The organism is uncultured Limimaricola sp., assembly GCF_964022235.1.
Taxonomy (GTDB): domain Bacteria; phylum Pseudomonadota; class Alphaproteobacteria; order Rhodobacterales; family Rhodobacteraceae; genus Limimaricola.
Genome location: NZ_CAXHZL010000015.1, coordinates 1 through 56,753 on the forward strand (window position 1 = coordinate 1; position 56,753 = coordinate 56,753).

Here is a 56,753-nt window from a genome sequence, read left to right on the forward strand (position 1 = left end):
GACGATGGCCTACAAGATCAACAAGAACCGCAAGGGCCACTATGCCTTCCTGCGCTCGGACGCCCCGTCGCCCGCCGTGCAGGAAATGGAGCGCCTGATGCGCCTGCATGACGACGTGATGCGCGTCCTGACCATCAAGGTCGACGGTCACGAAGAGGGCCCCTCGGTCCAGATGCAGAAGCGCGAAGAGCGTAGCGACCGTGGCGAACGCCGCGAGCGTCGCTGATCGCCCTCAGGAAAGGATAGCATAATGGCCACCAAACCGTTTTTCCGTCGCCGCAAGACCGACCCCTTCGAGGGCGAGAACGCGCCGAAGATCGACTACAAGGACACCCGTCTCCTGCAGCGTTACATTTCCGAGCGCGGCAAGATCGTGCCCTCGCGCATCACCGCCGTCGGCTCCAAGAACCAGCGCAAGCTCGCCCAGGCGATCAAGCGCGCCCGGTTCCTGGCGCTGCTGCCCTACGCCGTGAAATAAGGAGACCGGACATGGACGTGATCCTCCTGCAACGTGTGGCCAAGCTTGGCCAGATGGGCGAAATCGTGAAGGTCAAGGACGGCTACGCCCGTAACTTCCTTCTGCCCCAGGGCAAGGCGCTCCGCGCGAACGAGGCCAACAAGGCTCGTTTCGAGGACCAGAAGGCCCAGCTCGAGACCCAGAACCTCGAGTCCAAGAAGGACGCCGAGGCGATGGCCGAGAAGCTCGACGGACAGCAGTTCGTCGTGATCCGCTCGGCCTCCGACGGCGGCGCGCTCTACGGCTCGGTCACCACGCGTGACATCGCCGAATCCGCCACCGCCGAAGGCTTCAGCGTCGACCGCAAGCAGGTCGTCCTGCGCGGCCCGATCAAGGACCTCGGCATCCACGACGTCTCCGTCGTGCTGCACCCCGAGGTCGAGGCGACGATCGAGATCAACGTCGCCCGCTCGAACGAAGAAGCCGAGCTTCAGGCTTCGGGCAAGTCGATCCAGGACCTCGCCGCGGAAGAAGAAGCCGCAGCCGAGTTCGAGATCCAGGGCCTGTTCGACGACATCGGTGGCGCTGCCAACGACGACGACGGCTCCGAAGGCTGAGGCTTTCGACCCTTGGAACTGCAAAGAGGGGCCGCATCGCAAGATGCGGCCCCTTTCGCTTGGCATGGTACGATTTCGCGCTCTGGAAGATCGGCTGGCGCGGGCTATCTGGAGCGCCCGTGGGGGCGTTCGGCGACCCGCAAGACCGACAATCAGGACCGAGAAATGAGAGCGTTTTGAACGTAGCGACCAGCGATCAGATGCAGCAAGGTCCCGACCGGCTCAACGAGGCGATGCTGCTCGAGACGATCCGTCACGCGAGACTGCCACTGTGCATTACCGACCCGACCCTGCCCGACAATCCTATCGTTTTCGCCAACACGGCGTTTTGCGACCTGACCGGCTATACGGTCGAAGAGGTGGTGGGGCGCAACTGCCGGTTTTTGCAAGGGGCCGACACCACGCCCGAAAGCATCGCCCAGATCCGCCGCATCATCCATGAGCGCCGGGTCGATACGGTCGAGATCGTGAATTATCGCAAGGACGGCAGCACCTTTCTCAATGCGCTGCAACTCGGCCCCATCCTCGATGAGGACAGAGAGCCGATGCTGTATTTCGGCTCGCAGATCGACACCTCTACCCGGCGCGACGCCGAACGCGCCGCGAGGCAGCTTGCCGATCGCGAGCTGGGCCACCGGCTGCGCAACATCGTCAACGTCATGTCGGTGATGATCCGCATGTCGGCGCGCGAGGCGGCCGATATCCAGGCCCTGGCCCGGACGGTGGATGGCCGGCTCAAGACCCTGAGCGATGCGCATTTCCGCACCATCGAGCGGCCTGGCGAAAGTGCCGCGCATATGCGCGAGCTGCTGGCCCCGATCCTCAAGGCCTATGCGCCACGCGGCGAGGGTCAATTCACCTATGAAGGCCCCGACCCCAAGGTGCCCGCCAATCTCGTCTCGGCGCTGACGCTCACCGTGCACGAGCTGGCCACCAATGCGGTCAAGCACGGCGCGCTGGGTGACGAGGGCGGTCATGTCGCGATCGCCGTCTCCGAAGCCGACGGGCTGTCGCTGTGTTGGCAGGAGCGGGATGGCCCCGAGGTCGTGCCGCCCGAGCGCCGCAGCGGCTCGGGCATCATCCGCTCGCTGATTTCCAGCGTCGGCGGCACGCTCGACCTCGACTGGCGCCCCGAGGGGCTGGTGGCGACGCTGCGCTTCGGCGGCTAGAGCGGCGCGAGCCTCCGCTTGAGCACCTTGGCCGGGTTGCCGCCCACCGTGGCCCCTGCCGCCACGTCGCGCGTCACCACCGCGCCCGCGCCGATGATCGCGTCGTCGCCCACCGTGACGCCGGGCATCAGGAGCGCGCCGCCGCCGATCCACACATTCGCGCCGATGCGGATGGGCTGGCCGAATTCCAGCCCGTCCCGCCGCGCTTTTGCGCCGCGCGGGTGGTCGGGCGTCAGGATCTGCACCCCCGGCCCGATCTGTGTCAGATCGCCGATCGAGATCTCGACCACGTCGAGAAGCACACAGTTGAAGTTTAAGAACACGCCGTTGCCGAGCCGGATGTTCATGCCGTAGTCGCAATGAAACGGCGGCCGGATCACCGCCCCCTCGCCCACATGCGCCATGATCTCCGACAGCTTCGCGTGACGCTCGGCCGTCGGTGCGACCGACATCGCGTTGTATTCGGCCATCCATTCCTTGGCCCGCCAGGCAAGCGCCTGAAGCTCGGGGTCGCCCGCGCGGTAAAGCTCGCCCGCCAGCATCTTGTCCTTTTCGGATCGCATCTCACCCTCCTCGTTGCGGGGCGAGAACAGCACCCTACCCCGCGCGCGTCCAGCGGCTTTCCGTCGCGGCAGGGGGCGAAAGGTCATTCCCCCGTGACACGAAGCGGCTAACCTCGCGGCCATACGAGCGGGGGCGCGCGATCCCCGACACCATCAGGGAGACGATCATGACACTGATCCTGAACCGCCGCGGGTTTCTGGCCGGAGGCTCGGCCATGCTGGCATTGCACCCCTTTTCCGTGAAGGCCCAAGGGGGACAGGCGCATCTGCGCATCATGGAAACCACGGACATCCACGTCCACGTCTACCCCTACGACTATTATGCCGACAAGGAGATCGACACCGTCGGCCTCGCCCGCACCGCTTCGCTGATCGAGGACATCCGTTCGGAGGCCACCAACGCGGTGCTGTTCGACAACGGCGACTTCCTGCAGGGCAACCCGATGGGCGACTACATCGCCTATGAGCGCGGCATGCCCGAGGGCGCGATGCACCCGGTGATCGAGGCGATGAACAGCTTGGGCTTCGACGCCTCGACGCTGGGCAACCACGAGTTCAACTACGGGCTGGAGTTCCTGATGAACTCGGTCTCGGGCGCGGCCTTCCCGATCGTTTCGGCCAACGTCGTCAAGACCATGGGTGCCAGCCCGACCGAGGACGAGACCCTCGTGCCGCCCTACGTGATCCTCGACCGCGAGATCACCGACGGCGCGGGCGAGACCCACGCCATCCGCATCGGCGTCATCGGCTTCGTGCCGCCGCAGATCATGAACTGGGACCGCAAGCACCTCGAAGGCAAGGTCGAGGCGCGCGACATCGTCAACGCCGCCAAGGCCTACGTGCCGAAGATCCGCGAGGAAGGCGCCGACATCGTCATCGCGCTGTCGCACAGCGGCATCGGTGCCGCCGAGCACACCGAGGGGATGGAGAACGCCGCGATTCCGCTCGCGGGTGTCGAGGGCATCGACGTGATCCTCACCGGGCACAGCCACCTCGTCTTTCCCGGCCCCGATTACGAAGGCCGCGAGGGCGTCGACGTCGAGGCAGGCACGATCAACGGCAAGCCGGGCGTGATGGCGGGCTTCTGGGGCAGCCACATGGGCCTGATCGACCTGATGCTCGAGCGCGACGGCGACGGCTGGCGCGTGGGCGAGGCCGAGGTCGAGGCGCGCCCGATCTACGAGCGCGGCGAGGACCGCTCGATCACGGCACTGGTCGAAAGCGACGCGGCGGTGCTGGAGTCGGTCGCGCAGGAGCATCAGGAAACGCTCGACTACGTGCGCCGCGCCGTGGGCAAGACCGACGCGCCGCTGCACAGCTACTTCGCGCTGGTGGCCGACGATCCCTCGGTGCAGATCGTCTCGAACGCACAGACCTGGTACATCGAGCAGATGCTCAAGGGCACCGAGCACGAGGGGCTGCCGGTCCTCTCGGCGGCCGCGCCCTTCAAGGCAGGCGGCCGCGGCGGGCCGGAGTATTACACCGACGTGCCCACCGGCGACGTGGCGATCAAGAACGTGGCCGATCTCTATCTCTATCCCAACACCGTGCGCGCGGTGCGGGTGACCGGCGCTCAGGTCAAGGACTGGCTCGAGCGCTCGGCGGGCATGTTCAACCAGATCGAGCCGGGCAAGGAAGATCAGGTCCTCTTGAACGACGACTTCCCCTCCTACAACTTCGACGTGATCGACGGGGTCAGCTACCGCATCGACCTCAGCGCATCGGCGAAGTTCGACCGCGACGGCAATGTCGTGGCCGAGGGCGACCGGATCAAGGATCTGAGCTTTGACGGCCAGCCGATCGACCCCGATCAGGAGTTCATCATCGCCACCAACAACTACCGCGCCTCGGGCGGCGGGTCGTTCCCGGGGGCCGACGGCTCCACGGTGGTGTTCGAGGGGCCGGACACCAACCGCGACGTGATCGTGCGCTATATCGTCGAACAGGGCACGATCAGCCCCTCGGCGGATGCCAACTGGAGCTTCGTGCCGATGGACGGAACCACGGTGCTGTTCGACACCGGCCCGCGCGCGGCCGAATACATCAACGACGTGAAGGGCGTGCAGATCGCGCCCGCGGGCGACGGGCCGGACGGCTTCGCCCGCTTCGTGATCCGGCTCTAGGCGATCCGGGCCGGGGCACCCGCCCCGGCCCCACCGTCATCGCGCCTGCGCAACGCCCGTACAAAGGCCCGGACACGCGCCCTCCCTCCCTGGGTGCTGCTCGCGGTCAGGCACGGCCTCTCGGCCTCCCTCCCCAGGTGGTTTCTCGATCCGCCTAAGGGGGAACGCCGCGCGATTGTGCCGCGATTTCCTGCGACCGGAAGCCCCTTGCTCTACGTCAGGCCGCGGCCAGAAGCGCCCGCGCCTCATGCGCGCGCAGCGTTGGGCGGGCCGAGGGGCCCCAGGCGTCAGGCGCGCTGCGCAGACCCGGGCAGGTCTGGAGCAGCCGCGCGCGCGACGGGCCGTCGAGGCCGATGATGCCGCGCAATCCGGGCTGGAAGCTCTCGGTCGCGGCCCCTTCGGCGGTGACGATCTCATGCGCGTCGAACAGCAGGTGGATATAGGTGACCTCGCCACCCTCCTCGACCGACACGTCGTGCCCGTCGACCAGATGGCGCGCGGCGACCAGCACCTCGTCCTCGCCGAACAGGAGCTGCGCGCGGTAGCCTTCGAACAGCATCCGGTGCTGCGGCGAAACCCGCAGGTCGCGCTGCAACCCGTGCAGCACGCCCGGCCTGATCCGGATCGGTGCGCAATGGCCCGTGGCGGCGGTGCGACGGCTGCCCGCCCAGCGCAGCGGCTGCGGTCCATTATCGCGGGTCAGCACCAGATCGCCCACCGCCAGATCCTCGGCCCGGCGCGGCCCGAAGGGCGTGGCGATGCGGGTTCCGGCGGTAAAGCAGATCACCCGCTCCATCTGCGAGAACCGCAGCGTCGAGCCGTCATTCATCAGCACCGAGCCCGACAGCCCATCAGGGCCACTGATCATGCTGAGCGTCTCAAACTGCGAGGCGGAGCGCAGATCCAGCGTGTCGAACCCGTCTCCACCGGCAACGGTGGTGTCGCCGGCACCGGTCTCTCCGAGATCGTCGAAGAAGAAGGTGTCGTCGCCGGTCCCACCCATCGCCTCGTCGCCATGCGCGATATGGATCTCGTCGTTGCCAGCGCCGCCGTCGATCCGGTCGGCGCCCCGACCGCCGGTAAGCGTGTCGTTGCCCGCCCCGCCGGACAGCTCGTCGGCCCCGGCGCCGCCGATGATCTCGTCATCGCCGCCGCCGCCCGACAGTCCCGTGCCCGACCGGGTGGCCGAGGCGTCCATGCGGTCGGCCTGCGCGCTGCCCTCGACTGCCTCGATGCCGTCGAAGCTGGCGCTGTCGGTGCCAGACGCGAGATGGCCGGTCTCGCTGTCGGCAAAGGTCACGTCGACCCCGCCCGACAGCGCGCTCGCGTCGATGGTGTCACGATCGCCGTGATCGAGATCTTCGCCGCCATGGATGTCGTCGGTGCCGAACCCGTTGGTGAGCACGAAGCGATCACTGCCATGCCCACCATAGAGCCTGTCGTCGCCGCTCCCGCCCTTGATGGTGTCGCGGCCGGTGCCGCCATAGACAGTGTCATTGCCCGCCCCGGACGAAATCCGGTCGTTGCCGGCTCCGGCCATGATCACGTCGTCATCGCCACCCGGCGTGGTAACCGAGTCGCCGCCATCGACGCGGTCGCCGTCAGGATCGCCCTTGTAATCGGCGTTGATCACGTCGTCGCCCGCCGTGCCCTCGACCGTGCCGTCGGCGCTGGGGATGCCCATCGCGGCGAGGGCCGCGGGGCTCGACACCTCGGCCGGGGCGACGCCCACCAGCGTCAGCGTCTCGCCGCCCGGAAACTCCAGCCGCGCGTTGCCCGCGCCGTTGTCCACCACCGTTACATCGGCGGTGTTGATCTGGTAGCCGTCGGCATCGGTCATGCCCGTCACGTCGATCCGGTCGCCGCCCGAATAGCTGCCGTCATCTGCCCGGCGGGGGGCCTCGAAGCCGATGACCCGGTCGTCGCCCGAACCGTTGGCCAGCCGCAGCGTTTCGGTCCCGGCGCCGAGACGGATGTTCTCGATCTCGCTGTAGGTCCAGATGCCGGTGCCCGCGCTGTTCGTGATGGTGCCGCTCTCGGCGTCGGCGCCGGTGAGATCGAGGGTGTAGTCGCGCACCGGGCTCGAATGCGTGTCGCCATGGGCGAAGGTCCGCGTGGCACCGAGGTCGATGGTGTCGCCGTGCGTTTCGCCAGTTTCGCCGCCGACGATGGTGGCGTCATCGAAATCGGCGCTAGGCATGAAGGTGTCGTCGCCCGCGCCACCATAGGCCGCGTCGGTCGAAGCGATGCCGTCATCGGTCGCGCCGCCGACGACGAGCGCGTCGTCGCCTTCGCCGCCATGGAGCGTGTCGCTGCCGTTGCCCCCGATCAGTTTGTCATCACCCGCGCCACCAAAGATCGTGTCGTCGCCCGCGCGGCCATGGAGCAGGTCGTTGCCCGCACCGCCATAGAGCGAATCGTTGCCCGCGCCGCCATCGATGTGGTCCGCGCCGTCGCCGCCGGTCAGCGTGTCGTCCCCGGTGCCGCCGAACATCGAATTGTCGCCGCGTGTGCCCTCGATCGTGTCGTGGCCCGCGCCGCCATAGACGGTTTCGACGTCCTTGTCGTTCTCGTCAAAGCTGTCGTCGCCCGCGAACTGATCATAGGAGACCTCGCCCGCGTTCGCGTCTTCGATGCCGACGACGGTGAGATGGGTCCCCGGTGCGGGGGGGGGATCCTGAAAGACATAGAAGTCCTCGGAGGTGCCCTCCATCTCCAGCTCGTACATGGTGTACAAGTTCCCCGCATCGTCCTGCAGGGTATAGATTTCGTCGAGATAGATCGTGCCGGAGCCGGCATCGGTCGTGCCGCGCCGGATCGAAGTGGTCTGGCTGTGGTCGTCGCTGTGGCCTTCGTTGATGGTGTCGCCGGACATCCGGTCGTCGTCGTCCTCGACCCGAAAGCTGTGGGTGGTCGCGCCGGGGACGGTGAAGTCGTCGCCCATGCCGATGAACGAGGCTTCGGTGAGGTCGCTCTCGGTGAAGCCTGAGAAAAGATAGGTCGCCATGTGAGCCCCCGCCGCTGATCGTCAGAGACAGGAAACACCGACATTGGGGGGCTAGTGAGGCGAAGTCGGGCCAAAGCAAGGCCCGTTGTTTCCAAACCGCAGCGTCGTTCGCCGAATTTGTCGTATTCGCGCCCGATTATGCACCATATTTTCAGGGCCGCGCCGGAACGCGGCCCCATCTGATCATCCTGGTCCGTCAGACCGGCTGCGCCGCCCTGCGGGGCGCGGAGCCCGGATCGAACAGGCCGTAGCCCGCAACCTTGAGCAAACACAGCGCCGGGACGACGTAGGACAGCGTCGTCGATAGCAGCACGCTGATGCTGGTGCTCCCCCATGGCCACGTCCGGCTTGCACAGGCCATGGCTCGCGCCTTGTGTCGGGCGAGCCGAAGATCGGTCAATCGACGGCGCGGGCGGAGCAAGGCGCGTTAACGCCCCAGAGAGATTACGACCTGCAAAGCCATAGCGCTCTCTACGCGCCCAGATCCGCGCCACCTCATTGCCATTTGGGCAACGACCTCGCCGCAATTCTGTTCTTTATTAGACCATCGACGGCCTCGATAGTCGCCCCATGACGACAAGGAGCGACGAGCCCCATGGCCTACGTGATCGCGGAACCCTGCATCGATATCAAGGACGGCGCCTGCACCCTCGCCTGCCCGGCGGACTGCATCTACGAGGGCGGCCGGATGTTCTATATCCATCCGGGTGAGTGCATCAATTGCGGGCTGTGCCTGTCGATCTGTCCGGTCGATGCGATCCACTACGATCAGGACCTCTCCGAGGCGGACCGGCCCTTCGAGGCGGTGAACCGAGAGTTCTTCGGCGCGGAGGTTTCCGGCCTCGGCGATCCCGGCGGCTGGGACAAGTCGGTCTCGGTCGAGGCCGACCACCCGCGCGTCGCCGCCCATCCCAAATCCGAACGCCAGATTGCCTGAGGTGCAGATGACCCACAGACCACGCGGCGTCATCGCCGCGATACCCACCGCTCTGACCAAAGACCTGCGCCCCGACCCGGCCCCGATGCTGCGCCACGCGCGCTGGCTGCTCGCCAATGGCTGCGACGGGCTGAACCTTCTGGGCACCACGGGCGAGGCCAGTTCGCTGCCCGCCGAGGGGCGGATGGCGCTGATGACCGCCATGGCCGCCGAGATCCCGCCCGTGCGGATGATGGTGGGCACCGGCTGCCCGGACCTCGCCACGACCGCGACGCTGACCCGGCACGCGGCGGATCTGGGCTTTGCCGGGGCGCTGGTGCTGCCGCCCTACTACTACAAGGGCGTCGACGAGACCGGGATTCATGCCTTTTTCGAGGGGCTGATCGAGGCGACGGCGGATCGGCCGATCCCGATCTATCTCTACAACTTCCCGCAGATGACCGGGCTGCGCTTCGAGCCGGATGTCGCGGCATGGCTCAAGGCGGGCTATCCCGACCGGATCGCCGGGGCCAAGGACAGCTCGGGCGATCTCGACTATGCAATTGAGCTGGCCCGGATCGCGGGCTTTGATGTGTTCCCAAGCGACGAGGCGGCGCTGGCGCAGGCGCCCGCGCGCGGCTTTGCGGGCTGCATTTCGGCGACCGTCAACCTCACCGCGCCGCTGGCGCAGCGGCTCTGGCAAGACCCCGGAGATGGCGCGCTCGCCGAGGAACTGTCCCGCCGCCGCCGGGCCATCGCCGCGACGCCGCTGATCCCGAGCGTCAAGGCGCTGGTGGCGCGGCTGCACGACCTGCCGGGATATGCCCGCGTGGCACCGCCGCTGTCCCCGCTCACGACATCCCAGACGCTGGCGCTCCCTGCGTCCTCCGTGCTCGTCGCCGAACCGGCCTGAGCGCCCCCTTATCAAACGAACAGGACCGACCAGATGAAGATGAACGACCTCACCAAGCAGCACCGCAACCTGATTGCCGGCGAATGGGTCGAAGGGGCCTCGATCAACGAGAACCGCAGCCCCGCCAACACCGACGAGATCGTCGGCCTCTATGCCCGCGCCTCGAAGGACGACGCCAAGCGCGCCATCGCGGCCGCCCGCGCCGCCTTTCCGGCTTGGAGCCGCTCCGGCCCGCAGCAGCGTCACGACCTGCTGAAGAAGGTGTCCGACACCATCGCGGCGCGCGTGGATGAACTGGGCGAGCTTCTGGCCCGCGAGGAGGGCAAGACATTCGCCGAGGCCAAGGGCGAGGTGATGCGCGCAAGCCAGGTGTTCGGCTTCTTCGCCGGAGAGACGCTGCGCCAGACCGGCGACGCGGTCGACAGCGTGCGCCCCGGCGTCGAGGTGATGGTGCAGCGCGAGGCGCTGGGCGTCATCGGGCTGATCACACCGTGGAACTTCCCCATCGCCATCCCGGCGTGGAAGATCGCCCCGGCGCTGGCCTATGGCAACTGCGTGGTCCTGAAGCCCGCCGATCTGACGCCGGGCTGCGCCTGGGCGCTGACCGAGATCCTGCACGAGGCGGGCGTGCCCGAGGGCGTGTTCAACCTCGTCATGGGGCGCGGCTCCGAGGTCGGGGCCGAGTTCCTCGACAACGCGGAGATCGACGCGGTGAGCTTTACCGGCTCGGTCGAGACCGGGCGCATGGTCGCGGAGAAATGCGTGGCGCAGATGAAGAAGGTGCAGCTCGAGATGGGCGGCAAGAACCCCCTCGTGGTGCTCGACGACGCCGATCTCGACACGGCGGTCAACTGCGCGCTCAACGGCGCCTTCTTCTCGACCGGCCAGCGCTGCACTGCCTCGTCGCGGCTGATCGTGACGACGGGCATCCACGACCGTTTCGTCGAAGCGCTGACCGAGAAGCTGCGCGCGCTCAAGGTCGGCGACCCGATGGACGGCGCGGTGCATATCGGCCCGGTGGTCGATGAGAACCAGCTCGAGCAGAACAAGCGCTACGTGAAGATCGGCCAGGAGGAAGGCGCGACGCTGGTCTACGGCGGCGAGGTGATCGAGGGCGCGACGCCCGGCCACTTCATGACGCCGGCGCTGTTCACCGGCACCACCAACGAGATGCGGATCAACCGCGAGGAAATCTTCGGCCCCGTCGCCACCGTTATCAAGGTCGCCGATTACGACGAGGCGCTGCGCGTGGCCAACGACACGGACTTCGGCCTTTCCGCCGGGATCTGCACCACCAGCCTTGGCCGCGCCGCGCATTTCCGCCGCAACGCCGAAGCCGGCATGGTGATGGTCAACCTGCCGACGGCGGGCGTCGATTACCACACCCCCTTTGGCGGGCGCAAAGGATCGAGCTATGGGCCCCGCGAACAGGGGCAGTACGCGCGCGAATTCTACACCACGGTCAAGACCACCTACATTCAAGCCTGACCCCCAAGACGCCGCCCCCTCCTCCCGGTGGCTCACTGCGCGCGCCCGCTCCCACACGGCGCGCGCTTTTTCGCGCCTCCGCCCCCTGCCCGATTCCGTGATATGCTGGGGACACCATCATGGCGTTCATGCTCCCGAGAGGCGACACAAGGAGGGCTGAGACATGATCATGCGGATCTTTCAGGTGGTCACACGGCCGGGCAAGGAGGCCGCGTTCGAGCGGTTCTTCAGGGACACGGCGATCCCCTTGATGAAGGCCACCGATGGCCTCGTGCAGGTGCTGCCCGGTGCGTCCCGGTCGGAGAGTCCGCGCGAATTCAGCTTCGTGATGATCTGGCGCGATCTCGATGCGCTCAAGGCCTTCGCGGGCGAGGATTACGCGGAGCCGCACATCGACCCAGCCGAGGCCGAGCTGGTCGAGCAGCGCAGCATCCGGCACTACGATCTGGTCGAGGCGTGACGCTCAGGCGCGCTCCAACTCGTTGAACTTGCGCATCCACGGCGCGTCGCGCAGCTCCTCCAGCCCTTCGCTGAGTTGCGCGACCAGCGCCTCGGCGGCCTGCGTCAGCTTGCGGCGGCGCGGCACGAGGAGGCCCAGTTCCAGCCCGCCCAGACGCGTGCCTTCGAGCGGCACCGCGACGATGCTGCCCTCGGACAGCTCGCGCACCATGCCGAGCGGCGTGTAAAAGGCGACGCCGTCGCCTTCGAGAATCAACGGTTTCAGCATCATCAGGTTGTTGGAGGCGGCAAGCACCCGGCCCGTGCGGTTGAGCACCGACAGCTCCATCTCGATCAGCGAGCGGATCGGCGCGGTGTCGAGCTGCAAGAGCAGGTTGTAGGCGGCGCAGTCGGCCAGCGTGACCGAGGCGCGCTCGGCCAGCGGGTGGTCCTTGGAAACCATCGCCATCAGCGGCATCGGGATCGGCGAGATGAATTCGGTGTCCTCGGGCCGCGCGAGGCTGAAGGTGATGCCGAGGTCGGCCTCACCCTCGGCGACCATGGTGGCCACCGTGCCATGCGCCCCGGTGCGGACCCGGAAATCGACCTTGGGATGGGCCTTGTGATAGCGGCTCACCTGCTCGGGCAGAAAACTCACCAGCAGGCTGTCGAGCGAAGCGATCGAAACGGTGCCGGTCTTTTCACCGCGCAGCGCGCCCAGCTCGCCCTTCAGCACCTCGAAATCGTTGAGCGTGCGGTCGGCATGGGCCAGCAACGTCTTGCCCGCCTGCGTGAGGCGCAAGCCGCCCGGTAGCCGCTCGAACAGCGGCGTGCCAAGCTCGTCCTCGACCTTCTGGATCTGCCGGCTGATCGCGGATGAGGCGACATGCAGTTGTTCAGAGGCCGCGCGGATCGATCCCGCGCGGGCCACCACCGTGAAATAGCGCAGGAAGGCTGCGTGCATGTCGTCTCTCCGGTCAGGCGCCTTGCCAGACCGGCGCGCGCTTTTCGAGGAAGGCGCGAACGCCCTCGTCAGCATCCGCGCTTTTGAGCGCTTTCACAACCGCGGGCAGTTTCATCGCCTGCGCCTCCGACGGGCTCAGATGGCCCGTGCGGTTCACCACCTGCTTGATCGCGCGCAACGACAGCGGTGCCGAGGCCGCGATATCCTCGATCCAGCGCTCGGTCACTGCGTCGAGCTCATTCGCGCCCGCCACCTCGTTGACGAGGCCGAAGCGCTCCATCGTGGCCGCGTCGATGCGCCGCCCGCCCAGCATCACCCCCATGGCGAGGTTGTGCGGGATCTTGCGCTGCAGCATCACCATGCCACCATCAAGCGGCATCCGCCCCACCCGCGCCTCGGGCAGGCCGAACTTCGCGGTCTCGGCGGCCACGAGGATATCGGCGCCCAGCACCATCTCGAAGCCGCCGCCCAGCGCGTAGCCGTTCACCCGCGCGATCAGTGGCACGTCGAGCGTGCGGCGAAACGAGATGCCGCCAAAGCCGTTGGGGCGCGGCGCGGCCCAATACTCCAACCCTGAGAGCGACGAGTCCTTCATGTCGGCGCCGACGGAGAAGGCCTTCTCCCCGGCCCCGGTGAGGACCGCGACGGAGATGTCGTCGCGCTCCTCGATGTCGCACCAGATCCGCTCCAGCGCCGCTTCGGTCTTCTGGTCGACCGCGTTCATCACCTCGGGCCGGTCGATGGTGACCCGGGCGACGCGGTCGCGGACTTCGTAATGGACCGTCATGCAACCTGCGCCTTCTTCGGGGCGAGCCCGGACAGGATCTCACCATTGTGCTCACCAAGCTGCGGCGGGGCTTGGCGCACCGTGAGCGGCGCGGCCGACATGTCGATCGGGCTGCCGACGAGGCGGATCTTGCCCGCCGGCGTCTCGCCCGCCTCGATCACCATGTTGTTCACGATCGTCTGCTCGTCATCGAGCGCCTCGGCCAGGGTGCGGACCGGGGCGCAGAGGATGTCGACCTCCTCCAGCCGCTGCAGCCAGTGCTCGCGGCTGTTTTTCGCAAATTCGCGCTTGAAGATCGCCTGCAGCTCGGCGCGATGCGCGGCCTGCGCATCGAAGTCGCGGAAGCGGTCCTCCTTCGACAGGTCCTCGATCCCGATCGCGGTGCAGATGTCGCGCAGCGGGTTTTCCTTGAACGCGCCGACCATGACGAAGGGCTCGGTCGTGGTTTCGAACACGCCGGTGAGCGGGAACGCCCCCCAGTTCAGGTCGCGGCCTCGCATCATGTGCGCCGCCGCTTCCTGCATCTGCATCGCCAGCATCGACGAGTAGAGGCTCACCGCCACCTGCTGGCCCTCGCCGGTCTTCTGGCGCTGCAGGATCGCCAGCAGCACGCCTTGGACCAGATGCATGCCGGCGGTGTAGTCGCACAGCGCGGTCGAGAAGATCGCGCGCGGCAGCTCGGGGTCCGAGCGGCGCTCCATCACGCCGCTCATCGCCTGGGCGAGGATGTCCTGCCCGCCCTTGTGCTTGTTGGGGCCCTCAAGCCCGAAGCCGGTGCCCACGGCGAAGATGATGCCGGGGTTGCGCTTCTTGAGGTCGGCGTAGCCCATCCCCATCCGCTCCATCACGCCGGGGCGGAAGTTGTTGACCACGACGTCGGCGGTGTCGATCAGCTCGAGCACCTGAGCGCGGGCCTCCTCGGATTTGAGGTTGAGCGCGAGGCTCTTCTTGTTGCGATTGAGCGAGCAGAAGATCGGGTTGTTGAGCCCGTCCGGGTCGGCGCCCAGCGACCAGCGCGACAGGTCGCCGATCTTCTCCTTTTCGACCTTGATCACCTCGGCGCCGTAATCGGCGAGCACCTGGGTGCAAGAGGGTCCGAGCATCACTTGGGTGAAATCGATCACCTTGATGCCGTCCAGGGGGAGCGGTTGGGTCATTATTCTGCGGCCTCCATGACGAGGGCGTTGGACGAGGGTACGTCGCCGGGATCGGCACCCTGCGCGCGCATCTGTTTCTGGATCGCGGAGACGTCGGCCTCGCGCACGGTGACACCGGCGTTGAGCGCGACGGTCGCGGCGACGCCCACGGCTTCGCCTTGCGCCATGCAGGGCGGGATCTCGCGGCTCTTTTTCTGGGCCTGCGGGGTGCAGGAGTAGTGGCGACCAGCCACCAGCAGGTTGTCGACCTCCTTGGGCACCAGCGCGCCGTAGGGGGTGTAGTAATCGCGGCCCCGGCAGACGGTGTCGGCAAAGTGGCGGCGCTTCATGACATCGTCCTTGGTGACGACGTATTCGCCTTCGAGCAGCCGCGTGGTGCGCACGCCGGTCTGCGGTGCGAAATCGACGACATGCGCTTTCTCGAAGCCCGGCAGGTTCTCACGGGCGAAGGTCATGAGCTTTTCCATCCGCTTGCGGCCCTCGAACTCGGCCCCGGTGAGCCCCTCGACCGTCAGTCCGCTGTATTGCGGCATGTGCGGGCAGTTGAGCCAGATCACGCCCGGCAGCGGCGTCTTCAGCCACCAGTAGTTCCAGCAGCCGCCGATGATCCGCTTGGCCTCGTGGTCGAGGCGCTGGAACTCCTCGGGGTTGGCATATTGCCAGGCCTCGGCCTTGTCGGTATCGACATTGCCCCAGCGCGAGACGGTGGTGACGATGAAGCTTGCCTCCTGGAACTTGGCGCCAGCAGAGGCCGCCACGTCGAGATCGCCCGAGGCGTCGATGATGACGTCGCCCATGATCGCCTGACGGCCCTGCTTGGTCTCGCAGATCACGCCCTTGGCAACGCCGTCTTCGACGATGGTCTCGGAGAACCAGCTGTGCAGGCGCAGCTTGACCTTGGCGTCCTCCATCAGGTCGTAGGAGACCTTCTTGTAGCCGTCGGGATCGAAGGCGGCGGCAAAGCAGACCGGGTGCGGCATCGACTGGGTGTGGAAGTCGAACATCCCCCAGCGCGAATACTTCTTCCAGTTCTCCTGCGTCTCGCGGCGGCCGGGCATCCGGTCCTCCTCGGGCGGCGTGTGGCACAGCCCGATGGCGCGCATCCGCTCGATCATCTCCATGCAGATGCCGGTCACCGTGATCTCGGTGTCGTTGTGCATGTCGTCGAGCAGCAGCACCATGCCGCCTGCGGCGAGGCCGCCCAGATAGGGGTAGCGTTCGAGCAGCGTGACGGAGGCCCCGTTGCGGGCGGCGGAGACGGCGGCCGAGATCCCGGCGGGGCCGCCGCCGACCACGACGACGTCGGAGCGGTCGACCACGGGCACGTCGCGCAGACTCTCCCTAACGGTTTTGTTCAACATTTTGATTCTCCTAAATATTCTGTTGCGCGGCGGTCAGTGGACGTCCGAGGTCTTCCAGCGGATGAAGCGGGATTCCGCGAAGCTCACGAGGGCGAACATCACGACGGCGAGCAGCGCGGCGGTGAAGACGGTGGCGTAAAGGAGCGGCGAGCGGAAATTGAAGGTCGCCTCGATGATCAGCGCGCCCAAGCCGTAGTTGGAGCCGATCCATTCCGCCACGATCGCGCCGATGACGCAGGTGGTGGAGGCGATCTTGAGCGCCGCGAAAAGGAACGGCAGCGAGCTTTGCAGACGCACCTTCCAGAAGATCTCCCAGTTCGAGGCCGAGAGCACGCGCATCAGATCGAGCGTGGCGGGCGACACCGCCTTGAGACCGCGCACCATGTTCACCAGCGTCGGAAAGAAGCAGATCAGACCGGCGATGATGATCTTGGGTGCGAAGCCGTTGCCAAAGATCAGCACGAGGACCGGGGCCAGCGCGATGATCGGGATGGTGTTGATGAACACCGCGATCGGGAAGAAGGCGCGTTCGGCGGTGGAGTTGTGCACGAACCAGATCGCCAGCAGGATCGCCACGAGGTTGCCCGCAACAAAGCCCAGCGCCGCCTCGAAGAAGGTCGGCCAGAAGTTGAGCCACAGCGTACCGGCATTGTCCTGAAACGCGCCGAGGACGGCGACCGGGCTCGGCGCCATGTATTCCGGCACCTCGAAGAACCAGACCACGCCCTGCCAAAGCAGCAACAGGCCTGCGACGGCGGCGAGCGCGGGGCCACGGTCGAGCACCGCGTCGACGATCCGGCTCATGCGCGGCGCCGGCACCGGCATCGGGATTTGGCTTGCCTCGGCCATCTCAGCATTCCTCCAGCAGTTTGCGCAGATGCGCGGTGATCTGGACGAACTCCAGCGTGTCGCGATCCGCCAGCCGCCGCTCAGGCGGTAGCTCGACCTTCATGAACTCCTTCACCCGGCCCGGATGGGCGGCGAGCATCAGCACGTATTGCCCGAGAAAGGCCGCCTCGGGGATCGAATGGGTGACGAAGAGAATCGTCGTCCCCGTCTCGCGCCAGATCCGCAGCACTTCTTCGTTGAGCTTGTCGCGGGTGATCTCGTCGAGCGCGCCAAAAGGCTCGTCCATCAGCAGGATCTTGGGCCGGGTGACCAGCGCGCGGGCGATGGCGACGCGCTGGCGCATGCCGCCCGACAGCTCGTGCGGCAACGCGTTCTCGCGGCCCTTGAGCCCGACCAGTTCCAGCAGGTCGTGCGGATCGGCGGGTGTGTCGCCGCCGCCGCCCACCTCGAGCGGCAGCCGCACATTTTCGATCGCGGTGCGCCACGGCAGCAGCGTCGCGTCCTGGAACACGTAGGAAAAGTTGCGATCGGCGCGGGCGTTGCGCGGGGACTGGCCCTGCACATCGATATGACCGCGTGCCGCCGGGACCAGATCGGCGATGGCGCGCATCAGCGTGGACTTGCCACAGCCCGAGGGGCCGAGGATGGTCACGAAGGCGCCTTGCGGGATCTCGACCGAGACGTCCCGGAGTGCCACGACCCTACCCTCGTTGAAGGTGACGTCGACATTCTCGACCCGGATCGCGCCCGGTTCGGGCGAGGCGACGGGGTTACCCGCCGCCGTATGACGCTCCGCCGCCACCATCACGATACCTCTTTGCGCGCGTCTGCCGTCATTTCGAGGATCTTCAGCGTCATCACCTCGTCGACCGTGGGCGCGTCGCCGTCGAACTGGCCCAGATCGGCATAGGCGGCGATCTGCGTCTCCCAATTCGCGTGGTTCATGGTGCCCCAGCCGCTCTCGGCAGTGGCGTCGGTGAAGACGAAGCTCATCACCTGCTCGACGGCGCGGATCTCGGCCTCGCGGTCCATGTTGGGATAGGCCGCGATCAGCAGATCGACCGCCTCCTCGGGGTTCTCGCGGACATAGTGCCAGCCGCGCGCCGTGGCGCGGGTAAAGCCCGCCAGCGTCTCGGCCTCGTCCTCGATGGTCTCGTCGGTGGCGTAGTAGACGGTTGCGTAGAGCTGGATGCCGGTGTCCCAGAGCATCAGGTCGACCCGCTCCTCGCCCAGCACGTCGAGTGCCGCGATGTTGGTGAGCCAGCCGGTCACGGCGGCGGCCTGCCCGGTCATCAGCTGGTTCATGTCCGAGCCCATGTTGACGATCTCGACGTCGTCCTCGGAGATGTCGTTGGCTGCCAGCAGCGCCTTCAGCAGGATATGCGCGGTGGGCTGGGTGGCGATGGTCTTGCCGATCATGTCCTTGGGCTCGCGGATCGGGTCTTCGGGCAGCGAGAAATAGGTGAAGGGGTGCTTTTGGTAGCCGGCCGCGAAGGCCTTGATCGGGATGCCCGCGGCGCGGGCGAGCATCACCGAGGGGCTCGACGAGATCTGGCCCACCTCGGCGCGCCCCGCCGCGACCGATCCCACGCCGTCGACATTGGGGCCGCCGGGGGTGATCTTCAGCTCGACGCCCTCGGCTTCGTAAAACCCCTTGGCCTGTGCCACGACTTCGCCCAGCTGACCGTTGGACGCGAGCCAGCCAAGCTGCATCTCGACTGTCTTGAGCCCGGCGGCGTTGGCCGCGCCCACGCCGACGAAGGCGGGCACACCGGTGGCCAAGGCGGCGCCTCCGGAATACTGCAGGAACTGGCGCTTGCTGATCTTGGTATTCGGCACTGTTCTCGTCTCCATGTTGCGACCTGCGGCGCTCTTGCCGGCGCCAGTTGTCACCGGAATACTGAAGGGGCCCACCGTTCCAATAAAGAATAAACTTTGCGCCTCATCGCTCTAATTTTGGCAATCAACCGAGAGGGGTTCCGGCGCATGCGCTTGGTCCCGGCGCTCGAAGCTCAAGGCGATGGCGTCGCTCACCGACCAATGGGCATTCGGGCACCCACTATCGGTGTGGCGCTTGCGCGTCCTTCCCCGCCACGGCCCAAGGCCTCACCTGTCGACAAGAGATGCCGTTTCGGCCGATTGCAGACAGGAGGCGACAATGAAGGCGCCGTCATCTGTCGCGATCACAGCGGGTGGGCGATGCCGATGGGGCGTGTCTTGACGCGGCGGGCCACCGCAGGACGAACCCGGCAGGGGAGGTTCGACAACCGAGAGCGGACGGCGCGGTCGCGCGCCCGGTCGCCGATCCTGCTGGATTTTCGGGTCGGCGCAGGGAGCGGAACATGGTCCGCCCTTGCAGCGCGTCAGCCGTCTAGGTTGGTCATGATCCCGGCAACGCCGACAGCTCGTAGCCGGGAGGAAAGGCTGGAGCGTCGATATCCGCGCACGCGCAAAGACGCATGAACCTGTGCGCAGGCCGGACGCGCCGGGGTGGTGACACCGCTTGGTCGCAGACGGGTCCGGCAAGGTCGCGTCGCAGCCGACCCGTCCGGGTTGCTGCGCGCCTTGCCGGACCCGTCCGACATGCCACCTCGGTAGGGTCGGGTCAGGCGGTGGCTATCGCTTGCTCCTGCGCGTCGAAGAAGTGCATCCGCCCCGGTACGAAGCCGAGGCTCACCCGGTCGCCCGGCACCAGATCGGTGCCGCCGATGACCCGCACCGTCACGCGGCCTAGATCGCCGCCGCAATCGACGATCACGTTGGTGTCCGCCCCGAGGTATTCGAGCAGGTCCACCGTGCCGTCGCAGGCCCCCTGCCCCTCGGGCAGCATTTCGATGTGCTCAGGCCGGATGCCAAGCGTCACCGCCTCTCCCGTTCCGGCAAAGGCACCACCGCGCCCACCCGCCAGCTGCCATTCGCCACGCGCGGTGCGGCAAGGCAGCACGTTCATCTTCGGACTGCCGATGAACTGCGCGACGAAGAGGTTGGCGGGGTGCTCATACAGCTCCTTGGGCGTGCCCACCTGCGCGATCTGCCCCGCCGAAAGCACGACGATCCGGTCGGCCAGCGTCATCGCCTCGATCTGATCGTGGGTGACGTAGATCATCGTCGATTTCAGCGTCTGGTGCAGCTTGGCGATCTCGTAGCGCATCTCGACACGCAGCGAGGCGTCGAGGTTCGACAGCGGCTCGTCGAACAGGAACGCCGTGGGTTCGCGCACGATGGAGCGGCCGATGGCGACGCGCTGGCGCTGGCCGCCCGAGAGATCCTTGGGCCGCCGGTGGAGATATTCCTCGAGCCTGAGCGCGCGGGCGGCTTCGGCCACCTGCCGCTCACGCTCGGCGGGCTTGACCCCGGCCGCCTTCAGCGAAAATCCCATGTTCTCGGCCACCGACATGTGCGGGTAGAGCGCGTAGGACTGGAACACCATGGCGAGGCCGCGCTTGGAGGGCGGCTCGGCGGTGGCGTCGCGCTCGCCGACCATGATCTGCCCGCGCGAGGTGCCTTCAAGCCCCGCGATCATCCGCAAAAGCGTGGATTTGCCGCAGCCCGAAGGGCCCACGAAGATGACGAACTCGCCCTCTTCGATGGCGAGGTCGACGCCCTTGATGACCTGCACCTGACCGAACCACTTCTCGACCCCCTTGAGTTCGATGGACGCCATCACGCACCTCCCTTCGCGTTGCTCTTGGCCCCGGCCCAAGTGAGCCAGATCGCTGCTGTCCAGGTAAAGGCATCGCCGCCGCAGGGTGTGCCGTCGCAGGGGTCGAAATACTCGAAGAAGCCGTGCTTCTCGATCAACTCCGCCGTCTCGCGACGCAGCCGCTCGGCGGCCTCTAGGCGGCCCTGATCGACAAGGCCGATCGCCATGAGCGCGTTGACCACGGGCCATGACGGGCCGCGCCAGTAGCGGCGCGGGTCGAACTCCTCCGAGGCCGGATCGGCCGAGGGAAAGCCGTAGCGCACCGCGTCCCATAGATCGGTCATGCGGGTGTCGAGTTCGGCGTTCTCGATGCCCGCGAGGTAGGCGAGGAAGGCGGCCGAGCCGATGCGACCCGAGAACGTCCCGGTCTTGAGGTCGCGCGCGTCGTATCCGCGCGTTTCCGCGTTCCAGATCGAGGGCACGGCGGCCCGCAGATCGGCGGCCCAGCCTTCGATCTCGCTCACATCGTGGCCCAAGCTCCGGCCCAGCGCGGCGAGATCGTCATGCGCGCGCAGCAGGATGAAGGTGATGCCCGGATCGGCCATCAGGAACGGGCCGTTCTTCACGATCTCGGCCTGGTCCCAGCCGCAGTTGCGACCGAACTGGACCATGGCGATGTAGCGGTCGTAATCCGCCTTGCCGGGGCGCATGGAGGGGTCGACATGGCCGGTGTCGCGGCGGGTGTACTCACCGACATTCGAGCCATCGACATTGCTCATGCCGATATCCCAGTCGGGGCAGTTGTCACGCCCGGATTCCCACGGGTGGGTGATCGCCACCACGCCCGAGCCGCAGCGGAAGTCGTGCCACCAGCGGTGCCAGGCAAGCATCTTGGGATACAGCGCCGCCATCCGGTCGCGGCCCGCCTGCGGGTCCATGTCGAAGATCTGGCGCGCCATGGTCGCGGCGACGGGTGGCTGGCTGATGCCGGAGGTCGCGGGCGATTTGCCGGTGCCCCAGACGTCGGGGCCGGGAAAGTAGCCCGGATCGGGCTGGTGAAAGATGATGTGCGGCACCATGCCGTCGTCCCACTGGGCCGAAAACAGCGTGTCGAACTCGGTCCAGGCGCGGTCCAGATCGTAGCTGGCAAACCCCCACGCCGCGAAGGCGCTGTCCCAGTTCCACTGGTAGGGATAGAGCCCGTCGGTCGGCACGGTATAGCCGCCACGATCGTTGCCTTGCAGGATCGCGCGGGCCTGATCGTCGAGGGCGGGCGAGATGCGAATTGAGGACATGATGTTCATCCTTTGACAGAGCCTGCGGTGAGGCCTTTGGTCATGAAGCGTTCGAGGCAGAGGAAAAGCGCCATGATCGGCACGGTGGCGATCACGGAGCCCGCCATCAGGTGCTGGCGCGGGATCTCGGAGGAGTTGAGGGCGGCGATGCCGCGGGTGAGCGTGAATTTCGACGGGTCGTCGAGCAGCATGAAGGCCAGCAGGAACTCGTTCCACGCGATCATGAAGACGTAGAGCGACACGCTCGCCAGCGCCGGCATCGACAGCGGCAGGGTGATCTGCCAGATCACCTTGAGCCGCGACAGACCGTCCATGAGACCGGCCTCCTCGATCTCGGCCGGCAGGCCGCGAAAGTAGCCCTGCAGCATGTAGAGCGCGACCGGGATCGTGGTGACCGGGTAGATCATGACGATGCCGAAGATCGAGTTGCGCAGGCCCAGCATCGAAAATGCGATGTAGATCGGCAGTGCCAGAACGATCATCGGCACCATGTAGATCAGCAGGATCGAGCGCGAGATCGCGGCCCGGCCCGCAAAGCGCAGCCGCGCCACCGCATAGGCGCCGGGGATGGCGAACAGAAGCGTGATGGCCACGGTCAGCACCGAGACGAGGAACGAGGTCCAGAGGTAGCTGCCGAAGTTGAACTGGCCGAACAGCTCGGAATAGCTGCGAAACAGCTCCCAGCCCTTCGACAGGTCGATCGAGAAGTCTAGCGGGTTCTGGATCAGCTCGGATTGGTTCTTCAGCGAGGTCATCACCATCACGTAGAAGGGGATGGCGACGATCGCGGTGAAGAAGATGTAGCCGAAGCCCGTGAGGAAACGGATCACCGAGGCCTCGAATTCGTGCCGGGTGAGCGGACCGGGGCGGCAGCCCTCCATCATCGCGGCGAGCGGCCAGCCGGTGGCGCCCCCCACGACCGCGCCCGACAAGAGCGTGGTCCACAGCGCGATCTGCGGCCCGGTGACGACCGAGGCGATGGGGGTAAGAGAGAGAAGCGCCCCGAGGCCAAGGCCCACCGGCCCGGCAAACCGCGGCATGGCGACGGCGAGCGCGCCGAGACCCGCCCCCACAAGCGCCGCGCCGATCCCGCCGGGACGGAACGCGCCCCCCGTGGCAAAGGAGAAGACGACGGCGGTGGTGGTGGCGATGACCAGCGCCCAGAACAGGCCCAGAAGCGGCCCCGCGACGTATCCGTGACGGAAGATGCTCATAGCCCCTCCTCCTGGCTGATGAAGCGGAAGAACAGGAAGCTGAACACCAGAAGGCAGGCGAAGATCACCACGGCCACCGCCGCCCCCGCCCCGATGTTGGAAACGGCGAAAGCCTGTTCATAGACGTTGACGGTGAGGGTCCGGGTGCCGGCGTTGCCACCGGTCAGCAGGAAGATGTCGTCGAACTTGTTGAAGGTCCAGATGAAGCGCAGCAGGAACAGCACCGACAGGATGCCCAGAAGCTGCGGCATCGAAAGATACCAGAACTGCTGGAACGGGCTCGCGCCATCCATGTCGGCGGCCTCGTACATGTCGGTGTCGATCGACTGCATCCGAGCGAGGATGAACAGGAACGACAGCGGGAAGTAGCGCCAGACCTCGAACAGGATCACCATGATCAGCGCGAGAGGACGCTGACCGAAGAAGTTGATCGCCTCGTCGGTGACGCCCATCTGGATCAGCAGCGCGTTGGCCGAGCCCGAGAAGGGGTCGAACAGGATGATCCAAGTGAAGGCCACGGCGATTACCGGGGCCACGTAGGGAAAGAGATAAAGCCCGCGCAGCACCCCCTGCCCCCTGAACGACTTGTCGAGGAGCAGCGCTGCGAAAAGGCCGAAGACCAGCGCGCCGATGGTGCCGAAGACGGTGTAGACCAGCGTCACCCAGAGCACGCCCCAGAACTCGGAGCCGTCGAAGACGCGGGCGAAGTTCTCGAAGGTGAACTCGCCGGAGGTCAGCACGTTGGAGGCGCGGCCCGTCAGACCCGGCGGGCTGTCGGGCAGCTCCATCCCCGCATCGGCAAAGGCCTGACCGATGGTGACGGGGATCTCGATGGTCTCGCGGTGGCCGCCCTCGAAATCGCCCAAGTCGCAGCTGAGCGCCAGCCCATCGAGCGCACAGCGCGGGTCGAGTTCGCCGATCACGAGCCCCTCGGGCAAGGTATCGGTGAGCACCACGCCCGAGATCACCTGGTCCTGGCTCGAATTGCGCAGCCGGTAGCGCAGCGTCGCCTCGTCGCCCACTGCCTCGGGGCGGCCGCGCAGATCCTCGCTGACCACCGGGACCGGCGGGCGCAGATCGGCGAGGCCCACGGGCTTCACGCTGATCCAGAAGATCGCGAGCAGCGGCAGCACCACGACGAGCGTGACGGCGGTGACGGTCGGAAGCAGCAGGCCCCAGGCCAGCCGCGCCTCGCGGCGCTCCAGCGGGTTGCGGCCCTTGGGCGGTGTCGGCGCGGGTCGGCTGGTGTCGGCGCTTTGGCCGAGCGGCGCCGGCCCACTTCGTGGGGTCTGGGCGGTCATGGTCCGGTCCTCGCGGATGTCGGATGAAAAAGAGGGGTTGGGGGGCGGCCCCTCGCGGGGAGGAACGCGAAGGGCCGCCCGGCCGCGATCACTGGATCGCGGCCAGCTCGTCGTTCATGGCCTGAACGGCGGCGGGCGCGTCGATCTGCCCGTCAATGTACTGGCGCACCACGCGGTTGATGGCTTGGGAGTTGATCATCTTGGAGGCCAGCGCCAGCTGCCCCTCCTCGACGCCCCAGCGCTGGGCCACGTCGAGCCCGCCAACGATCTCGTCGATCATCGCCTGATCGTAGAGTTCGGACATCGGCTTCTTGCGGTCGACACCCATCGGCAGCTTGGCCCATTCCTCCGAAAACTCGGAGGGGTTCTCGGAGGTGCCGCGCCGCACCGGGAACTTGCCCTCGGGCGCGATCGACAGCGTCTTGGTATAGCCCTCGTTCATCGAGAACTCGACGAACTCCATCGCCGCGTCGGTCGAGGCGTCGTTGGTGATGCCGAAGTAGCGGATGTCGGCCCAGGCCGCGCCCTCGGGGTTGGAGGGGCCCGAGAAGTTGGTGACGACGTCGGTCTTGGAGGCGAGCTCGGGCGAGGTCGGATCGTCGTTGATCGTGGGCGGAGCGCTGTCGCGCAGACCGGCCAGCTCGTCGAGGATGAAGGGCGACCAGATGATCATCGCCGCGTTGCCCGAAAAGTAGAGCGAGCGCGACTGATCCCAGTAGAGTTCACCCGGGGGCGAGGCTTCGGCGAGGGCCTTGTAGAACTCCAGCACCTCGGTGGTTGCAGCCTCGTCAAGCGGCTGCGCGCCGTCGGGGCCGACCGGCGAGACGCCGTTGGCGAGGAACACGTGCTCGAGCACCTGGCTCATGAAATTCTCGTCGACCTTGGTGGCGGCGACAAAGCCGTACATCTCGGGCGGGTTGTGCAGCGCCTCGAGGGCCGCGCGCACGGCATCGAAGGAGGTCGGTGCCTCGAGCCCGGCCTCTTCGAACAGATCCTTGCGGTAGACGATCATCTGGGTCCAGCCGTCGACCGGGACGCTGGCATAGCCGCCGCCCTCGAGCTCCGCCATGGCGAGCGCGCCGGGGGCGAAGCTGTCCTCGCCCAGGTTCTCGATCACATCGGTCGCGGCATCGATGTCGAGAATGCCCGCATCGACCCAAGGCAGCGCGTATTGCAGCGTGTGGTAGATCACGTCCGGCAGGTCACCGGCGGCATAGGCGGCGGTGGCACGGGTGCCGAGATCGCTCTCGGTAACCGGGATCACCTCGACCGAATGGCCCGAGGAGGCCTCGAACTCGGCCGCTAGCTCCTGCTGGGCCGCGAGCCGCTCGGGCTGCTCCTCGGTGGTCCAGAAGCGCAGTTCCTCGGCCTGCGCCGCCCCTGCGGTAAGCGCGATCAGCGCCGCACCGGCCATCAGACGGGTCTTGTGGGTCGTGGTCATGGTCTCTCCTCCCATGGTGAAAATCATGTGGTTTCGCGCGCGAGGCGCTGCGCCAGCGCGCCCGAGTCGAGCCTCGGCGGCCCGGCCGATCCCCGGTCGGCGAAGACGGCGGGCGCGGTTTCGCGCAGCTCTTCGGGTGAAGTCCCCCGGATGCGGGCGATCAGCATCTCGGCGAGCCGCTGGCCCGCCGCACGGGTGTCCACCTTGAACGACGACAAGGGCGGATCGGCATAGGCCCCGTCGGGCACGCCGTCATAGCTGATGACCGACAGGTCGCGCCCCACCCGCAGACCCAGATCGGCGCAGACGCGGTAGAGCCCGAGCGCCGCGTGATCGACCGCGAAAACCACCGCTGTGGGCGGGGCATCGAGCGCCAGAAGCGCCCGGGTCTCGCGGGCGCCGTCCTCGGTGCGCAGCGCCTCGCTGCGGATCAGCACGGGGTCTTCGATCAACCCTGCGGCGGCGAGGCCGGCCCGGTAGCCGGCCAGCCGCAACCGGCTGTAATTATAGCGCCCACCCCCGTTCACGAAGGCGATCCGATGATGACCCAGCCGCGACAGATGCACGACCGCATCACGCATCGCGTCTTCGCCGAGGATGTCGAACCACGCGCAGCCCTCGGGCTTGGCAGTACGTCCGAACATGACGAAGGGCACGTCATGCGCCCTGAGCAGCGCCACACGCGCGTCGTCGGACAAGGTGCGCGGAAGGATGAAGCCGTCGGCCTTCCGGTCCTCGACCAGCTGCGCCATGGTGCGCACAGTGCGCGCCTCACTGTCGGCGGTCGCCACGGTGAGGGTCCAGCCCTCGGCGCTGGCCGCGACCGAGATCCCGGCGAGAAAGTCGGCGAGGAACGGGCGTTGCGAGTCGTGGTCGTCGATCTGCACGACCAACCCCAGCGCGCGCACCCGCCCGGTGCGGATCGCCTGGGCGTGGCTCAGGGGCCGATACCCCATCGTCTCCGCGCCCCGGCGCACTCTGAGCCGGGTGCTTTCGGAGATGTCGGGATAGCCGTTCAACGCCCGGCTGACCGTGCTCTTGCTCAGCCCGAGAGCTGCGGACAGCTGGGTAATGGTCACCCGCCCCTGAGGCGCCTCGGCCGGTCCTAGATCATGAACGGTCTGGATCACTTCGAATCCCCCTTGATTCGAAGCTCGGTTCCGAAACCGGTTTCGGCAATTGGTATTTCGTTAATTCGCCATCTTTCGACGCTGCACTGCCGCATTACTTGCGACGGCAACCACGGTAGCGCGACGCTCGTGGTTGCCTGACACGGCGGTAATCAGGCCGGGGGGAACACCAGGAACGCTCGGAAATCATTGACGTTGGTCAGTGTGGGCCCGGTGACGACCTGGCCGCCGATCCGGCCAAAGTAGCCATGCGCGTCGTTGTCGCGCAGCGCCTGCTCCGCCTGTTCGCCCAAGGAGGTCGATGGTCCCGCATAAGCCCCGGCGACCTCATCCGCCCCGTCAACCCCGTCGGTGTCACAGGCAAGAAGGTGAATGCGCGGATCGCCGTTGAGTTCGATAGCGGCGGCGAGGACGAACTCGGCGTTCGGGCCGCCCCTGCCCTTACCACGCCGGGTCACCGTGCATTCGCCGCCTGACAAAAGCAGAACCGGTGCCGCCCCCGGCGCAAGGCCGTCCGCGATCTCTCGCGCCGTGATGGCCTGCGCCACCGCCAACTCCCGCGCCTCGCCTTCGAGCGCGTCGCCCAGCATCCGCACCTCGCAGCCCATGGCCCGGGCGATCTCGGCGGCGGCCTCGAGCGACTGCGCCGGGGCCGCGACGATGCGGGTTTCGGACCGGGCGAGGCGCGGATCGTTGGGGGCCACCCGGTCCGCCCCATTTGCTCCCCCCCGCGCCAGCACCGCGCGCGCCGCTTCGGGCACGTCGATGGACCACCGCTCGATGATCTCCAGCGCTTGCTCGGGCGTGCTGGTATCGCCCACGGTCGGACCCGAGGCGATCTCGGAAGGGTCGTCGCCGGGCACGTCCGAGATGATGAGATTCAATAGCCGCGCCGGGGCGCAGGCCGCGCCGAGACGCCCGCCCTTCACGCGGCTGAACTGCTTGCGCACCACGTTCATCGCCGAGATCGGCGCGCCGGAGGCCAAGAGCGCTGCGTTCACCGCCTGCTTGTCCTCGAGCGTCAGCCCCTCGACCGGCGCGCACAAAAGCGCCGAGCCGCCCCCCGAGATCAGCGCCAGCACGTGATCCTCCGGCCCGAGCCCCGACAGCAGGTCGAGAAGCCGCGTCGTGGCCTCCAGCCCCGCGCGGTCCGGCACCGGATGCGCCGCCTCGACGATTTCAATCCCCTCGCAGGGCCTTGCGTAGCCATAGCGCGTCAGCACCAGCCCCTCGCAGGGGCCGTAGACTGCCTCCACCGCTTCGGCCATGCGGGCGCTGGCCTTGCCGGCGCCGATCACCACCAGCCGTCCCTCCGGACGGGGCGGCAGCTGCGCGGCGATGACCTGCATCGGGTCGGCGCGCGCCACGGCGGCGGCGAACAGCGCTTCGAGAAAGCCGCGCGGATCCTGCGAGGGCTGGGAAACAGGCTGCATCGAGAACTCTCCTTGCGGGCAAAGCGGGCCATGTTGTTGGCTCGGGGGATAGGCGTTGCGCACGACTGATATATCGTTATATTAGGGCCAATAAAAGACCGATTGGCAGGCTGATCGAAATCCGTGGCCCAGAGACCCAAACTCAGTACCGTCGCCGAGGCCGCAGGCGTCTCCACTGCGACGGTCAGCCAAGTGCTGCGGGGCACGGGTCGGATCTCGGAGCGGACCCGTGCCAAGGTCCTCGAAGCGGTACGCGCGGTAAACTATCTTCCCGATGGCCGCGCCGCCGCGATGCGCTCAGGCGTCAACCGCGAGATCGGGCTGGTGCTGCACCACCTCGCCAATCCGTTCAATGCGGAGTTGGTCAGCGGCGTCAGCGACCGGCTGGAGCGCGACGGCTATCTCGTCTCGGTGCTGGACTCCCGTGACGATGCCGAACGGCAGGCCCGCAACCTGCGCGCGTTGATCGCCAACATGCGCGGCGGGCTGATCTGGGTGCCGGCCAGCGGCACCGATGCCGCGACGCTGGACCTTCTGGCCGCCCAGCGGTTGCCGGTCGTCACCTTCCTGCACCGGGTGTCCCCAGACCTCGATCATGTCGATATGGACAATGCGCAAGCGCTGTACGAGGCGGTCGCGCATCTGGCCGATCTCGGCCATCGCCGCATCGCTTTTCTCGGCGGAACAGCGCCCCGCGCGCCGCGTACGGAACGGATCGCGGGCTACCTCAAGGCCATGGCAGAATGCGATCTCGAAGCGCCGCTGATCTGGCCCTGCGAGGACAGCCGGTACGGCGGGCGCGACGCGATGATCGCCTTGCGCGGGGCGCATCCTGAGGTGACCGCTGCGGTGTGCAACGGCGACATGGTCGCTCTTGGTGCCTGCCTCGGTCTTGCCAGCCGCGGCGAGCGGGCGGGCCGCGAGATGTCGGTCGTGGGTTTCGACGACGTGGCCGAGGCGGCTTTGGCGACACCGGCGCTGACCACGCTTTCCGTTGCACCATATGACCTCGGCCGACGTCTGGCCGAACAACTGCTCGCCCGCTTGGCCGATCCCGCCGCCGCCCCCGCAACGCTGCGCGTCGACGCCATGCTGGTGCCGCGCGAAACCACCGCCCCGCCCTTGCCCCGATGACCCGTCAGGAGCTGATGACCATGACCACCCGCTGGACCACCCTGCCCGATCACCGCCGCTGGCTCGCACGAAAGGCCGACGACCTGCTGCGCCTGTTCGAGGCCGAAAGCGTAGACCCGGCAGGTGGATTTTTCACGCTCGACTCCGAGGGCCATGCGCTGCGCGACGAGGCGCTGCGCGAGATCCACGCCACGGCACGCATGGTGCATTGCTTTGCCATCGCCGCTTTGCGGGGCCGCCCCGGTGCAATGGCGATCGTCGATCATGGGATACGGTTCCTGCGGGAGCGGCACCGCCAGCCGAGCGGTGGATTTGCTTGGGGCGTGACGGCCACAGATGTGCCGGACCCGCGCTTGACCGGCTATGGCCATGCCTTCGTCCTGCTCGCCGCCGCGAGCGCCGAGATGGCCGGCCATGCGCAGGCCCGGCATCTGATCGACGACGTGACCGCGGTGATCCGCGAGCGTTTCTGGGAGGAAGAGCACGGCGCGATCCGTGAGGGCTTTGACGCCGATTGGCACGAGACCGAGCCCTATCGCGGCCAGAACTGCAACATGCACCTGACCGAGGCGCTGATGGCGGCCTTCGAGGCCACCGGCGACGAGGTGCATCTGCGGATGGCGGAGCGGATCGCCGATCTGATCGTCAATCGCCGCGCGCGCGAGAACGGCTGGCGTCTGGCCGAGCATTTCCATGCCGACTGGCGCGTTAATCGCGAGTATGACGGCGACCCGATGTTCCGCCCTTCCGGGCTGACCCCCGGCCATTCCCTCGAATGGGCGCGGCTTCTGGTGCAGCTGTACGAAACCGGGGGCCGCAGGCTCGGCTGGGCACCCGAGGCCGCGCGCGCTCTGTTCGATCGCGCCGTCACCGATGGATGGGACGCGCGGAAGGGCGGGCTCTACTACACGCTCGATTGGGACGACCGCCCCGCCATCGCCGAACGCTACTGGTGGCCCGTCTGCGAAGGGATCGGCGCGGCGCATGCGCTGTCGGAACTGGACGGCGATCCGCGCTACGAGGGCTGGTACCGCCGGTTTTGGGACTTTGCCGCGCGGCACCTGATCGACCGCGAGTTCGGAGGCTGGCACCCGCAGATCGACGCCGAGGGCCGTCCCTCCTCGGATCCGTTCTTCGGCAAGCCTGACATCTACCACGCGTTGCAGGCCTGCCTGATCCCACTCGGGCCACTGACCGGAAGCCTCGCCGCGCTGGCCGACTAAACCTGCGCATCGCAGCCTGTGAAAGACCGAGCCACGCGCCTCATGCGCTCTATGGGCTCGGCTCAAACTTACCCGCGACAGGGCGTGACCTGGCTCAACGGCCAGATCATCGCACACAACGGGGCTGCAGAGGCCGTCCCCGGCCTCAGGTCAGCTGCGATCTTCATGGCCGCTCTCCCTGGCCCGGCGCAGGCATGGCCGCGCGAAGTTCGTCTTCGCCGATCCCGAGCTCTTCGGCGGCAGCGGCGAAATCCGGCGGCATGGAAGTGCCGAGCGCATCCATCAGCATCTGTTCGCTGACGCCAAGCTGTTCCGCGACAGTCGCGAAATCGGGGGCACCGCCACCCGGGCCGCCGTCGAACGATGCCTGTTCGATCTCACCGTGATAGCAGTCGATCATGTATGGCGCTTCGTCGGCCGTCAGGTGATAGTGATAGGTGCCCTCCGCAAACTCCGGGGTCGGCCCGACATGACCACTGCATTCGTCGAGACCCTCGTTGCCGATCACCTCGCCGTTGGCGTCCCTGTTGGCATAGACCGGAAAACCGTCCTCCAGAACGCCGATCATGTGCGAGTGCTCGCCTTCGACATCGAGGCGCTCCGTCAGGCAGACGGGGATGCCGTGGTAGTGATAGTTCGACCCGTCCACGAGCGTGTGGCCGTTGCATTCGTCGAGGAAAGCCACGTGATCATGGATCACCTGATCGTCCTGCGCGACGACAGTGCGCTCCATGTTCTCGTAATCGTTGAAAATCTGCGCCCCGCTCAGCGCGACGCCGATACGGCCCAACGAGGTGTCGGTCGGCTTGTCCGCATAGGTCGGCAAGGTCGTGATGGTGGTGTCGATCGGCGTTTCCGTAAAGTAGTCGACCGAGTTGACGACATCGAAGAACTCGGCGGGCTTGTCGGCGAACGGCTGATCGGCCGGATCGGTGGGGATCAGGTATTGATCGGCGAAGCCATGGTCCGGGATACCGTTCGACTGGAAGGTGAAGGTATTCGCGGCCTCATCGAAAGTGATGGTCACGTTGTCGGCCCAAGCGGCAGATGCGACCGCATCGCTGGTATCCACGGTGGTGCCGGACGCATCCTGCGCGAGCGAGGGTAAGGTTCGCAAAACGACGGCAGCAATCATCACCGATGCGGCGACGGTCGAACGGAGGGCGTGTCTCGACATGGGCGTGATCTCCTTTTCCTGTTTTCTATTGGTTGGGACGGGCGGGCAGTGCCGCATGCAGGGCATCTTCATCGACACTTAGGGCTGCTGCTACTTCAGCGAGGTTCGCATCCCGGTCGTCAGTGGCCTCCACCGCCTGCAGTAAGGTTCGGCACTCATGCCAAACGTCTCGGCGGCCCGATCGAAGCCCAACGGCAGTCCGCCCTGACCATCATTGTCTGGCCGAGGCGGCTCGATGCGACCGCCGTCTCTCGCAGGGGTCGCGCCGATCCCGGCGGTCGCGCGGTGGTGATGAAGCTGTCCACGACGTCCACACCTGCCAGTCAGGGCGCTAGGTTCGGGAAGTCCATGGATGGATAGCGACCATTGGCGGCCCCTCACCGCATGTGCCCCATCGGATCGCGTTTCCTTCGAAGGTGGAACTGTTCGGTAAATCCAGCATGGGCCCCTCAAATTGTCGCATGATCATTCGACGATGTAATGTGCCTGAGCACAAATCAACACAGGTCAGGGCGATGGCCCAAGGGGTTTGGGTGACCTTGTTGCCCCCTCTCGGCGAGGGGGATTCATCGAGCGCTTCGTGAGGGTTAGGTCGAGAGCATGCCGAGGCCTTTCCCCGACCCGCGACCGCACGACGAGCTGGTCCAACGACAATGCGGCGCTGCGCAGGCGCGGCTCGCTGACGGTCTGGTTTGCTCCGGAGATGTCTTGGCATGCCGGCGCGCGCGGATCTCCGTGTAGGTCCCGTATCGCGCGTCAGCACAGCCCTTGATCCTGTTGATCGACAATGAGGCATTTTCCACTATCGGTACAACCACGATGTCGAATGGCATTGAGTTCCGAAGGCACGGCGAATGGCAGGGCCAAGATCAAGGCCGCCTGCTGAAGAAGGGCGGAAAAGGGTTCGGTCATGATCTGGGCTGCTTTGCGCAACATCGCCACTCTGAGTAGCCTTCGGCTTGGCGTTCCGCGTCAGGCACCAGTTCCGGCACCCGGCGGATGTCGACGACGGTGCCAGGCAGGCTGCGCGCGCCTTTTGCTTAGGCTTGGGCCAAGGTGCGGATGTGACGCCAGTTTGAATAGTCGAGGATCAACACATCTGACATGTCGTGCTCCTCGATTGGTTTCGGCGATGAAATGTGCCGAAAAGTTCGTTTGCGCGAGCGCCGCCTCGATCTCGGCCCGATGTGACGAGGTTGGCACCTCGATCGTCCGGCTGGCGATAACGGCGGAACCGACCGTGCGGGTATCGAGCGTCTTGAGGATGCCGGTGACGGCCCGAGCGCAGCCGGAACAGGTCATGTTGGCGATGTGGAATTTCACATCGGCCACCGTTGGTTGATGGATAATTCCCTAGTCGGGGCTTCCTGTGATGAGAGGATCGAGCTGGAATTCGATGGCCGAACTCGCACTCGATCAGACGCGAATACGAGGGTCTTGACCCTCCCAGCGTGGGAGGCCCCATCCCGATGGAAATGCCCGTTTTCAACGCTTTCGCGGCGCATGTTCAGGGGACCTTCCGATGACCACTTCAAACGCTTTCCACCCATCCGTGCTTGCTGGACGCAAGCCGGTCGTGATCGCTGCCGTGGTGCATGCCATCAACGACGCTTACGTAGCCTTCTTGCCTGCGATGCTGCCGCTCTACGCCTTGCGGCTCGGTATGGATGGGGTGGCGCTGGCTGGCTTGGTGGCGACCTACGCCATCTCGGCCTCCTTGCCAGGGCCAGCGCTCGGTCTTTTGGCCGACAGGATCGGCGCGCGCAGGGTGACAGCAGCGAGCGTCCTGCTCAGCGCTGTGCTGATGAGCCTGCTGACCGTGGAACCAGACCCGATCTGGCTGTACGCCTTGACCGCGCTGGCCGGGCTTGGGTCGGCGGCGATCCATCCTTCGGGCAGCACACTTGCGCGGCAGGGCCGGGTAACGCCGGAACTGGCGGTGGCGCTGTTCAGTGCGGCCGGGATGCTGGGCTATGCGGCGGGTCCGATGTTGCTGGGTGCAGCACGGACGTGGGCGGACGGCTGGATGCTGCCGGTCTTGGCGGCTCCGGGACTGCTGGCGGCGGCGGTGACGCTTGTGATGCTGCCCCATGACGCGCCATCCCGCAAAGCCGGAAATTCGCCGCGCTTCGCCTGGTCGCTGATCACCGGACCGGTGGGCCTGTTGACGCTCGCGGCGGCCTTTGCCTTCCTGCCATCGAGCGCCATGCTGAATGGATTGCCGTTGCTGCTGGCCGAGCGGTACGGGCTCGATCCGGCGGACCCGATATTGGCCCGCACGATCAGTGTCTATTCGCTGGCCTCTGCCGCGGGCGGTATCGGCGTCGGGCTGCTGGTGTCGCGTTTGCGGCGACGGGTCCTGCTGGCACTGGTGTTGGCAGGGAGCGTACCGGCCTCGATGAGCGTGCTGCTCTTTGCGCCGCCGCAGCCGGCGTTTCTGGCTGCGTTGGTGCTGGCGGGAATGCTGGCCTACGCTTCGACGCCGCTATTTGTGGTGGCCGCGCAGAACTTGGCGCCGGGGGCCAGCGCTGCGGCCTCCGGCATAATTTTCGGCCTCGCCGCCGCGCTGACCGGAGCGCTCTATTTTGGCATCGGATTGGTGCAGACGCGTTATGGGGCCGAAACGGCGCTCATGCTGGCGTTCTCCACGCCACTGGTGGCCGTGCTGATTGCGCTGCCGGTCCTTGGGAAGACAGACAAATCGGTCGCAGCGCTCAAGGAGTTTCACCCCTGCCCCAGCATCTAAGACCGGCCGTCAAACCGCCGCCGCAAATCCGGCTTTCACGACACTTCTTCTAGGCGCGGGCGGCGCTACAGGGCCGTCCGCGCCCAGCGTCCCGAGGATCGGGCAGTCGGGGCGCGCGTCGCCGTGACAATTGTGAGCAAGGTGGCGCAACGTTCCGATCATGTCGTCCAGATGCCGGCGTCGCTCTTCCAGATCCACCACGTGCGCCAGAGCCACCGCCTTGACCTCGGCGCTGGAGCGCGCCTGATCGCACCAAAGCCCGAGCAGCGTCGCGATCTCCTTGACCTGAAACCCAAGATCGCGGGCGCGCCGCACGAAGCGGAGCGTGGCGATATCCTTGTCTTGATAGACCCGGTAGCCGGAATAGGTGCGCAGCGCAGGGCGTACGAGACCGATCTCCTCGTAATACCGCAGCATCTTGACGGATATCCCGGTCTGCCTTGCAGCTTCCCCGATGTTCATGACCGCCTCCGCAAAAGCGTCGTACATATGGATAGTACGCGCCTTGGCGGTTCGACGGTCAAGCGGGGTTTCTTCATCCACGAGAGTTTGATTGCCGGGCAGCGCGGAGATCGTTTTCCTGCTTGACCCTCCCATGCTGGGAAGCCCCAAGTTGAGGGGGACTTTTGCGCTGGAGGCTGCAATGTCCGCTCACTCTCATCATCATTACCACGACCCTGCGTCGCAGGGCGCCCATGCCCAAGGCCATACCAACGGCGCCACGGAAATGGCTGGCATGGCAACGGACCCGGTCTGCGGCATGTCCGTCAAAATGGGCGACGATGCCCGGTCGCAGTCATACGCTGGCGAAACCTACTTTTTCTGCTCCGACGGCTGTCAGAAAGAGTTCAGGGCCGATCCACATTTCTACGCCTCCGGCAACGCTGCGAAGGCCGACAAGCGCGTCCCAGCCGGGACCGAGTGGACCTGCCCGATGCACCCCGAAATCGTGCGCGACAAGCCCGGATCCTGCCCGATCTGCGGCATGGCGCTGGAGCCGATGGTACCCACTGACGAGCCCAGCGAGGAGCTGGCGGACTTCACCCGCCGGATGTGGATCAGTGCCGCCGCCGCGGTGCCGTTGGTGATCCTGACCATGGGCGAGATGGTGGCCCTCCCGGTGCGCGACTGGGTCGGGCATCAGGCCGCCGTCTACCTCGAATTCCTGCTGGCCACGCCGATTGTGCTCTGGGCGGCGCAGCCGTTCTTCAAGCGCGGCTGGGCAAGTTTCGTCAACCGTTCGCCTAACATGTGGACATTGATCTCGCTCGGCGTCGGCGCGGCCTACCTCTACTCGCTGGTCGCCACCTTCCTGCCGGGGGTCTTCCCCGAGGCCTATCGCATGGGCCACGGCACAGTCGGCACCTACTATGAAGCCGCGGTGGTCATCATCACGCTGATCTTTGTCGGACAGGTGCTGGAACTACGCGCCCGCGAACGCACCGGCGACGCGATCCGCGCGCTGATGGACCTTGCCCCCAAGACGGCGCGGCGCATCATGCCGGACGGCACGGAATACGACGCGCCATTGGAGAACATCGTCGAAGGCGACCTGCTGCGCGTCCGTCCGGGCGACGCCGTGCCGGTGGATGGCGAAGTGGTCGAGGGCCGTTCGTCGGTGGACGAGTCGATGCTGACGGGCGAGCCGGTCCCGGTCGAGAAGACCGAGGGCGACCGAGTGACCGGCGGCACGCTCAACAAGAACGGCACGCTGGCGATCCGGGCCACCCAAGTGGGGGCCGACACCGTGCTGTCGCAGATCGTCGACATGGTGGCGGGCGCGCGGCGGTCTCGCGCTCCGATCCAGGGGTTGGCCGACAAGGTGTCGTCGATCTTCGTGCCGACGGTGGTGCTGATTGCCATCGCGGCCTTCCTGTCATGGCTGTTCCTCGCGCCCGACCCGGCGCTGGTCTTCGCCGTGGCCTCGGCGGTCTCGGTACTGATCATCGCCTGTCCCTGTGCTTTGGGTCTCGCCACGCCGATCTCGATCACCACGGCAGCGGGCCGGGGTGCGCAGGCGGGGGTGCTGATTAAGGACGCCGAGGCGCTCGAGCGCATGGCGCGAGTCGACACGCTGGTCGTGGACAAGACCGGCACGCTGACCGAAGGCAAGCCCAAGCTGACCGACGTGGTGGCCCTGGGTGACCTGGGTGAGAACGACGTGCTCGCACTCGCCGCCGCGTTGGAGCGCGGGTCCGAGCACCCGCTGGCGGAGGCCATCGTCGCAGGCGCCATGCTGCGCGGCGTAGCGATGGATAAGGCCGAGGACTTCGAGGCGGTGACCGGCAAGGGCGTGACCGGCAGGGTCGGCACGCGCCGCGTCGCGCTCGGCAACGCGTCGATGATGGCCGAAACCGGGGTTGCCACCGAACCGGCCGATGTCCGCGCCGACGCGCTGCGCGGTGACGGCAAGACGGCGATGTTCGTCGCGGTCGATGGCGCTTTGGCCGGGCTGGTCGCCGTGGCAGACCCGATCAAGGCGACGACAGAAGCCGCGATCCAGGCGCTGCACGCGCAAGGACTGCGGGTGATCATGGCAACGGGCGACAACCAGCGCACCGCCGAGGCGGTGGCCAAGAGGCTCGGTATCGACGAAGTGCGTGCGGGTGTACTGCCGGCCGACAAGAAGGCGCTGATCGACGAGTTGCATGCCAAGGGTCACCGTGTTGCCATGGCTGGCGATGGGGTCAACGACGCGCCGGCGCTGGCGGCGGCGGACGTCGGTATCGCTATGGGCACCGGCGCCGATGTCGCGGTGGAAAGCGCCGGGCTGACGCTGCTGGGCGGAGACCTGACCGGCATCGTCCGCGCCCGCAAATTGGCCAAGGCGACGCTGCGCAACATCAAGCAGAACCTGTTCTTCGCCTTCGTCTACAACGCCGCCGGGGTGCCGGTGGCGGCGGGCGTGCTCTATCCGGTCTTCGGTGTGCTCCTGTCGCCGATGATCGCCGCCGCCGCGATGTCGCTGTCCTCGGTTTCGGTGATCGCCAATGCGTTGCGGCTGCGCCGCCTGAACCTCTGAAGGAAGAACCGAGAGGCCCCAATCGCCCCGCCGTTCCTTCCTGCAAACCTCGGGGTGCGCGATGGCGCTCCCGGGGTTGGCCCCTGCCCGACCGCGCGGCGCAGTTTCGACTTCGCGCCGCGCCTAGGCACCTTCTGGATGCACCGACACGTCCCGGCGCAGGAGATCGACCTGATCACAGCCCCCTGATCGCACACGACGCCGAAGTTACGACCGCCGACTGGCAAGAGGTCGTGCCCTTCTTGCGGGACTTTTCGTTCAAGACCGGAGCGGAAATGCTGGCCGAGATCATCAAGGGTATGGCGATGCCGCATGACGAAGGGCGCCACGGCAGTCATGCAACTGAAGCCTTCCCGCGCCGCATGACGGGCCAGTACGCCTTGGATCCCATGCCGATGGCGCATGGTGCGGTAATCACGACATGGAGATAGACCTGAACGACTACGAATTCGACGCCCATCGCCGCGCTTTCCGATGAGCGCGTCGAGATGACCTTCCACAACGCGTCGATGATGGCGCACACGATGCAGCTTCACGACCATGCCTTTCAGGTAGTCGAGATGAACGGCCAGCGCTTCGCGACACCGTGGAGGTGGCGCCGATGGCCAGCGTCGCGGTGATTTTCGACGCAGGCGAAGCGGCGCCGTGGATGCCGCCCTGCCATCGCATGGCCCATATGGCGACCGGTCCGATGACCGAACTGGGTGTACGCTTCGCTTAAAGAAGTTCCAGCACGCCCTGACTTGGTCTGACCAACGCTCCCTCGGCCTCGAACGTGGAAAGAATTAGGGGGGTCCACGAATCGTATGGGTCCGCTGTGCGGACGGAGCAGACCTCCGCTGCTTCAGCATGGTGGCCACCGCACCTGTGAGAACCTCTCGGAGAAAGGGCGGAGAGTGTACGTAAGCTACGAGAGGTCGCTACGGCGTCTATTGACCAATCGATGACTGGTTGGTCATGGCGGATGAAGGAAAGGTGCGCCGCGTGCGACGCACCCCCCAAGCAGAACAGGCTCCACGGTTTCGGTAGTTATCCTATCCGGCCACCGTCCTGTTTCTGGATCACGACCACGGCGGGGCGTGGCGGCATGCCATCCGTGAAGTCAGGCCAACGGGTCGAGGGGCTGTCGAAGGTAGAGCCGTCGCCCGGATGCTGGACCGCGAGGAACAGGGACTGATCATCGTTGACGAACCACGGGCCGCACATCTCCGCCCCCACCGGCACGCGGAAGAAATGCTTCGACGTGCCGCGCAGTTCGCCCTCGGTTTCCATCGCCCAGAGGCCGTCGGCGCGCCCGGTGTCCTCGGCCGAATTTCCATCGGTCGCGATCCAGAGCCGGCCCGCCGCGTCGACCGCGCAGTTGTCGGGCATGCCGAACCAGCCATGTTCGCTCGTCGCCGGCGAGAAGGTCGCGCCCACTGCCTCGACCGAGGGGTCGCCGCACTTGACGAGGATCTCCCACGGCATGGTGTCCGCCGCGAAATCGCCCTCCGGCGCGGTGATTTCGATGATGTGGCCGAAGGCGTTTTCGGCGCGCGGGTTGGCCGCGTTCTCGTCGCCCGGCTTGCGGCGCGTGTTATTGGTCAGCATCACGTAGATCTTGCCGGTCTGCTCGTTCGGCTCGACGTCCTCGGGACGGTCCATCGGCGTCGCCTCGAGGAAGTCCGCGGCCCGCCGGGTCTGGATCAGCACGTCGCCCTGGTCGGCAAAGCCGTTCTCGGCGGTCAGCGGGCCCTCGCCATGGATCAGCGGCAGCCATGTCACGGTGCCGTCCGCGTCGAAGCGCGCAACCGAGAGCGTGCCGCGATCGAGGATATTGGGGTCCGGGTTCGCCGGGTCATGCGCGGCCTCGGTGACGAAGCGATAGACGTAGTCGAACCGCTCGTCGTCGCCCATGAACAGCGCGATCCGGCCATCGCCGTTGACCGCCGGCATGGCGCCTTCGTGCTTCATGCGCCCCAGCGCCGTGCGCTTGACCGGGGTCGAGTTCGGGGCGGACGGGTCAACCTCGACGATCCAGCCGTGCCGGTTCGGCTCGTTCGGCTCCTTGTCGATGTTGAAGCGGTCGTCGAACTTGCCCCAGGCATACCACTTGCCCGGCACGCCGTAGCGGGCGTTGAGGATCGTTGCCGGATCGTCCGAGGTTTCGGTCGAGGGCGGCTCTTGGGCGTCGCTCCAGAAGTAGCCGTTGAAGTTCTCCTCGGCCATCAGCCAGGTGCCCCAGGGCGTGATGCCGCCGGCGCAGTTGTTGAAGGTGCCAAGCACGTCGGTCCCGGCCGGGTCGGCCCCGGTCTGCATCTTCGCGTGACCGGCCGCGGGGCCGGAGATTTTCATCGGCGTATCGGCGGTGATCCGGCGGTTGTAGGTCGAATCGCGCACCACCGACCACTTGCCGTCCTCGCCGCGCCGGATCTCGATGACGCTGCCGCCATGCGCGGCCTTCTCGATATTGACCAGTTCCTCGGTTATCTGCGCGAACTCGGCGTCGTCCTGGATGCCGAGACCCGGGAACATCAGTTCCTCATTGGTGTATTCGTGGTGGTTCACGAGCAGCAGCCGGTCCGGATCGTCCGGGGCCTCGGGATGCGGCACCGTCCCGATGAAGTCCGAGTTGTAGCCGAACTGCTGGTTCTGCGCCTCGGCGGTCTGGTTGTCGACGTCGAACTCTGGCGCGCCGGGCAGGACCGGATCGCCCCAGCGGATCAGCACATCGGCGTCGTAGCCCTCGGCCACGACCATGTCCTCGCTGACGCCGGCTTCGATCTCGGTGAAGTCGAAGCTGCTCGCCTCCGCCTGCGCGTGGGCACGGCTGGCGGCCAATGCCATCGGGCTGACCGTGGCCGCGATGGCGGTGAATCCCAACGCGCCCTTCATCAGATCCCGCCGCCCCATGCGAGCGGCGATGACGTCGCCAATCGTTGGGGCATTGGACGTGTTGACGCCCTTGTCATCGGCTGCGTCAAAACGCTGAGAGCGGTTCAGTGGATCGAAAATGGTGAATTTCATGATCTTTCCTCCCTTACCTGGTCACACCACCAGATGGCGCCGATCTTGGCACCGGTGGCGCACGTTGCAACCTTAAGATTGAGACGGCGAAGGCTTCCTCCTCTCGCCCTCCTCCCCGGATGCCACGCTGTTCGGTTACTGGGATGGCGCGTGGCATTGTCCTTGCTGATTGGTACAACGGTGATATCGAGAGCATTAACCGATACGGGGGTCAGAATGAGCGACAGGTTGATGCGGAAGGCAATCATCCAAGATCATGCCGCCTTTCTGGCGGGAGACCATGACTTCCAAGCCGATATCCGGATGCTCGCGAACAGTGACCTCGTTGGCACCATCCTCGAAACGGTCATGCTTGCCACGAACATGCGCTTTGCGGCCGTCGCGCGGGTAACGGCGGATCGCTGGGTCGCCTGTCGGACAGTGGACGAGGTCAATTTCGGTTTGGCCGAGGGTGATGAGATCGAGATCCAGTCGACCTTCTGTCAGTCGGTCCGGGAAACTTCGAAGAAAGTGCTATTCAACGACGTCGCCACCGACGATGTTTTTGGCAACCATCCGATCGCGACCAAATTCGGCATCGTGAGCTACGCCTCGATCCCGATCCATCGCAGCGATGGGAGCTTCTTCGGCACGCTCTGCGCAATCGACACGGAGCCGCGCGATGTGAAGCACCCGCGCGCGGTGGCAATGCTGGAGATGTTCGCGGACGTCATCGGACGAAGCCTTGAAACGGAAGAACGGCTTGAGGCGCAGGAACGCCTGGTCGCGCAGGAGCGCGAAATATCCCGTATCCAAGAAGAATTCGTAGCTGTTCTCGGCCATGACTTGCGCAACCCTGTCGCGGCGCTCGGTGCCGGTTTTCGTCAATTAGACAAGGAGCCCCTGACCGACAGGGCGCGAAAGATCCTGCCTTTGATGCGCTCCTCCCTGCATCGCATGAACGATCTGATCGACAACATCATGCTACACGCCAAGGCCCGGCTGGGCGGTGGCATTCGCGTTTGTGCCACACCGGACGCACCCTTGGCGGAGGCCATCACCCAAGTCGTCGAGGAGGTCCGCGCAGCGTCTCCGGAGCATGAGATCCTGCTCAATCTGTCATTCGACCGACCTGTCAGTTGCGACGCGCCCCGCGTTGCGCAGGCGATCTCGAACCTGCTGTCGAATGCCGTTCGTCATGGAACACCCGGCGCGCCCATCGAGGTGCGGGGTTCGATCAGCGCGCGTGAAATCGAGCTCAGTGTTGCCAATCAAGGCGAGGCCGTGCCCGACGAACTGCGGCAAGATCTGTTCCAGCCGTTTCGGCGCGGCGCTCAAACCAACGGAGAGGGCTTGGGACTCGGTCTCTACATCGCTTCCTCCATCGCCATGGCACATAACGGTCGGATCGAAGTGACATGCGCGAGCGGAACCACCACCTTCGCTTTCAAGGTGCCTGTCTTGGTATCAGCCGCGTGATCCCATCCAAGAATGCGGCATTCGGGCTGCCCCGTGGACGTTAAACGGCGCGTCCGCGACAAGCTGTATGGTAGAGGAGCGCGCTACCGAGTGCCCATTGAAGGTCTGCTTCGGGGCATGTCTTTCGTCCTTCGGTGCCTTTGGTGCCCTTCAAGTGCAAAGGCGGTCACCAGCAGCACAGGCAGTTTGGGTTCGAAGTACAAACTCAGAGAGCCTCCCGAGAGCAGTCTGCTAGAAATGCTACGCAAATCGGCGCCGAGCAAGCGAGACGCCGTGTGTGGCGATATCTTCACTAAGGTTGGTTGCGGGAGCAGGATCTGGTGAAGCACGTACTCTAGGTGAAATCCGAGCCGTCGCGTGATCATCCTGATGCCCGTCGATGACACCACCGCATAGCACGCTCTGTCGTCGGGAGGGCTTCCCGACGTCAATGTCTTGGTCGCGTCTGGCCTTTCAACTGGGCGATTTGATCAGGCGCGCGGGGTTACCGGTATAAATACCTGAGGTTTCAATCGAGCGCAGCACCACTGCGCCAGCTCCGATGAGCGACCCTGGGGCGATTTCCACGCCGTCTCTGACAATAGCCCCGGCGCCGAGCATCGTCCGTTCTCCGATCCGGCAGTCGCCGGCGATGGTCACGTTCCCGGCCAGATAACAGAAATCGCCCACTGCCGTGTGATGCGCGATCGCTGTGCCCGGGTTGATGAGGCAGCCGCAGCCGATGCGGCTGAACACGCCGAGCATGACACCCTCGGCAATCCAGCTGCCGTCGCCGATAGCAGCATTATTGCGGATCGCACGCGGATCGATGGCTGCGGGCAACTCGTAGCCCATCTCGCGCGCTGCAGCAAAAACGCGCGCCCGGCCAATGTTCCGGTCGGCATAGCCAACACAGACGAACATCGCATGGGTCTCGGGAGGGAAGAATTCCTGGACCCGATCGAATGGTACGACGGGCAAACCTTCGAAGTCTTGGACAGTCGCATGCTCCCGGTCGACGGTCACGGCAACGACCCTGCGGTCCATCACGACGTCCAGGTAATATCTGAGACGTTGCGACATGCTCCCCAAACCGAATAGCACCACCGGCTTATGCGTCTCGATCATCAAGTGCACTCCCATGATCCGCGCAGATGCGATTCCGCCTTCGGTCCCATCATGAACAGCAAATCGATAATACTGACCCGCGGGTCAAATGGTTCGGCGATCTGCTGGTATTCAGGATATCCAGAGTAATCCATCCAGTCGAGATCAATGCCGGCCGTCTGCCATGTCTCGGGGCTGATGTAACTCTTGGCGGCAGGACCCGACAGGTACCGGTCGCCCCCCAGATAATGCACGATGTCGACTAGGCGCTGCTCGCGCGTACCTCTGATGCCAAGTTCGGAAGCCCGCAGGCATGGAGTCGCGATGCTCAGATACGCCATGAAGTCGCGCGTGAGCGTGATCGTGAAATCGGACAGCCTGTCGCCCGCCGTCTCGTACCGTTTGTTTAGAATTGCGATGATCTCATCGAAATACGGGGTTCGTTTGTAGGATTGGTTCAGCACGGCCATATGCTTGCGCCGCCAATCCGAAGCATTATCTATTATAGCTTCATTTATAGTGCGACTTACCGCGCCACTGCGGACTGGAACGGTTAGCCAAGCGGTATCGCCCGTGGACAATCGGATCCGGTTCCGGTTGCGCCAGTCCCGAGCGGTGTATTGGACATCGTCGAGAAAAACGAAGACGTCACAACGCGAGATGAAATCGAAATAACCGCGCCAAGGAAGAAAATTCGGCTGAATGATTCCGACGGTGGTCATCTGGAGCGGCCGAAAAAGTCGAAGATCGTATCCACGATATGATCGATCGTGTCGCGATCCAGAAAAAGACCCATTGGAAGGCGAAGCAGCTGTTCCGAGATGCGCTCGGTTACCGGAAGGTCCCCGGGACGGCCACCGAAGGCGCGGCCGAAGGGTGAGGTGTGGAGCGGCACGTAGTGAAACACGGCCTGTACGTCGGCTTGGGCCAAATGCGCGATGAGCCGGTGCTTTTCCTGCTCGCTCGACAACAGCAGGTAAAAGATGTGCCCGTTGCCCTCTCCGGGCGCCGGCACGTGAGGCAGGCCAATATGTCCGAGCTTTTGCAGCGGGGTCAGTGCGGCATGGTAGTCATGCCAGATCGTGCACCGTCGCGTTGTCACATGGTGCAACTGTTCAAGTTGGCCCAACAGATAAGCGGCCGAAAGCTCTGACATGGCATAGGACGAGCCTATGTCGACCCAGCTGTACTTTTCGGTCTGGCCGAGCCGGAAGGCGCGTCGATTGGTGCCTTTGTCCCGCAACACATGGGCGCGCTCGATCAAGCTCGGGTCATTGACGATCAAGGCGCCGCCTTCGCCGCATCCGACATTCTTGGTCTCGTGAAACGAGATCGCCGACAACGCCCCTTCAAGTCCGACCGGGCGACCATCGCGCATGCTCCCCAATGCTTGTGCCGCGTCTTCGACCACCTGCAGGCCGTGCCGCGTCGCGATTGCGAGGATCGCCGTCATGTCACAGGGGTTGCCCGCATAATGGACCGGGACAATGACCTTGGTCCGCGGCGTGATCGCGGCCTCGATCTGGGCAGGATCGAGATTGAGGGTAATGGGATCGATATCGACGAAACGCGGAACCGCTCCACGCAGGCAGAAAGCGTTGGCCGTGGAGACGAATGTGAAGGAGGGCAGGATGACCTCATCGCCCGGCGCTATGCCTGTCAAGATGGCCGCCAATTCAAGTGCGTCCGTACAGGAGGCCGTGAGAAGTACGGCGTTGTTCTCGAAGTGACCCCTGAGACGATCCTCGGCCCTTCGCGTGAAATCTCCATTCCCGCCAAGTCGACCGCTCGTCATGACCTCCGTTACATAGGTCGCCTCTAGGCCGACCGGCCCGGTCCGGTTAAAGGGAACGTGCATGTCACACTACCCTATGCTGGGAAAATTCGCCTCGGGACCGGCTATGTCTGTCTAGAAGGTCAACGATGCTCGAGGCCCGTTCCAGATTAGCCGCGCGAGACCAGTTGCCGGCGATCACCCGCCGGTTCTGGGCCTGCAGTTCAGCTTCGAGTGGTGCGCCCAGCAAAGCCTTGTCAGCGCGGTTGTCGATGGCAAAGACCGCCGCTCCTAGGCCTTTGAAGAAGCGATAATGCGTGTTCTCGCTGCGAAAGAAGACACGCGCTCCTTGAGCCAGGGCCAGGCTGGAAGTGCCAAGGGCTTGGCCTCGACGCTGGTTGAGCACCAAGGTCCCGCATTTCCTGACGATCTTGGAATAGCTCTCGAAATCCATCCATTCTCGCAGGGCCAGAACCCGATTTCCGAACAGGGCCCGCGCGCGGTGCTCGATCATTTTTCCATACTCTGCATCGCCGTAATTCAGGGGCAAGACGATCCGTCCTTGAATGTCACCCGATCGGCGCACTGCTTCGAGGGCTTCTAGGTGGTTGCATGACCATGTAGCGCGGTTTCCGATCATGATGTCGACGCCGCTCACCAATTCCTTTGGCGGCTCCACGACGTAATACTTGAACACTGGCGTCCAGTCCGCCGCGAACCCGGGCGCTGCGCGAGCCAGTTCCGGCACCGGCTCGACGCTCGCGTAATAGTCGATCTCCTGCGCGATTTGGCGGACCCACGGGGTGGCAAGAACCCGGCCCGTCAGGCGTTTCGCAACGGCTCGATAATCGGGGCCGACAGATCTATAGATGAGCGCCGAGGTCAAGCGAGTGGCCGCCGAGGCCTGCGGCACGTCGGCGCGTCGCGCAGCCCTGGTATCGCGCCGCAGCGCGGCGGTTCTCGGCAGGAACTGGCTGGCTTGCAGGAGGGGAACGGCGTTCATCAGGTCAGCGCCCCAAACCGACCAGAGCACCGGAGTATGAAAAGATCGCGCAAGGACCGGTGCCACCATAGGCGAAGCCAAGGAATGCAGAATGATCGCATCGGCGCGTTTTGCGGCGGCCGATGCCCGGGCCTCGAACTGTGCAAGTGTATCACAGATGCGAAGGGCTGGATGTTCGAAGCCATCGCTATGGGTGTCGGCAGCCCCCGGCATGGCCATGAATTCATTGCGGCCCGAATGCACCGTTTCCATCACATCCACGATATGGCGCAACGTCTTCCGGTCATCCGGCAGCAGATTGAGCACTCTCAGATTTGGCATGCCGAATATTTCTCGCGATCAGTCATCGGTTTCTCCACCAGTCCAACGCTCGCTTCTCTCTGCCCGAGAGTGCGGTTGTCCCGGATGGGCATGGATCCATAGGGCGCTGCATCTTCCCCTAAGCCTGACCGTTCTCACATCTCGGATCACCCCACACAATGCTGGTATCAGGCCTTATTGCACAAATTCCTTGCTGATCAGACTTCCCCTTTCCCCAGACACACTTACCCCACGGCCTTTGTGACGGATATGTCGATAGCGGTATATCCATTCATGATGGCAAAGCGGATCTGGCCCTTGGCGACCTGACGATCAAAGTCCCGCGCCCTGAGGCGCGGCTTCGGCGGTGGTATCCACTTCCGTTTCGCCAGATCTCTCGCCCCAGATATTTTGACACCCGCAGTGCTTCCTTCCGTGCCACCGAACCGGCCGTGGTCGGCTTTCAGGGTCTGGCGTTTTGCGGGGCGGGATGACGGCGTGGGCGCCTCTATCCGCGATGGCATCGTGGCATTGGCGCGTGTCATAGGCGCCTTCTGCGGTCACGATGCCGATCTCCTGCTCAGGCGGGGTCTGGCTGAGCAGATCAGGCAGCACCGGTGCGTCGCAGATGTGGTTCCCGCTGATCGCGACCGCCCGGACCTCCAGTGTCTGCTCGTCGATCCCGAGGTGGATCTTGCGCCAGACGCGCCGTTTGGTGCCACCATGCTTGCGCGCATGCCACTCCCCTTCGCCCTCAACCTTGATCCTGGTGCTGTCGACCAGCAGGTGCTGTGGGCCTCTGGAGCCGCGATAGGGGATGTTCACGGCGAGGGTCTTCTGGCGATGTGACAGGGTGCTGAAATCTGGCACCGTCCAGTCTAAGCCGACCAGCTACAGCAGGCTCTCCACGAAACCCGTGGTCTGGCGCAACGCCATGCCGAACAGAACCTTCATAGTGAGACAGGTCTGAACGTCGGTATCGCTGTAGGTCTACCGGCGGCCGCGCTTACGGGTGGACGCAACGCCCCACTTCATCTCGGGGTCGAACCAGATCGTCAGCGAGCCCCGGCCTTTGGGCGCCTCGTTGTAGGAGGGCCAGTTCGTCACCTTGTAGGTCGAGGGGGTGGGTTTGCTCATGGCCGCCACCTACCACGCTGGATTTACGAGATGAATCCTATACGGGCTTTGTGCAACATGGTCTGTTCCGGTCTGCGACGATGACATCGACTTCCATGCGAGACGTGCGCGTCGTGGAGCCCCGCGAAAGTATCGCAACCGAATGTCCGTCGTCAACGAGCGCATTCGTAATCGCGCCGCCGAGAAAGCCAGTTCCGCCGACAACCAAGCACCGCATCTGAATTACTCCCGTGAGATCGGCCTCAGGCTATGCAGCGGACAGATATTCGACGAATCGAATGTCGTGAATGGGCTCTGAGCCGCTGTTCGTCGGATACCCTACTGTCGGCTATGGGCCGAAAGCGGCCGTAGTCCGCAGCCATTGGCCAGATTCTTCGCGGACCAGAGCCAAGCTGAGGCATATTCAGCGAACTGGCGGGCATGAATAGCAGACTGACCCGCGACAACCCAGTTAGGATTACTGTCGCTCAATTCTACGGAAGCCTTAACACCCACTTTCGCCCCTCCTTTAGCTTGCGTTTCTATCCCCAGTCCGATGATCCCACCTCCCGACCTCCCAAGCAGGAGGTAGAGAGGTGGGAGAGGCGCGGCAGGAGCATCCGGTGGTGATGCGGATGCAGGGTCTTAGGCCGGAGAACCTTCACGGCTACGAGAGGCATCGCAAGCGAGAAGGCGATGATACTGCGCACGTGAATCAGTCCCTATCGAGGCTGAACGAGCGCCTCATCGGGCGCGAGGACTGGGCGCAGTTCGTGCACGGGGAGATCCAGCGAATGCGGCTTGCGAACTTCGATCGCGAGCTGACGCGGCTCCGCGAGCGGCGGCGCACGAGCGAGATCGAGCGGTGCCTAGTGGAGGGTGCCAAGGAGCCCTGGCGCCCGACGCGGCATGGTCCCCTGCGGGAGGTGATCCTGACGGCCAATGCCGAGTGGTTCAGGGGACCGATGGCGATCCGTTCGAGGACAGGTACGAAACCCGCGAGCAAGATTTCCAGCGGCTCGGTGTTGACTGGCTCAGGAAGACCTTCGGGAACGACTGCGTTCATGCGCGCGCTGACCGTGACGAGCAGGCCTACCACATCCACGCTGTAATCCAGCCGCGCGCCATCGCGAATGTCGGGCGCATGATGCTTCAGCCGTCGCAGCCCCGGTTATCCGGAACTACGAAAAGGGGCAGGACGACGTCGGCGCTTGGTTCGCGGCCGCCGGTATCGGATTGAAGCGGGGCGAGCGCCGGAAGGGAAAGGTCCGCAAAGCCATCGAGCACAACAGGCAGCTACGAAAGGACCAGCAGCAAGGTCAGCGGCTCGAGGAGGCTGAGGCGCCGCTCCCGGAGTATCGGCAGCATGTCAGTCCACGCAAATGGCGAATGGAGCAGGACTGCAAGCTCGCTGAGCGCGAGACCGAAGTCCGGAGCCGCGAAGAGCGCGTCCTCGACGCCGAGGGCGCCGTCGCGGAGCGCGAGAAGCACGCGGACCGAATGGATCGCGAGGCGCACGAGGTGCTGGCGGTCGCGCAGGCCGTGGCGGATGGCAACCTCACCGGCTTGGACCAGGACCAGAGGGGTGAAGGCGAAGAAGCTCCCGTCACAGACAGGCCGACGCTGGCGCGGCGTCTCTTTGGAAGGGCCATTGACCATCTGCGGACAGAACAGCGGGCGGAGGCACGAGATGAAATCGCCGGGGCTTTCGACCAGATCCGCCGCGCGGACGATGCGATCGTGCGGATCGCGAACCTGCTGCCGATCAGGCTGCGCCAGCAGGTTGCGTCGGCCCGCAAGTCGCTCAGCCACGCCATCATGATGCTTAGCGGACAGGGTGGAGGCGCGCGGGAGCAGGATGAGCTGCGGGACTAACTTCTTTTCCGCACTCGCTTCCGACCGGAAACGCTCGGACGAAGATACTCCTCAGGGCCGGGATGGCCCATCCAAAAATCCACGAACGAGGAAGACCTCATGAACGACGAACTAAAGAAACAGCCCACGCCGTGCGCGCCCGAAACCGACCGGTCGCAGCCCGAGGCGAAGAAGCGCCGCAAGAAGCCGCCGCCTATCGACTTCAACGCGCTGGATGCCCACCAGCAGAAGACAATCCATAACATCGCGACCGCCGGTGCCCGCGTCGCGAACGCCCAGCGGAAGGTGCGGGAGGGCCAGCAGCGCGCCATGAAGGCGACGCTGGCTGAGATCCTGGCTGATGCCTAGGGGGCCGATCCGCGCTTTCTTGACGTCCTCTTCCGGGAACTGCTCGACAACGCGACTGCGGCGAATGCGAAGAAGATTGCCGCGCACCCGCTCTGTTCCGCCGCTCTGGCCGAGCGCCACCGGCCCGCGGCCTGATCGACCCGCCATTCCGTACCTGACAGGGGCGCAGCGTTTGCTGCGCCCGTTTGCGTTGGCGACTCCGTCCTCGCCCGCGCGCAAGCAACGCCTTGTCGGAGCCGCTGCTCAGCCGGCGCCGCCCCACGGTGTCGGCCCCTCAGGCAGGCCGCGGCCGAAGACGTTTTCACGGTGCCAGCGCAGGTTCTCCGGATGCGGCGCGTTCCGTGAGTCCTCGGGCCGGACCAGCTTGCCATCCGGCGCCAGTAGCCGCCCCACAACATCGCCCGGCACCTTGTTGTGCGAGACGAGGATCGTTTCGCAATCGTCGGCGACGGAGATCAGGCCACGGTCGAACATCCAGTGCAGCGTTCCGGACAGTGCCAACCCGTTACGCACCGAGTCGCTGCCTTGGCTTTCCACGGGGCGGATATGCGCCGCCTGCACCTCGGGCCGCCCGCCGCCGTTGCGCAGCATCAGGCCGGACATGGCGCAGCGGTAGCCGTAGGCCTCGCGCACCTTCCGGCGGAACGCGACATCGCGGTAGGGCCTCCGGGTAAGCCGCTCAAGCACCGGGCGCTCGAAGGGCTTCACCTCATCATTAACCTCAGCCGGTTGCGGATCGTAGCGTATTGCCTCGATCTGCTCCAGTTCCTGAGGCAGGCCGAGGTTCACGATGCGGGCGAAATCCGCCTCCGGCAGCCGCCGCACGGCAAGCTGCACCGCTCCGCCCTTTTTCGGCGTGCCATCGGGTTCGGTCAGCGCGGTTTCCAGGGGTCGCCCCTGCACTAGCCGTGGCACCTCCCAGTCGAATGAAAGGAAGCTGCCAGGCTCGATCATGGCCAGGAACCGGCCTTCGACTCCCGGCTTCGGGATCACCCGGTCTATCCTTGCCACGGCAAAGTAACCGCGCGGCCCGGCTTTCACCGGTTCGTAATAGACGATCCAGTCGCCCACGGCCTCCTCGATGGCCTTTAGATAGGAGCGCGGGAAGTCGTAAACGATGTCAGGCTCATCCTCGTAGATCGAGTTAGCCTTGTGAAGGAGGACAAGCTTCGCCATGCGCCCAGAAAATCCGTAACAGGCGGAGATGCAAGGATTCTATGCGCGGAGTGTGCAATCTTCAGTTGCTGCGAAATCTTGCGGATACCCCCACATTGCATCCCGAATAAAGCGACTCGAGAGCAGCAATTAACGGCTGGGCCGCGCCCCTCGTCCAGTTGAACCAGCGCCAAATGCATTGACAGTTTGTCTCCCGCAGGATCGACAGACCCCGAAAAGAGCTGCAATCAACGGCCGGGCAGCGCCCCCTGCCCCCGTTCGAACCTATGTCATACGCTTTGACAGTTCGTCCTCAGAAGCGCGATGGATCCGTAGAAGAAACTGCAACCGACGGGCGGGTAATGCTCCTGGCCATTTGCGGGTTCGCGTCCTCCCCGAACGAGATACGCAAGCGCTGTTCACAGGTTCGGTAATCGTCGCATATCCTTGCGAAACGGGGACAGGGCCGCGACTGCCATGGCCGACTTCGAACCATACGAATTCACCTAAGCCCCCATTCGGGCACTAGCAGCACAGCTAAGGGTTGACGTTACGTCAAAAAGGATGGCGAAATCGGTACTGTTCACGAATGCGTGGAGTCGACTGATGATGTTTCTCCGTCCCGTTATCCTCGCCGGCCTTCTACTGTCTTTCCCGGCTCGGGCCGATGAGCATTCAGTCATAGTCACCACGCTCAACTGGCCGCCCTATGTTTCCGAGGAACTGCCGAAGGGGGGGGCGACGGCCAACGTTGTGCGCCATGCCTTTGCTGCGGTGGGTACGACAATCGAAGTTCGCACCTTACCGTGGAAACGGGCGATATCAACGGCGCGGGACACGGAGGGGACAGTTGCCTACTTCCCCGGCTACCATTGTCGGCATGTCGAGGGCTTCACCCCCTCCGATCCGATCGGGGATGGTCCATTGGGGTTCGTCGAACATGTCGACGCGCCCGTTGGCTGGGAGCGGGTTGACGATATCGGCGAACAGAAGCTGAAGGTCGGAACAGTTCTCGGATACGCCAATACCGACGAGTTCGACGAGAAGGCCGGGACCGGCTGGATTCATGCCATTCCTGCCGCCGACGATGTCACCAACCTGCGCAAGCTATCGCTGCAGCGCATCGACATCGCCGTGATCGACAAGTTGGTCTTGGCCTATCTGCTGGCGACCGAGCCTTCGCTCGAAGGGCTGGACGCGGTGCTGCGCTTCAACCCGCGCCCGCTGGAGCACAAGACGCTCTACCTGTGCTTCAACGACGACGAAACGGGGCGCGCCATGCGCGACCACTTCAACACCGGGCTCTCACGGCTCGACGTTCCCGCCCTCGTCGAGAGCTACTTCGCGGACGAGTTCTGATGCTGGGGCAGGCGCGCATGGAAGCCGGTCCCGGCGCACCGATGCAGGGCCTGCAACGGCTGACCAGCTCGGTGCAGGGCAAGCTTCTGGCATATCTGCTGCCGCTGGTCATGATCTCGACGATCATTGTCTTCGGCCTGTTCGAATGGAATGCCCGCCGATCGGCTGAGGCGCAGCTCCACGTCAAGCTCGACAAGCTTGCGGAAATCCAGAGCGCAGTCGTGACAGAGGCGTTGTGGAACGTCGCCGATGAGCAAATTAAGCTGATCCTCGCTGCAGTGATGACCGACGAGGACGTTCTAGCGGTATCGGTTCTCGACGAGCGGGACCGGATCGTCGCCGCGCTCGGCGCGCCTGATGCCTTTGAGCGCAGCATCTTCACGGCCCGTCGCGATATCCTCTACGACGCGGGAGACCACGACCTGAGGATCGGGACGTTGCGGATCGCGCTCTCCGATGCGCGACTGACAGAATTGGCGCGCGAGCGTCTCACTCTCGCCCTGATCCTCGCGGGGATCCTGATGGCGGCCGTCGTGACCGCGACGCTCATTGCCAACAGCCGGATCATCGGAAGGCCGCTCTCGTTGCTCATGGCCTCGATCAACCGGGCCTTGTCCAGCGAGCCACGCCGCCGGGTCGACTGGGACAGCGGTGACGAGATCGGCCGCGTCGTAACGGCCTTCAACGAGATGCAGGCGCGGCAGGACGCCTATGAGACGGAGCTGCGCGCCACCAACGACGATCTGGAACGCCGGGTGGAAGAGCGCACTGCCGAGCTGGCAGGCGCCGAAGCCACTGCGCAGCAGGCTCGTGGCCAGCTCACCGATGCGATCGGCAGCATCTCGGAGGGCTTTGCCCTCTTCGACGAAGCCGATCGGCTGGTCGTCGCCAATCGCCGCTACCGCGAGATCATGCTGGGTGACGGCGAAAGCGAACTTCAGACCGGTCTGTCCTTCGAGGAGCTGCTGCGAAGATCGGCCCGGACGGGCGTCTTTCCGAATGCGCGTCAGGACCCGGAAGATTGGGTCCAGCGCCAGCTTTCTCGTCATCGCGGCCCCGGCGCGCCCTATGTACAGGAGCTGTCGGGCAATCGCTGGCTGCAGGTCAGCAACCGGCGTACGGCCGAGGGGGGGACGGTCGCCGTCCATTCCGACATCACCGAAATCAAGCGCATCTCCGACGAGCTGAAACGCGCCAAGGAGGCCGCGGAGGCCGCCAATGAGGCCAAGAGTGCTTTCCTTGCCACCATGAGCCACGAGATCCGGACGCCGCTGAACGGCATCATCGGGATGAGCACGCTTCTCGCTGGCACCGATCTCGACGACGACCAACGTGACTTTAGCGAAACGATCGTCACTGCGGCGGACACGTTGCTGACCATCATCAGCGACATCCTCGATTTCTCTAAGGTCGAGGCCGGCGCACTCGAGTTGGAGCGGACGCCAATGGATCTCGGCGAAACGATCGAGGCGGCGGTGGAGATCGTCGCGTCCAAGGCCGCCGAGAAAGATATCGAGCTGGCCTGCCGGATCAACCCGGACGTGCCAGCCGGGATGATCGGCGATCCGGTCCGCCTCAAGCAGATCCTCATGAACCTACTCAACAACGCCGTGAAATTCACCGAGAAGGGCGAGGTCGTGCTGACGGTTTCCTCCATGATGCCCGATGCGAGCCAGACGCCGGGCGAGACCGCGCTCTTGATATTCGAGGTGCGCGACACCGGGATCGGCATTCCCGAGGGCCGGATGAACCGGCTCTTCAAGTCCTTCAGCCAGGTCGATGCCTCGACCACCAGACGCTATGGCGGTACCGGCCTCGGCCTCGTCATCACCAAGCGCCTGGTCGAGCTGATGGGCGGCGAGATCAGGGTTGCGAGCGAGGTGGGTCGGGGCACGACATTCTCCTTCACCCTGCCAGGCGAAGTGGCCGCCATTCCGGACCGCGCCAGCCGCGAGAAACAACTGGGCGCGATCCGCGGCACCCGCATCCTCGTTGTCGACGACAACCGTACCAATCGTATCATCCTCTGCGAGAAGTTTCGTGCATGGAACCTGGTGCCCCAAGGCTGCGGCGATCCAGAAGAGGCGCTTGAGCTGCTGGTGAAAGGGAGTGAATTCGACATCGTCGTGGTCGACTACAAGATGCCGAACATGAACGGCTTCGAGTTCACCAGCGCCGTGCGCGAGCGGCTGAAGGGTACGGCTCCACCCATGATCCTCTTCAGTTCGATCTCGCCGATGGAGGGCCGCTTTCGCGAAGCGGTGGCCGAAATGAATTACGCCGCGGCCCTGACCAAGCCGGCCAAGTCCGACCAGCTGCTTCACGCTCTGGTCCGAACCCTCGCTCCTGACGAGATGCTGAGCCCACGCGGCACCAGATCGGCGCAGGCCGAGAGTGTCATCAAGGACGATCTGCGGGTGCTGCTGGTCGACGACAATGCCATCAACCAGAAGGTCGGGCGCAAGATCCTCATGCGCCTCGGCTTCGAGCCGACCGTCGTCGGCAGCGGCGAGGAGGCGATCGATGCCTGCCGCGGCGACGCGTTCGACATCGTGCTGATGGATATCGAGATGCCGGAGATGGATGGGGTGACGGCGACGCGTAGGATCCGTGAGACATTGCCCGCAGGCGAGACCCCCTACATCGTCGCGCTTACCGCCAACGCGATGCATTCCGAGCGCGAAACCTACCTGCGCTCGGGCCTTGACGACTATCTCAGCAAGCCGATCGACGTGGAGGCGCTGAGCGCCAGCCTCTTTGCGGCCCGGCGGCTGCGCGAGACACGCCTCGGCGGTTTGGAGGCAGCGGACCGATGAGAGACGACGTGATCGATCCCTCTGCGTTGGAAAGACTGCTGGCCGCGATCGGCGGCGACCCCGAGGATCTGGAGGAATTGCTGGGGGACTTCCAGCACGAAGGACCGCGAACCCTGTCGCAAATGCAAAGCGCCGCCCGCGCGGGCGACCGCGATGCGCTGCGCATCTCGGCTCACAGCCTGAAATCCAACGCGCGCGACTTCGGAGCCGTCGCGCTCGCCACCGCATGCGAAGGCACGGAGCATGCCGCCATCACCGACGAGCTCGAGGCACTTCGGATGCGCGTCCACTTGATCGCCACCGAGCTGGACCGGGCTTGCGGCGCCCTTGCAAAGCTGGCGCAGCGCGATGGATGACGCCCCCCTTCACGCGTCCGAGGCAAAGGCGCCCCTAGCACTGATCCTCGTGGTCGATGACAACCCCATCAACCGCAAGAAGCTGCGCATTGCGGTGAACAATCTGGGGCACGATGCCGAGCTCGCCGTGGATGGCCGCGAAGCGCTCGAGATGTTGACGGAGCGGGATTTCGACGCGGTTCTGCTGGACATCGTGATGCCGGAAATGGACGGCTTCGACGTGCTTAGCCGGATGAAGGCGAACCCGTCGACGCGCGACGTGCCGGTCATTGTGGTTTCCGCCCTTGACGACGAAACCGAGAGTGTCGTGCGTGCCATCGAGCTGGGCGCCGAGGATTTCCTGCCCAAGAGCTTCGACCTGGTGATCCTGAAGGCGCGGCTCGAGGCATCGCTCTCTCGCAAGCGCTTCCGGGACCAGGAGAAGGAATACTTCGGCCGCATCGAACGGCTGACCGCGGCAGCCGAAAAGCTCGAACACGGGCGCTTCGACCCTGACAGCTTGGCGCTTGACGACCTGGTCCGACACAACGATCCGCTCGGGCGGCTCGCGGCTGTCTTCCGCGGCATGGCCAACGAGATCTACGAACGCGAGCTGAAGCTGCACCGGGCCATCGCAACGCTTCAGGGCGCCTTCCTCGTACTGGCCGTCGGCCTCGTCTGGGGCCTCACCCCCGCCCTATCGCGCATGGCCGCTGGCCTGGGTTCGAACCCATTGGGGCTCGCTGTCTGGGTCAACGGCATCGCAGCACTGCTCTGCCTCGGCATTGCCTGCTATCGGCGGTGCCTGCCGCAGTTGAGCTGGAAGGAACTGCGCTTCTTCGTCTACTGGGCGGTCATCGCCGGTATACTGCAACGCATGACTACCTTCGTCGCTGCTGCCAATGTCGAGGCGGCGATGCTGTCGCTGATCGTGACGTTGCAAGGCTTCATCGTCTTTGCCGTCGCCGCTGTGACCGGCATGGAGAGGGCCAACGCGAAGCGCCTCATGGGTCTGCTGGTTGGTCTCAGTGGCGTCTCTCTGGTCCTTTTCACCCGCTTCGACGTCGCGGCTGGCGCGCAGAAAGCTTGGCTTATCTTCGCGATGCTCCTGCCGCTTCTCTTTGCCCTGGAGGCGCTGGTGCTCGCGGGCAAACGCCCCTCGCACGTGGACATCTTCGCCTCGGTCGGCTTGATGATGGGTCTCTCTGCCGCCTTCCTGGCCCCTGTCGCTTGGGCCACAGATAGCCTCCTGCCGCTCGGTCCGGACATCGGCCGGCTGGAGATGCTGGTCCTCCTGATGGGCCTCGTGGGCGCCTCCTCTTTGCTTCTAGCTTTCCACCTCGTGGCTACGGCCGGAGCGGTATTCTACAGCCAGAGCGCCTATGCCATGACCATCGCGGGCGTCGTCTGGGGCATGCTGCTGCTGGGCGAAGAGCTTTCGCCGCTGGCGTGGCTGGCCTTCGCGACCATCATTCTGGGCATGTATCTCGTGGAGCCCAAGCGCAACGACGAGGAACTGCTGATCAAGCGGTCCTTCGCCCAGTGACCTCGCCC

The 56,753-nt window shown here is 65.3% G+C and carries 51 protein-coding genes and 2 pseudogenes (1 of these 53 running past the window's edge); 24 read left to right on the forward strand and 29 right to left on the reverse strand.

All coding sequences use genetic code 11. The annotated features are described in order from the left end of the window. The 4 genes from AADJ02_RS16110 to AADJ02_RS16125 all read left to right on the forward strand — a co-directional run. Positions 1-226 (forward strand): 30S ribosomal protein S6 (locus AADJ02_RS16110; RefSeq protein ID WP_341214028.1); only part of this gene is annotated, 226 nt, incomplete at its 5' end. A gap of 24 nt (positions 227-250) precedes the next feature. After that, on the forward strand, positions 251-478 hold the full coding sequence (gene rpsR / locus AADJ02_RS16115; protein WP_017929480.1) for a 30S ribosomal protein S18: 228 nt from the start codon (positions 251-253) through the stop codon (positions 476-478). Positions 479-489: 11 nt separating this feature from the next. Continuing rightward, entirely contained in the window at positions 490-1,074 is a 585-nt protein-coding gene (gene rplI, locus AADJ02_RS16120) for a 50S ribosomal protein L9 (RefSeq protein WP_341214029.1), read from the forward strand. A 200-nt stretch (positions 1,075-1,274) separates the two neighbouring features. Then, complete coding sequence (locus AADJ02_RS16125) at positions 1,275-2,243, forward strand: PAS domain-containing protein (protein WP_341214030.1); 969 nt, start codon at positions 1,275-1,277, stop codon at positions 2,241-2,243. On the opposite strand, the gene AADJ02_RS16130 is transcribed toward AADJ02_RS16125, so the two are convergent. Further along, positions 2,240-2,806, reverse strand: a complete 567-nt coding sequence (locus tag AADJ02_RS16130; RefSeq protein ID WP_341214031.1) for a sugar O-acetyltransferase — start codon at positions 2,804-2,806, stop codon at positions 2,240-2,242. The two genes, AADJ02_RS16125 and AADJ02_RS16130, sit on opposite strands and share 4 nt — an antisense overlap. Before the next feature lie 167 nt (positions 2,807-2,973). On the opposite strand from AADJ02_RS16130, the gene AADJ02_RS16135 reads away from it, so the two are divergent. Then, positions 2,974-4,929, forward strand: a complete 1,956-nt coding sequence (locus AADJ02_RS16135; protein WP_341214032.1) for a bifunctional 2',3'-cyclic-nucleotide 2'-phosphodiesterase/3'-nucleotidase — start codon at positions 2,974-2,976, stop codon at positions 4,927-4,929. A gap of 217 nt (positions 4,930-5,146) precedes the next feature. Here the strand turns inward: AADJ02_RS16135 and AADJ02_RS16140 are convergent, their stop codons facing one another. Continuing rightward, a complete protein-coding gene (locus AADJ02_RS16140) occupies positions 5,147-7,936 on the reverse strand; it encodes a Hint domain-containing protein (protein WP_341214033.1) in 2,790 nt (929 codons plus the stop codon). Between the two features lie 595 nt (positions 7,937-8,531). On the opposite strand from AADJ02_RS16140, the gene fdxA reads away from it, so the two are divergent. The 4 genes from fdxA (at position 8,532) to AADJ02_RS16160 (ending at position 11,713) form a co-directional block, all read left to right on the forward strand. Continuing rightward, positions 8,532-8,873: a ferredoxin gene (gene fdxA / locus AADJ02_RS16145; RefSeq protein ID WP_341214034.1), complete on the forward strand. Its 342-nt coding sequence runs from the start codon at positions 8,532-8,534 to the stop codon at positions 8,871-8,873. A 7-nt stretch (positions 8,874-8,880) separates the two neighbouring features. Beyond that, complete coding sequence (locus tag AADJ02_RS16150; RefSeq protein ID WP_341214035.1) at positions 8,881-9,765, forward strand: dihydrodipicolinate synthase family protein; 885 nt, start codon at positions 8,881-8,883, stop codon at positions 9,763-9,765. Positions 9,766-9,798: 33 nt separating this feature from the next. Continuing rightward, positions 9,799-11,253 carry an aldehyde dehydrogenase family protein gene (locus tag AADJ02_RS16155; protein ID WP_341214036.1) on the forward strand — a complete coding sequence of 485 codons (1,455 nt, stop codon included), beginning with the start codon at positions 9,799-9,801 and terminating at the stop codon, positions 11,251-11,253. A gap of 163 nt (positions 11,254-11,416) precedes the next feature. Next, entirely contained in the window at positions 11,417-11,713 is a 297-nt protein-coding gene (locus AADJ02_RS16160) for an antibiotic biosynthesis monooxygenase (RefSeq protein ID WP_341214037.1), read from the forward strand. Between the two features lie 3 nt (positions 11,714-11,716). Here the strand turns inward: AADJ02_RS16160 and AADJ02_RS16165 are convergent, their stop codons facing one another. From AADJ02_RS16165 to AADJ02_RS16230, 14 genes are all read right to left on the reverse strand, one after another. Then, entirely contained in the window at positions 11,717-12,655 is a 939-nt protein-coding gene (locus AADJ02_RS16165; RefSeq protein ID WP_341214038.1) for a LysR family transcriptional regulator, read from the reverse strand. A gap of 13 nt (positions 12,656-12,668) precedes the next feature. Continuing rightward, positions 12,669-13,442 carry an enoyl-CoA hydratase-related protein gene (locus tag AADJ02_RS16170; RefSeq protein ID WP_341214039.1) on the reverse strand — a complete coding sequence of 258 codons (774 nt, stop codon included), beginning with the start codon at positions 13,440-13,442 and terminating at the stop codon, positions 12,669-12,671. Beyond that, a complete protein-coding gene (locus tag AADJ02_RS16175; protein WP_341214040.1) occupies positions 13,439-14,599 on the reverse strand; it encodes a CoA transferase in 1,161 nt (386 codons plus the stop codon). Before AADJ02_RS16175 ends, AADJ02_RS16170 begins: the two co-directional genes overlap by 4 nt. After that, positions 14,599-15,960 (reverse strand): FAD-dependent oxidoreductase, encoded by a 1,362-nt coding sequence (locus tag AADJ02_RS16180; RefSeq protein WP_341214041.1) that lies wholly within the window; start codon positions 15,958-15,960, stop codon positions 14,599-14,601. The genes AADJ02_RS16175 and AADJ02_RS16180 overlap by 1 nt, the downstream gene beginning before the upstream one ends. A 33-nt stretch (positions 15,961-15,993) precedes the next feature. Further along, positions 15,994-16,764, reverse strand: coding sequence for an ABC transporter permease (locus tag AADJ02_RS16185; protein ID WP_341214042.1), 771 nt, complete (start codon positions 16,762-16,764; stop codon positions 15,994-15,996). A gap of 46 nt (positions 16,765-16,810) precedes the next feature. After that, a complete protein-coding gene (locus tag AADJ02_RS16190) occupies positions 16,811-17,614 on the reverse strand; it encodes an ABC transporter ATP-binding protein (RefSeq protein WP_341214106.1) in 804 nt (267 codons plus the stop codon). Continuing rightward, positions 17,614-18,663, reverse strand: a complete 1,050-nt coding sequence (locus AADJ02_RS16195; RefSeq protein ID WP_341214043.1) for an ABC transporter substrate-binding protein — start codon at positions 18,661-18,663, stop codon at positions 17,614-17,616. Before AADJ02_RS16195 ends, AADJ02_RS16190 begins: the two co-directional genes overlap by 1 nt. 751 nt (positions 18,664-19,414) lie before the next feature. Continuing rightward, positions 19,415-20,473 (reverse strand): ABC transporter ATP-binding protein, encoded by a 1,059-nt coding sequence (locus AADJ02_RS16200; RefSeq protein ID WP_341214044.1) that lies wholly within the window; start codon positions 20,471-20,473, stop codon positions 19,415-19,417. Then, the gene (locus AADJ02_RS16205) at positions 20,473-21,747 is read right to left on the reverse strand and encodes a hypothetical protein (RefSeq protein ID WP_341214045.1); all 1,275 of its coding nucleotides are present in this window, start codon (positions 21,745-21,747) and stop codon (positions 20,473-20,475) included. Before AADJ02_RS16205 ends, AADJ02_RS16200 begins: the two co-directional genes overlap by 1 nt. Before the next feature lie 5 nt (positions 21,748-21,752). Then, positions 21,753-22,961 (reverse strand): carbohydrate ABC transporter permease, encoded by a 1,209-nt coding sequence (locus tag AADJ02_RS16210; protein WP_341214046.1) that lies wholly within the window; start codon positions 22,959-22,961, stop codon positions 21,753-21,755. Continuing rightward, positions 22,958-24,262 carry a sugar ABC transporter permease gene (locus AADJ02_RS16215; protein ID WP_341214047.1) on the reverse strand — a complete coding sequence of 435 codons (1,305 nt, stop codon included), beginning with the start codon at positions 24,260-24,262 and terminating at the stop codon, positions 22,958-22,960. The genes AADJ02_RS16210 and AADJ02_RS16215 overlap by 4 nt, the downstream gene beginning before the upstream one ends. 88 nt (positions 24,263-24,350) lie before the next feature. After that, the gene (locus AADJ02_RS16220) at positions 24,351-25,703 is read right to left on the reverse strand and encodes an extracellular solute-binding protein (RefSeq protein WP_341214048.1); all 1,353 of its coding nucleotides are present in this window, start codon (positions 25,701-25,703) and stop codon (positions 24,351-24,353) included. Between the two features lie 23 nt (positions 25,704-25,726). Beyond that, positions 25,727-26,833, reverse strand: coding sequence for a substrate-binding domain-containing protein (locus AADJ02_RS16225; protein WP_341214049.1), 1,107 nt, complete (start codon positions 26,831-26,833; stop codon positions 25,727-25,729). Positions 26,834-26,985: 152 nt separating this feature from the next. Further along, positions 26,986-28,266, reverse strand: coding sequence for a glycerate kinase (locus AADJ02_RS16230; protein WP_341214050.1), 1,281 nt, complete (start codon positions 28,264-28,266; stop codon positions 26,986-26,988). A 123-nt stretch (positions 28,267-28,389) separates the two neighbouring features. Between AADJ02_RS16230 and AADJ02_RS16235 the strand changes: the two genes are divergently transcribed. Both AADJ02_RS16235 and AADJ02_RS16240 read left to right on the forward strand, forming a co-directional pair. Beyond that, positions 28,390-29,400, forward strand: coding sequence for a LacI family DNA-binding transcriptional regulator (locus AADJ02_RS16235; RefSeq protein WP_341214051.1), 1,011 nt, complete (start codon positions 28,390-28,392; stop codon positions 29,398-29,400). A 14-nt stretch (positions 29,401-29,414) separates the two neighbouring features. Next, on the forward strand, positions 29,415-30,623 hold the full coding sequence (locus AADJ02_RS16240) for an AGE family epimerase/isomerase (RefSeq protein ID WP_341214052.1): 1,209 nt from the start codon (positions 29,415-29,417) through the stop codon (positions 30,621-30,623). Positions 30,624-30,786: 163 nt separating this feature from the next. Here AADJ02_RS16240 and AADJ02_RS16245 read toward each other — a convergent pair whose 3' ends face one another. The 3 genes from AADJ02_RS16245 to AADJ02_RS16255 all read right to left on the reverse strand — a co-directional run bounded on the left by AADJ02_RS16245 (position 30,787) and on the right by AADJ02_RS16255 (position 33,132). After that, on the reverse strand, positions 30,787-31,800 hold the full coding sequence (locus AADJ02_RS16245; RefSeq protein WP_341214053.1) for a YHYH protein: 1,014 nt from the start codon (positions 31,798-31,800) through the stop codon (positions 30,787-30,789). Between the two features lie 756 nt (positions 31,801-32,556). Further along, positions 32,557-32,742, reverse strand: coding sequence for a hypothetical protein (locus tag AADJ02_RS16250; RefSeq protein ID WP_341214054.1), 186 nt, complete (start codon positions 32,740-32,742; stop codon positions 32,557-32,559). A gap of 30 nt (positions 32,743-32,772) precedes the next feature. Beyond that, the gene (locus tag AADJ02_RS16255) at positions 32,773-33,132 is read right to left on the reverse strand and encodes a heavy-metal-associated domain-containing protein (RefSeq protein WP_341214055.1); all 360 of its coding nucleotides are present in this window, start codon (positions 33,130-33,132) and stop codon (positions 32,773-32,775) included. A gap of 190 nt (positions 33,133-33,322) precedes the next feature. On the opposite strand from AADJ02_RS16255, the gene AADJ02_RS16260 reads away from it, so the two are divergent. Beyond that, a complete protein-coding gene (locus tag AADJ02_RS16260) occupies positions 33,323-34,546 on the forward strand; it encodes an MFS transporter (RefSeq protein WP_341214056.1) in 1,224 nt (407 codons plus the stop codon). A 9-nt stretch (positions 34,547-34,555) separates the two neighbouring features. On the opposite strand, the gene cueR is transcribed toward AADJ02_RS16260, so the two are convergent. Then, positions 34,556-35,035, reverse strand: coding sequence for a Cu(I)-responsive transcriptional regulator (gene cueR, locus AADJ02_RS16265; protein ID WP_341214057.1), 480 nt, complete (start codon positions 35,033-35,035; stop codon positions 34,556-34,558). A gap of 238 nt (positions 35,036-35,273) precedes the next feature. Between cueR and AADJ02_RS16270 the strand changes: the two genes are divergently transcribed. The 3 genes and pseudogenes from AADJ02_RS16270 to AADJ02_RS16280 all read left to right on the forward strand — a co-directional run bounded on the left by AADJ02_RS16270 (position 35,274) and on the right by AADJ02_RS16280 (position 38,289). Beyond that, on the forward strand, positions 35,274-37,568 hold the full coding sequence (locus tag AADJ02_RS16270) for a heavy metal translocating P-type ATPase (protein ID WP_341214107.1): 2,295 nt from the start codon (positions 35,274-35,276) through the stop codon (positions 37,566-37,568). Positions 37,569-37,843: 275 nt separating this feature from the next. Further along, positions 37,844-37,999: a hypothetical protein gene (locus AADJ02_RS16275; RefSeq protein WP_341214058.1), complete on the forward strand. Its 156-nt coding sequence runs from the start codon at positions 37,844-37,846 to the stop codon at positions 37,997-37,999. A gap of 57 nt (positions 38,000-38,056) precedes the next feature. Then, positions 38,057-38,289, forward strand: a pseudogene (locus AADJ02_RS16280) (multicopper oxidase domain-containing protein). A 308-nt stretch (positions 38,290-38,597) separates the two neighbouring features. On the opposite strand, the gene AADJ02_RS16285 reads toward AADJ02_RS16280, so the two are convergent. Continuing rightward, positions 38,598-40,574 (reverse strand): PhoX family phosphatase, encoded by a 1,977-nt coding sequence (locus AADJ02_RS16285; protein WP_341214059.1) that lies wholly within the window; start codon positions 40,572-40,574, stop codon positions 38,598-38,600. A 216-nt stretch (positions 40,575-40,790) separates the two neighbouring features. Between AADJ02_RS16285 and AADJ02_RS16290 the strand changes: the two genes are divergently transcribed. Then, complete coding sequence (locus tag AADJ02_RS16290) at positions 40,791-42,032, forward strand: GAF domain-containing sensor histidine kinase (RefSeq protein WP_341214060.1); 1,242 nt, start codon at positions 40,791-40,793, stop codon at positions 42,030-42,032. 453 nt (positions 42,033-42,485) lie between these two features. Here the strand turns inward: AADJ02_RS16290 and AADJ02_RS16295 are convergent, their stop codons facing one another. From AADJ02_RS16295 to AADJ02_RS16320, 6 genes and pseudogenes are all read right to left on the reverse strand, one after another. Beyond that, on the reverse strand, positions 42,486-43,139 hold the full coding sequence (locus AADJ02_RS16295; RefSeq protein ID WP_341214061.1) for a NeuD/PglB/VioB family sugar acetyltransferase: 654 nt from the start codon (positions 43,137-43,139) through the stop codon (positions 42,486-42,488). After that, on the reverse strand, positions 43,139-43,840 hold the full coding sequence (locus tag AADJ02_RS16300; protein ID WP_341214062.1) for a WbqC family protein: 702 nt from the start codon (positions 43,838-43,840) through the stop codon (positions 43,139-43,141). Before AADJ02_RS16300 ends, AADJ02_RS16295 begins: the two co-directional genes overlap by 1 nt. Continuing rightward, positions 43,837-44,976: a dTDP-4-amino-4,6-dideoxygalactose transaminase gene (gene rffA, locus AADJ02_RS16305; RefSeq protein ID WP_341214063.1), complete on the reverse strand. Its 1,140-nt coding sequence runs from the start codon at positions 44,974-44,976 to the stop codon at positions 43,837-43,839. Before rffA ends, AADJ02_RS16300 begins: the two co-directional genes overlap by 4 nt. A gap of 1 nt (position 44,977) precedes the next feature. Continuing rightward, positions 44,978-46,201, reverse strand: coding sequence for a TDP-N-acetylfucosamine:lipid II N-acetylfucosaminyltransferase (locus AADJ02_RS16310; protein ID WP_341214064.1), 1,224 nt, complete (start codon positions 46,199-46,201; stop codon positions 44,978-44,980). A gap of 327 nt (positions 46,202-46,528) precedes the next feature. Further along, a pseudogene (locus AADJ02_RS16315) lies at positions 46,529-47,149 on the reverse strand (IS5 family transposase). A gap of 36 nt (positions 47,150-47,185) precedes the next feature. Beyond that, positions 47,186-47,332, reverse strand: a complete 147-nt coding sequence (locus AADJ02_RS16320) for a hypothetical protein (RefSeq protein ID WP_341214065.1) — start codon at positions 47,330-47,332, stop codon at positions 47,186-47,188. Positions 47,333-47,474: 142 nt separating this feature from the next. Between AADJ02_RS16320 and AADJ02_RS16325 the strand changes: the two genes are divergently transcribed. The 4 genes from AADJ02_RS16325 (at position 47,475) to AADJ02_RS16340 (ending at position 49,534) form a co-directional block, all read left to right on the forward strand. Further along, complete coding sequence (locus tag AADJ02_RS16325; RefSeq protein WP_341214066.1) at positions 47,475-47,630, forward strand: hypothetical protein; 156 nt, start codon at positions 47,475-47,477, stop codon at positions 47,628-47,630. A gap of 304 nt (positions 47,631-47,934) precedes the next feature. Next, on the forward strand, positions 47,935-48,423 hold the full coding sequence (locus AADJ02_RS16330; protein ID WP_341214067.1) for a hypothetical protein: 489 nt from the start codon (positions 47,935-47,937) through the stop codon (positions 48,421-48,423). Positions 48,424-48,700: 277 nt separating this feature from the next. After that, positions 48,701-49,186 (forward strand): hypothetical protein, encoded by a 486-nt coding sequence (locus tag AADJ02_RS16335; RefSeq protein ID WP_341214068.1) that lies wholly within the window; start codon positions 48,701-48,703, stop codon positions 49,184-49,186. Positions 49,187-49,285: 99 nt separating this feature from the next. After that, positions 49,286-49,534, forward strand: coding sequence for a hypothetical protein (locus AADJ02_RS16340; RefSeq protein WP_341214069.1), 249 nt, complete (start codon positions 49,286-49,288; stop codon positions 49,532-49,534). Between the two features lie 243 nt (positions 49,535-49,777). On the opposite strand, the gene AADJ02_RS16345 is transcribed toward AADJ02_RS16340, so the two are convergent. After that, entirely contained in the window at positions 49,778-50,710 is a 933-nt protein-coding gene (locus AADJ02_RS16345; protein WP_341214070.1) for an HNH endonuclease, read from the reverse strand. Between the two features lie 585 nt (positions 50,711-51,295). Between AADJ02_RS16345 and AADJ02_RS16350 the strand changes: the two genes are divergently transcribed. The 4 genes from AADJ02_RS16350 to AADJ02_RS16365 are packed head-to-tail and all read left to right on the forward strand — an operon-like array spanning position 51,296 to position 56,745. Continuing rightward, entirely contained in the window at positions 51,296-52,048 is a 753-nt protein-coding gene (locus AADJ02_RS16350) for a hypothetical protein (protein WP_341214071.1), read from the forward strand. Then, entirely contained in the window at positions 52,048-54,864 is a 2,817-nt protein-coding gene (locus AADJ02_RS16355; protein WP_341214072.1) for a response regulator, read from the forward strand. Before AADJ02_RS16350 ends, AADJ02_RS16355 begins: the two co-directional genes overlap by 1 nt. Continuing rightward, positions 54,861-55,220 (forward strand): Hpt domain-containing protein, encoded by a 360-nt coding sequence (locus AADJ02_RS16360; protein ID WP_341214073.1) that lies wholly within the window; start codon positions 54,861-54,863, stop codon positions 55,218-55,220. The genes AADJ02_RS16355 and AADJ02_RS16360 overlap by 4 nt, the downstream gene beginning before the upstream one ends. Next, positions 55,192-56,745: a response regulator gene (locus tag AADJ02_RS16365; protein ID WP_341214074.1), complete on the forward strand. Its 1,554-nt coding sequence runs from the start codon at positions 55,192-55,194 to the stop codon at positions 56,743-56,745. The genes AADJ02_RS16360 and AADJ02_RS16365 overlap by 29 nt, the downstream gene beginning before the upstream one ends. Here AADJ02_RS16365 and AADJ02_RS16370 read toward each other — a convergent pair. Continuing rightward, positions 56,723-56,753, reverse strand: the end of a protein-coding gene (locus tag AADJ02_RS16370; protein ID WP_341214075.1) for a response regulator. Its footprint extends 1,550 nt past the window's final position; only the last 31 of its 1,581 coding nucleotides appear in the window; the start codon falls outside the window, past its right edge; its stop codon occupies positions 56,723-56,725. The genes AADJ02_RS16365 and AADJ02_RS16370 overlap by 23 nt on opposite strands.

What these genes read in the sequence shown, in the direction of transcription:
- rpsR (WP_017929480.1), top strand. Translation starts at nt 251, where the DNA reads ATGGCCACCAAACCGTTTTTCCGTCGCCGCAAGACCGACCCCTTCGAG.
- rplI (WP_341214029.1), top strand. Translation starts at nt 490, where the DNA reads ATGGACGTGATCCTCCTGCAACGTGTGGCCAAGCTTGGCCAGATGGGC.
- AADJ02_RS16125 (WP_341214030.1), top strand. Translation starts at nt 1,275, where the DNA reads ATGCAGCAAGGTCCCGACCGGCTCAACGAGGCGATGCTGCTCGAGACG.
- AADJ02_RS16130 (WP_341214031.1), bottom strand. Translation starts at nt 2,806, where the DNA reads ATGCGATCCGAAAAGGACAAGATGCTGGCGGGCGAGCTTTACCGCGCG.
- AADJ02_RS16135 (WP_341214032.1), top strand. Translation starts at nt 2,974, where the DNA reads ATGACACTGATCCTGAACCGCCGCGGGTTTCTGGCCGGAGGCTCGGCC.
- AADJ02_RS16140 (WP_341214033.1), bottom strand. Translation starts at nt 7,936, where the DNA reads ATGGCGACCTATCTTTTCTCAGGCTTCACCGAGAGCGACCTCACCGAA.
- fdxA (WP_341214034.1), top strand. Translation starts at nt 8,532, where the DNA reads ATGGCCTACGTGATCGCGGAACCCTGCATCGATATCAAGGACGGCGCC.
- AADJ02_RS16150 (WP_341214035.1), top strand. Translation starts at nt 8,881, where the DNA reads ATGACCCACAGACCACGCGGCGTCATCGCCGCGATACCCACCGCTCTG.
- AADJ02_RS16155 (WP_341214036.1), top strand. Translation starts at nt 9,799, where the DNA reads ATGAAGATGAACGACCTCACCAAGCAGCACCGCAACCTGATTGCCGGC.
- AADJ02_RS16160 (WP_341214037.1), top strand. Translation starts at nt 11,417, where the DNA reads ATGATCATGCGGATCTTTCAGGTGGTCACACGGCCGGGCAAGGAGGCC.
- AADJ02_RS16165 (WP_341214038.1), bottom strand. Translation starts at nt 12,655, where the DNA reads ATGCACGCAGCCTTCCTGCGCTATTTCACGGTGGTGGCCCGCGCGGGA.
- AADJ02_RS16170 (WP_341214039.1), bottom strand. Translation starts at nt 13,442, where the DNA reads ATGACGGTCCATTACGAAGTCCGCGACCGCGTCGCCCGGGTCACCATC.
- AADJ02_RS16175 (WP_341214040.1), bottom strand. Translation starts at nt 14,599, where the DNA reads ATGACCCAACCGCTCCCCCTGGACGGCATCAAGGTGATCGATTTCACC.
- AADJ02_RS16180 (WP_341214041.1), bottom strand. Translation starts at nt 15,960, where the DNA reads ATGTTGAACAAAACCGTTAGGGAGAGTCTGCGCGACGTGCCCGTGGTC.
- AADJ02_RS16185 (WP_341214042.1), bottom strand. Translation starts at nt 16,764, where the DNA reads ATGAGCCGGATCGTCGACGCGGTGCTCGACCGTGGCCCCGCGCTCGCC.
- AADJ02_RS16190 (WP_341214106.1), bottom strand. Translation starts at nt 17,614, where the DNA reads ATGGTGGCGGCGGAGCGTCATACGGCGGCGGGTAACCCCGTCGCCTCG.
- AADJ02_RS16195 (WP_341214043.1), bottom strand. Translation starts at nt 18,663, where the DNA reads ATGGAGACGAGAACAGTGCCGAATACCAAGATCAGCAAGCGCCAGTTC.
- AADJ02_RS16200 (WP_341214044.1), bottom strand. Translation starts at nt 20,473, where the DNA reads ATGGCGTCCATCGAACTCAAGGGGGTCGAGAAGTGGTTCGGTCAGGTG.
- AADJ02_RS16205 (WP_341214045.1), bottom strand. Translation starts at nt 21,747, where the DNA reads ATGTCCTCAATTCGCATCTCGCCCGCCCTCGACGATCAGGCCCGCGCG.
- AADJ02_RS16210 (WP_341214046.1), bottom strand. Translation starts at nt 22,961, where the DNA reads ATGAGCATCTTCCGTCACGGATACGTCGCGGGGCCGCTTCTGGGCCTG.
- AADJ02_RS16215 (WP_341214047.1), bottom strand. Translation starts at nt 24,262, where the DNA reads ATGACCGCCCAGACCCCACGAAGTGGGCCGGCGCCGCTCGGCCAAAGC.
- AADJ02_RS16220 (WP_341214048.1), bottom strand. Translation starts at nt 25,703, where the DNA reads ATGACCACGACCCACAAGACCCGTCTGATGGCCGGTGCGGCGCTGATC.
- AADJ02_RS16230 (WP_341214050.1), bottom strand. Translation starts at nt 28,266, where the DNA reads ATGCAGCCTGTTTCCCAGCCCTCGCAGGATCCGCGCGGCTTTCTCGAA.
- AADJ02_RS16240 (WP_341214052.1), top strand. Translation starts at nt 29,415, where the DNA reads ATGACCATGACCACCCGCTGGACCACCCTGCCCGATCACCGCCGCTGG.
- AADJ02_RS16245 (WP_341214053.1), bottom strand. Translation starts at nt 31,800, where the DNA reads ATGTCGAGACACGCCCTCCGTTCGACCGTCGCCGCATCGGTGATGATT.
- AADJ02_RS16260 (WP_341214056.1), top strand. Translation starts at nt 33,323, where the DNA reads ATGACCACTTCAAACGCTTTCCACCCATCCGTGCTTGCTGGACGCAAG.
- cueR (WP_341214057.1), bottom strand. Translation starts at nt 35,035, where the DNA reads ATGTACGACGCTTTTGCGGAGGCGGTCATGAACATCGGGGAAGCTGCA.
- AADJ02_RS16270 (WP_341214107.1), top strand. Translation starts at nt 35,274, where the DNA reads ATGGCTGGCATGGCAACGGACCCGGTCTGCGGCATGTCCGTCAAAATG.
- AADJ02_RS16275 (WP_341214058.1), top strand. Translation starts at nt 37,844, where the DNA reads ATGCTGGCCGAGATCATCAAGGGTATGGCGATGCCGCATGACGAAGGG.
- AADJ02_RS16285 (WP_341214059.1), bottom strand. Translation starts at nt 40,574, where the DNA reads ATGAAATTCACCATTTTCGATCCACTGAACCGCTCTCAGCGTTTTGAC.
- AADJ02_RS16290 (WP_341214060.1), top strand. Translation starts at nt 40,791, where the DNA reads ATGAGCGACAGGTTGATGCGGAAGGCAATCATCCAAGATCATGCCGCC.
- AADJ02_RS16295 (WP_341214061.1), bottom strand. Translation starts at nt 43,139, where the DNA reads ATGATCGAGACGCATAAGCCGGTGGTGCTATTCGGTTTGGGGAGCATG.
- AADJ02_RS16300 (WP_341214062.1), bottom strand. Translation starts at nt 43,840, where the DNA reads ATGACCACCGTCGGAATCATTCAGCCGAATTTTCTTCCTTGGCGCGGT.
- rffA (WP_341214063.1), bottom strand. Translation starts at nt 44,976, where the DNA reads ATGCACGTTCCCTTTAACCGGACCGGGCCGGTCGGCCTAGAGGCGACC.
- AADJ02_RS16320 (WP_341214065.1), bottom strand. Translation starts at nt 47,332, where the DNA reads ATGAGCAAACCCACCCCCTCGACCTACAAGGTGACGAACTGGCCCTCC.
- AADJ02_RS16325 (WP_341214066.1), top strand. Translation starts at nt 47,475, where the DNA reads ATGTCCGTCGTCAACGAGCGCATTCGTAATCGCGCCGCCGAGAAAGCC.
- AADJ02_RS16335 (WP_341214068.1), top strand. Translation starts at nt 48,701, where the DNA reads ATGGAGCAGGACTGCAAGCTCGCTGAGCGCGAGACCGAAGTCCGGAGC.
- AADJ02_RS16340 (WP_341214069.1), top strand. Translation starts at nt 49,286, where the DNA reads ATGAACGACGAACTAAAGAAACAGCCCACGCCGTGCGCGCCCGAAACC.
- AADJ02_RS16345 (WP_341214070.1), bottom strand. Translation starts at nt 50,710, where the DNA reads ATGGCGAAGCTTGTCCTCCTTCACAAGGCTAACTCGATCTACGAGGAT.
- AADJ02_RS16350 (WP_341214071.1), top strand. Translation starts at nt 51,296, where the DNA reads ATGATGTTTCTCCGTCCCGTTATCCTCGCCGGCCTTCTACTGTCTTTC.
- AADJ02_RS16355 (WP_341214072.1), top strand. Translation starts at nt 52,048, where the DNA reads ATGCTGGGGCAGGCGCGCATGGAAGCCGGTCCCGGCGCACCGATGCAG.
- AADJ02_RS16360 (WP_341214073.1), top strand. Translation starts at nt 54,861, where the DNA reads ATGAGAGACGACGTGATCGATCCCTCTGCGTTGGAAAGACTGCTGGCC.